General features: G+C 36.7%; 58 protein-coding genes and 1 riboswitch (2 of these 59 cut by a window edge). Of the genes, 31 read left to right on the top strand and 27 right to left on the bottom strand.

Features of this window, described 5'->3' with window-relative positions:
• The 5 genes from scpA to BM361_RS13895 form a co-directional block, all read left to right on the top strand.
• Positions 1-1,208 carry the 3' portion of a methylmalonyl-CoA mutase gene (gene scpA / locus BM361_RS13915; protein WP_074979608.1) on the top strand. It extends 913 nt beyond the left edge of the window, so 1,208 of the gene's 2,121 nt are visible here — the last part of the coding sequence; its start codon lies off the left edge, out of view; its stop codon occupies positions 1,206-1,208.
• Between the two features lie 232 nt (positions 1,209-1,440).
• Positions 1,441-3,684: a nitric-oxide reductase large subunit gene (locus BM361_RS13910; RefSeq protein WP_074979606.1), complete on the top strand. Its 2,244-nt coding sequence runs from the start codon at positions 1,441-1,443 to the stop codon at positions 3,682-3,684.
• On the top strand, positions 3,681-4,412 hold the full coding sequence (ric, locus tag BM361_RS13905; RefSeq protein ID WP_074979604.1) for an iron-sulfur cluster repair di-iron protein: 732 nt from the start codon (positions 3,681-3,683) through the stop codon (positions 4,410-4,412). The genes BM361_RS13910 and ric overlap by 4 nt, the downstream gene beginning before the upstream one ends.
• A 98-nt stretch (positions 4,413-4,510) precedes the next feature.
• On the top strand, positions 4,511-5,743 hold the full coding sequence (locus BM361_RS13900; RefSeq protein WP_074979602.1) for a hypothetical protein: 1,233 nt from the start codon (positions 4,511-4,513) through the stop codon (positions 5,741-5,743).
• Entirely contained in the window at positions 5,715-6,176 is a 462-nt protein-coding gene (locus BM361_RS13895; RefSeq protein ID WP_074979600.1) for a hemerythrin domain-containing protein, read from the top strand. Before BM361_RS13900 ends, BM361_RS13895 begins: the two co-directional genes overlap by 29 nt.
• Before the next feature lie 13 nt (positions 6,177-6,189).
• Here the strand turns inward: BM361_RS13895 and BM361_RS13890 are convergent, their stop codons facing one another.
• The 4 genes from BM361_RS13890 to nirK form a co-directional block, all read right to left on the bottom strand.
• The gene (locus BM361_RS13890) at positions 6,190-7,329 is read right to left on the bottom strand and encodes an alginate export family protein (RefSeq protein ID WP_083425958.1); all 1,140 of its coding nucleotides are present in this window, start codon (positions 7,327-7,329) and stop codon (positions 6,190-6,192) included.
• A 156-nt stretch (positions 7,330-7,485) separates the two neighbouring features.
• The gene (locus BM361_RS13885) at positions 7,486-8,214 is read right to left on the bottom strand and encodes an SCO family protein (protein ID WP_038261651.1); all 729 of its coding nucleotides are present in this window, start codon (positions 8,212-8,214) and stop codon (positions 7,486-7,488) included.
• Positions 8,215-8,225: 11 nt separating this feature from the next.
• Positions 8,226-9,002 carry a formylglycine-generating enzyme family protein gene (locus BM361_RS13880; protein ID WP_074979598.1) on the bottom strand — a complete coding sequence of 259 codons (777 nt, stop codon included), beginning with the start codon at positions 9,000-9,002 and terminating at the stop codon, positions 8,226-8,228.
• 11 nt (positions 9,003-9,013) lie between these two features.
• Entirely contained in the window at positions 9,014-10,495 is a 1,482-nt protein-coding gene (nirK, locus tag BM361_RS13875; RefSeq protein WP_074979596.1) for a copper-containing nitrite reductase, read from the bottom strand.
• Between the two features lie 238 nt (positions 10,496-10,733).
• On the opposite strand from nirK, the gene BM361_RS13870 reads away from it, so the two are divergent.
• The 8 genes from BM361_RS13870 to BM361_RS17165 all read left to right on the top strand — a co-directional run bounded on the left by BM361_RS13870 (position 10,734) and on the right by BM361_RS17165 (position 17,360).
• On the top strand, positions 10,734-11,615 hold the full coding sequence (locus BM361_RS13870; RefSeq protein ID WP_038261645.1) for an SDR family oxidoreductase: 882 nt from the start codon (positions 10,734-10,736) through the stop codon (positions 11,613-11,615).
• A 105-nt stretch (positions 11,616-11,720) separates the two neighbouring features.
• Positions 11,721-12,494: a ParA family protein gene (locus tag BM361_RS13865; protein ID WP_038261642.1), complete on the top strand. Its 774-nt coding sequence runs from the start codon at positions 11,721-11,723 to the stop codon at positions 12,492-12,494.
• Entirely contained in the window at positions 12,494-13,393 is a 900-nt protein-coding gene (locus tag BM361_RS13860) for a ParB/RepB/Spo0J family partition protein (RefSeq protein ID WP_038261638.1), read from the top strand. Before BM361_RS13865 ends, BM361_RS13860 begins: the two co-directional genes overlap by 1 nt.
• Positions 13,393-14,046: a DUF5683 domain-containing protein gene (locus BM361_RS13855; RefSeq protein WP_074979594.1), complete on the top strand. Its 654-nt coding sequence runs from the start codon at positions 13,393-13,395 to the stop codon at positions 14,044-14,046. The genes BM361_RS13860 and BM361_RS13855 overlap by 1 nt, the downstream gene beginning before the upstream one ends.
• Positions 14,047-14,050: 4 nt before the next feature.
• A complete protein-coding gene (gene dapB / locus BM361_RS13850; RefSeq protein WP_038261633.1) occupies positions 14,051-14,752 on the top strand; it encodes a 4-hydroxy-tetrahydrodipicolinate reductase in 702 nt (233 codons plus the stop codon).
• A 52-nt stretch (positions 14,753-14,804) separates the two neighbouring features.
• The gene (gene lepB, locus BM361_RS13845) at positions 14,805-16,397 is read left to right on the top strand and encodes a signal peptidase I (RefSeq protein ID WP_074979592.1); all 1,593 of its coding nucleotides are present in this window, start codon (positions 14,805-14,807) and stop codon (positions 16,395-16,397) included.
• A 15-nt stretch (positions 16,398-16,412) separates the two neighbouring features.
• Positions 16,413-17,033, top strand: a complete 621-nt coding sequence (locus BM361_RS13840) for a WbqC family protein (protein WP_074979590.1) — start codon at positions 16,413-16,415, stop codon at positions 17,031-17,033.
• Entirely contained in the window at positions 17,034-17,360 is a 327-nt protein-coding gene (locus tag BM361_RS17165) for a DUF6122 family protein (protein ID WP_317039402.1), read from the top strand.
• Here the strand turns inward: BM361_RS17165 and BM361_RS13830 are convergent.
• From BM361_RS13830 to BM361_RS13800, 7 genes are all read right to left on the bottom strand, one after another.
• Positions 17,350-18,372, bottom strand: coding sequence for an endonuclease/exonuclease/phosphatase family protein (locus BM361_RS13830; RefSeq protein WP_074979588.1), 1,023 nt, complete (start codon positions 18,370-18,372; stop codon positions 17,350-17,352). The genes BM361_RS17165 and BM361_RS13830 overlap by 11 nt on opposite strands.
• Before the next feature lie 3 nt (positions 18,373-18,375).
• Positions 18,376-19,242, bottom strand: coding sequence for a rhomboid family protein (locus BM361_RS13825; protein ID WP_038261620.1), 867 nt, complete (start codon positions 19,240-19,242; stop codon positions 18,376-18,378).
• Positions 19,243-20,046: a rhomboid family intramembrane serine protease gene (locus tag BM361_RS13820; protein ID WP_074979586.1), complete on the bottom strand. Its 804-nt coding sequence runs from the start codon at positions 20,044-20,046 to the stop codon at positions 19,243-19,245.
• Positions 20,047-20,049: 3 nt separating this feature from the next.
• Complete coding sequence (gene mutL, locus BM361_RS13815) at positions 20,050-21,900, bottom strand: DNA mismatch repair endonuclease MutL (RefSeq protein WP_074979584.1); 1,851 nt, start codon at positions 21,898-21,900, stop codon at positions 20,050-20,052.
• Entirely contained in the window at positions 21,900-22,193 is a 294-nt protein-coding gene (locus BM361_RS13810; RefSeq protein WP_038261614.1) for a hypothetical protein, read from the bottom strand. The genes mutL and BM361_RS13810 overlap by 1 nt, the downstream gene beginning before the upstream one ends.
• Before the next feature lie 120 nt (positions 22,194-22,313).
• Positions 22,314-22,796, bottom strand: a complete 483-nt coding sequence (gene ribH, locus BM361_RS13805) for a 6,7-dimethyl-8-ribityllumazine synthase (RefSeq protein WP_074979582.1) — start codon at positions 22,794-22,796, stop codon at positions 22,314-22,316.
• Positions 22,796-23,560 (bottom strand): tetratricopeptide repeat protein, encoded by a 765-nt coding sequence (locus tag BM361_RS13800; RefSeq protein ID WP_074979580.1) that lies wholly within the window; start codon positions 23,558-23,560, stop codon positions 22,796-22,798. The genes ribH and BM361_RS13800 overlap by 1 nt, the downstream gene beginning before the upstream one ends.
• Positions 23,561-23,761: 201 nt before the next feature.
• Between BM361_RS13800 and recF the strand changes: the two genes are divergently transcribed.
• From recF to BM361_RS13785, 3 genes are read left to right on the top strand one after another with little or no spacing between them, the layout of a single operon-like run.
• Positions 23,762-24,841 (top strand): DNA replication/repair protein RecF, encoded by a 1,080-nt coding sequence (gene recF, locus BM361_RS13795; RefSeq protein WP_074979578.1) that lies wholly within the window; start codon positions 23,762-23,764, stop codon positions 24,839-24,841.
• The gene (locus BM361_RS13790; RefSeq protein ID WP_074979576.1) at positions 24,838-25,257 is read left to right on the top strand and encodes a hypothetical protein; all 420 of its coding nucleotides are present in this window, start codon (positions 24,838-24,840) and stop codon (positions 25,255-25,257) included. The genes recF and BM361_RS13790 overlap by 4 nt, the downstream gene beginning before the upstream one ends.
• On the top strand, positions 25,257-25,550 hold the full coding sequence (locus tag BM361_RS13785; protein WP_074979574.1) for a DciA family protein: 294 nt from the start codon (positions 25,257-25,259) through the stop codon (positions 25,548-25,550). Before BM361_RS13790 ends, BM361_RS13785 begins: the two co-directional genes overlap by 1 nt.
• Here BM361_RS13785 and BM361_RS13780 read toward each other — a convergent pair.
• Positions 25,547-26,191, bottom strand: a complete 645-nt coding sequence (locus BM361_RS13780; protein ID WP_074979573.1) for an LON peptidase substrate-binding domain-containing protein — start codon at positions 26,189-26,191, stop codon at positions 25,547-25,549. The genes BM361_RS13785 and BM361_RS13780 overlap by 4 nt on opposite strands.
• A gap of 156 nt (positions 26,192-26,347) precedes the next feature.
• Between BM361_RS13780 and lysA the strand changes: the two genes are divergently transcribed.
• From lysA to BM361_RS13760, 4 genes are all read left to right on the top strand, one after another.
• A complete protein-coding gene (lysA, locus tag BM361_RS13775; protein ID WP_038261593.1) occupies positions 26,348-27,592 on the top strand; it encodes a diaminopimelate decarboxylase in 1,245 nt (414 codons plus the stop codon).
• A gap of 237 nt (positions 27,593-27,829) precedes the next feature.
• Entirely contained in the window at positions 27,830-28,357 is a 528-nt protein-coding gene (locus BM361_RS13770) for a thioredoxin family protein (protein ID WP_074979816.1), read from the top strand.
• A gap of 113 nt (positions 28,358-28,470) precedes the next feature.
• Complete coding sequence (locus BM361_RS13765; protein ID WP_175496587.1) at positions 28,471-28,983, top strand: SRPBCC family protein; 513 nt, start codon at positions 28,471-28,473, stop codon at positions 28,981-28,983.
• Positions 28,984-28,992: 9 nt separating this feature from the next.
• Positions 28,993-29,577 carry an NUDIX domain-containing protein gene (locus BM361_RS13760; protein ID WP_074979569.1) on the top strand — a complete coding sequence of 195 codons (585 nt, stop codon included), beginning with the start codon at positions 28,993-28,995 and terminating at the stop codon, positions 29,575-29,577.
• On the opposite strand, the gene BM361_RS13755 is transcribed toward BM361_RS13760, so the two are convergent.
• Positions 29,572-30,306 (bottom strand): class I SAM-dependent methyltransferase, encoded by a 735-nt coding sequence (locus BM361_RS13755; RefSeq protein ID WP_074979567.1) that lies wholly within the window; start codon positions 30,304-30,306, stop codon positions 29,572-29,574. The two genes, BM361_RS13760 and BM361_RS13755, sit on opposite strands and share 6 nt — an antisense overlap.
• Before the next feature lie 95 nt (positions 30,307-30,401).
• Here BM361_RS13755 and BM361_RS13750 point away from each other — a divergent pair, with 95 nt between their 5' ends.
• From BM361_RS13750 to BM361_RS13735, 4 genes are all read left to right on the top strand, one after another.
• The gene (locus BM361_RS13750) at positions 30,402-30,968 is read left to right on the top strand and encodes a 2'-5' RNA ligase family protein (protein WP_074979565.1); all 567 of its coding nucleotides are present in this window, start codon (positions 30,402-30,404) and stop codon (positions 30,966-30,968) included.
• Positions 30,961-31,139, top strand: a riboswitch (cobalamin riboswitch). Its footprint overlaps the gene before it by 8 nt.
• 107 nt (positions 31,140-31,246) lie before the next feature.
• Entirely contained in the window at positions 31,247-31,741 is a 495-nt protein-coding gene (locus tag BM361_RS13745; RefSeq protein ID WP_074979564.1) for a PAS domain-containing protein, read from the top strand.
• Positions 31,719-32,111 (top strand): acyl-CoA thioesterase, encoded by a 393-nt coding sequence (locus BM361_RS13740; protein WP_074979562.1) that lies wholly within the window; start codon positions 31,719-31,721, stop codon positions 32,109-32,111. Before BM361_RS13745 ends, BM361_RS13740 begins: the two co-directional genes overlap by 23 nt.
• 51 nt (positions 32,112-32,162) lie before the next feature.
• A complete protein-coding gene (locus BM361_RS13735) occupies positions 32,163-32,828 on the top strand; it encodes a DinB family protein (protein WP_074979560.1) in 666 nt (221 codons plus the stop codon).
• Positions 32,829-32,879: 51 nt separating this feature from the next.
• Here the strand turns inward: BM361_RS13735 and BM361_RS13730 are convergent, their stop codons facing one another.
• The gene (locus BM361_RS13730; RefSeq protein ID WP_074979559.1) at positions 32,880-34,580 is read right to left on the bottom strand and encodes a sodium:solute symporter family protein; all 1,701 of its coding nucleotides are present in this window, start codon (positions 34,578-34,580) and stop codon (positions 32,880-32,882) included.
• A gap of 5 nt (positions 34,581-34,585) precedes the next feature.
• The gene (locus tag BM361_RS13725; protein ID WP_074979557.1) at positions 34,586-34,849 is read right to left on the bottom strand and encodes a DUF4212 domain-containing protein; all 264 of its coding nucleotides are present in this window, start codon (positions 34,847-34,849) and stop codon (positions 34,586-34,588) included.
• 285 nt (positions 34,850-35,134) lie between these two features.
• On the opposite strand from BM361_RS13725, the gene BM361_RS13720 reads away from it, so the two are divergent.
• The 4 genes from BM361_RS13720 to BM361_RS13705 are packed head-to-tail and all read left to right on the top strand — an operon-like array spanning position 35,135 to position 37,509.
• The gene (locus tag BM361_RS13720) at positions 35,135-35,578 is read left to right on the top strand and encodes a nucleoside deaminase (protein ID WP_200909591.1); all 444 of its coding nucleotides are present in this window, start codon (positions 35,135-35,137) and stop codon (positions 35,576-35,578) included.
• Between the two features lie 49 nt (positions 35,579-35,627).
• Entirely contained in the window at positions 35,628-36,434 is an 807-nt protein-coding gene (locus BM361_RS13715) for a cyclase family protein (protein WP_139226722.1), read from the top strand.
• Positions 36,435-36,449: 15 nt separating this feature from the next.
• Entirely contained in the window at positions 36,450-36,866 is a 417-nt protein-coding gene (locus BM361_RS13710; RefSeq protein WP_074979554.1) for a hypothetical protein, read from the top strand.
• 25 nt (positions 36,867-36,891) lie between these two features.
• Complete coding sequence (locus BM361_RS13705) at positions 36,892-37,509, top strand: class I SAM-dependent methyltransferase (RefSeq protein ID WP_074979553.1); 618 nt, start codon at positions 36,892-36,894, stop codon at positions 37,507-37,509.
• 78 nt (positions 37,510-37,587) lie between these two features.
• Here the strand turns inward: BM361_RS13705 and BM361_RS13700 are convergent, their stop codons facing one another.
• The 4 genes from BM361_RS13700 to mnmA form a co-directional block, all read right to left on the bottom strand.
• Positions 37,588-38,505 carry an AraC family transcriptional regulator gene (locus tag BM361_RS13700; protein ID WP_074979551.1) on the bottom strand — a complete coding sequence of 306 codons (918 nt, stop codon included), beginning with the start codon at positions 38,503-38,505 and terminating at the stop codon, positions 37,588-37,590.
• A gap of 45 nt (positions 38,506-38,550) precedes the next feature.
• Entirely contained in the window at positions 38,551-39,492 is a 942-nt protein-coding gene (locus tag BM361_RS13695) for an NAD(P)H-dependent flavin oxidoreductase (protein ID WP_074979549.1), read from the bottom strand.
• The gene (locus tag BM361_RS13690) at positions 39,492-41,114 is read right to left on the bottom strand and encodes a S8 family serine peptidase (protein WP_074979547.1); all 1,623 of its coding nucleotides are present in this window, start codon (positions 41,112-41,114) and stop codon (positions 39,492-39,494) included. The genes BM361_RS13695 and BM361_RS13690 overlap by 1 nt, the downstream gene beginning before the upstream one ends.
• A 117-nt stretch (positions 41,115-41,231) precedes the next feature.
• Complete coding sequence (gene mnmA / locus BM361_RS13685) at positions 41,232-42,428, bottom strand: tRNA 2-thiouridine(34) synthase MnmA (RefSeq protein WP_074979545.1); 1,197 nt, start codon at positions 42,426-42,428, stop codon at positions 41,232-41,234.
• Positions 42,429-42,769: 341 nt separating this feature from the next.
• On the opposite strand from mnmA, the gene BM361_RS13680 reads away from it, so the two are divergent.
• Positions 42,770-44,614, top strand: coding sequence for a fasciclin domain-containing protein (locus tag BM361_RS13680; protein WP_074979543.1), 1,845 nt, complete (start codon positions 42,770-42,772; stop codon positions 44,612-44,614).
• Between the two features lie 70 nt (positions 44,615-44,684).
• Here BM361_RS13680 and yidC read toward each other — a convergent pair whose 3' ends face one another.
• From yidC to BM361_RS13645, 7 genes are all read right to left on the bottom strand, one after another.
• Positions 44,685-46,574: a membrane protein insertase YidC gene (gene yidC, locus BM361_RS13675; RefSeq protein ID WP_038261550.1), complete on the bottom strand. Its 1,890-nt coding sequence runs from the start codon at positions 46,572-46,574 to the stop codon at positions 44,685-44,687.
• 85 nt (positions 46,575-46,659) lie between these two features.
• Positions 46,660-48,294 (bottom strand): CTP synthase, encoded by a 1,635-nt coding sequence (locus tag BM361_RS13670; RefSeq protein ID WP_038261545.1) that lies wholly within the window; start codon positions 48,292-48,294, stop codon positions 46,660-46,662.
• 158 nt (positions 48,295-48,452) lie between these two features.
• On the bottom strand, positions 48,453-48,653 hold the full coding sequence (locus BM361_RS13665; protein ID WP_055725798.1) for a DUF3820 family protein: 201 nt from the start codon (positions 48,651-48,653) through the stop codon (positions 48,453-48,455).
• A gap of 41 nt (positions 48,654-48,694) precedes the next feature.
• Entirely contained in the window at positions 48,695-49,240 is a 546-nt protein-coding gene (locus BM361_RS13660) for a DUF922 domain-containing protein (RefSeq protein WP_074979539.1), read from the bottom strand.
• Between the two features lie 54 nt (positions 49,241-49,294).
• A complete protein-coding gene (locus tag BM361_RS13655) occupies positions 49,295-51,199 on the bottom strand; it encodes a LysM peptidoglycan-binding domain-containing protein (RefSeq protein WP_074979537.1) in 1,905 nt (634 codons plus the stop codon).
• A gap of 10 nt (positions 51,200-51,209) precedes the next feature.
• Positions 51,210-52,739, bottom strand: coding sequence for a glutamine-hydrolyzing GMP synthase (gene guaA, locus BM361_RS13650; protein ID WP_074979535.1), 1,530 nt, complete (start codon positions 52,737-52,739; stop codon positions 51,210-51,212).
• Between the two features lie 55 nt (positions 52,740-52,794).
• Entirely contained in the window at positions 52,795-54,162 is a 1,368-nt protein-coding gene (locus BM361_RS13645) for a pyridoxal phosphate-dependent decarboxylase family protein (RefSeq protein ID WP_074979814.1), read from the bottom strand.
• A 104-nt stretch (positions 54,163-54,266) separates the two neighbouring features.
• Here BM361_RS13645 and BM361_RS13640 point away from each other — a divergent pair, with 104 nt between their 5' ends.
• Positions 54,267-54,815 carry a pyridoxamine 5'-phosphate oxidase family protein gene (locus BM361_RS13640; protein WP_038261537.1) on the top strand — a complete coding sequence of 183 codons (549 nt, stop codon included), beginning with the start codon at positions 54,267-54,269 and terminating at the stop codon, positions 54,813-54,815.
• On the opposite strand, the gene bshC is transcribed toward BM361_RS13640, so the two are convergent.
• The gene (gene bshC, locus BM361_RS13635; RefSeq protein WP_074979533.1) at positions 54,812-56,407 is read right to left on the bottom strand and encodes a bacillithiol biosynthesis cysteine-adding enzyme BshC; all 1,596 of its coding nucleotides are present in this window, start codon (positions 56,405-56,407) and stop codon (positions 54,812-54,814) included. The genes BM361_RS13640 and bshC overlap by 4 nt on opposite strands.
• Positions 56,408-56,608: 201 nt before the next feature.
• Between bshC and BM361_RS13630 the strand changes: the two genes are divergently transcribed.
• Positions 56,609-57,671 carry the 5' end (the start) of a M14 metallopeptidase family protein gene (locus tag BM361_RS13630; RefSeq protein WP_074979531.1) on the top strand. Its footprint extends 1,424 nt past the window's final position, so 1,063 of the gene's 2,487 nt are visible here — the first part of the coding sequence; the start codon lies at positions 56,609-56,611; the stop codon falls past the right edge of the window.

Here is a 57,671-nt window from a genome sequence, read left to right as displayed (position 1 = left end):
AAAACCCTAAATCACTGGCTTTAAGAACTCATTGCCAAACAAGTGGCTGGAGCTTAACAGAGCAAGATCCTTTTAATAATGTGGCAAGAACATGTATCGAAGCAGCTGCCGCAGCATTCGGCGGAACACAAAGCCTACATACCAATGCCCTGGATGAAGCCATTGCGCTTCCAACCGATTTTTCTGCTCGTATTGCCAGAAATACTCAACTATTCCTCCAGGAAGAAACTAAAATTACTAAGACGGTAGATCCTTGGGCCGGAAGTTATTTTATAGAAAATCTAACAGACCAAATAGCACGTAAAGCCTGGAAGCTCATAGAAGAAGTTGAAGAATTAGGAGGTATGACCAAAGCTATAGAGGCAGGTATCCCTAAAATGAGAATTGAAGAGGCTGCCGCTCGGAAACAGGCACGTATTGATAGCGGTCAAGACATCATCGTTGGGGTTAATAAATTTAGGCTGGAACAAGAGGATCCGCTGCAAATTTTGGAGGTTGATAACCAAGAGGTAAGAAGACAGCAAATTGAACGTCTTAATCAGCTAAAACAACAGAGAGATAATGATGCTGTAATTGCTGCACTCGAAGAATTAACCGATTGCGCAGAAACAGGCAACGGAAATTTACTAGCTTTGGCAATAGATGCTGCAAGAAAAAGAGCTTCTTTAGGCGAGATCAGCGATGCGCTTGAAAAAGTATATGGAAGATATAAAGCTAAAATTCAATCTACTAGTGGAGTGTACAGTAAAGAAATAAAAAACGACGAAAGCTTCGAACGAGCTCGGCAATTAGCAGATAAATTTGCAGAAATAGAAGGCCGTAGACCACGTATTATGATAGCAAAGATGGGGCAAGACGGACACGATAGAGGCGCTAAAGTAGTAGCTACCGGTTATGCAGACCTTGGGTTCGACGTCGATATAGGCCCCTTATTTCAAACCCCTCAGGAAGCAGCAAAACAAGCCGTGGAAAATGATGTGCATGTGCTGGGAGTTTCATCCCTGGCAGCAGGTCATAAAACATTGGTCCCTCAGGTTATCAGCGAACTAAAAAAATACGGTCGTGATGATATCATGGTCATTGTTGGAGGTGTAATACCACAACAAGATTACCAGTTCCTCTTCGATGAGGGCGCAGTAGCCGTTTTTGGACCTGGTACTAAAATTAGTGATGCAGCCATAAAAATCCTTGAAATTCTCATAGACTAACCTCCTGTTTTTCAAAGGAGATTGAGTAAATAATTTTTTTTACAATAATAATTAAGACAATTTTGTCCTTTTAATGTTTTGTTTATACCTTTGTCCAGATCTTTTAATTGAATCTTTGGAAAAAATAGCCCCTTTAAACAGCTACCAAAGTAAACAACAATTAGATCGTTAAAGACCGTACAAATTTTTTTACCAATAAACAGGATAAATTTATCCTAAATAATGTATTACTATGAACAGAGAACGTAAACTATGGATTGGATTTGCATTGGTGATGCTAATTTCCTTTAGTGTACTTGGCTACTACGGCTATCAGATTTATCAGGAATCACCCCCTATTCCTAAACTAATTGTTTCAGAAAACAACGAGGTCATCTTTACTCAAGAAGACATTAAAGACGGTCAGAATATCTGGCAAAGCATTGGTGGGCAAGAAGTGGGTTCAATATGGGGTCATGGCGCATATGTCGCCCCAGACTGGACAGCCGATTGGTTACATCGCGAAGCACTATTTATTTTAAATAAATATGCTCAAAATGATTTTCAAACTAATTATGATGAGTTAAACCCTGAACAACAAGCTGCTTTAAAAATACGTTTACAAAACAACCTCCGACCAAACACTTACGATGAATCAACACAAACAATTACGGTCTCAGAAGAACGTGTAGAAGCAATAAAACATCTGAGTGATTACTACAAAGGACTATTTACAAACGACCCCAAGTTCAATCAACTAAGAAAAGACTATGCCATCCCAATAAACAGCATTTCAGATGAAACAAAAATGTCTAAAATGAATGCTTTTTTCTTTTGGGCCACCTGGGCTACAGTAACCGAACGTCCCGGCAGCAATATTTCCTATACCCACAATTGGCCCGCCGACGAACTCGTTGGTAACAAACCTACCCGAGACCTGCTGGCATGGTCCGGGGTTAGTATTATACTGTTAATACTATGCATAGGTATTATGGTATTCTACCATGTAAAATCAGGGGAAGATGAAAATATACCTGCTCCTGCTGAAGATCCATTACTAAAACAGGGAATTACGCCATCCATGAAATTGGTTAAAAAATATTTCTGGATTGTGAGTTTACTCATGGTACTACAAATGGTCTTTGGTATTGTAACTGCCCATTACGGCGTTGAAGGCGATGGATTTTATGGAATTCCATTAGACCAGATCCTACCGTACTCCGTCTCCAGAACATGGCATACACAATTAGCCATTTTCTGGATCGCCACGGCATGGTTAGCTACAGGACTTTATATAGCTCCCGCCGTTTCAGGTAAAGACCCTAAATTTCAAACATTCGGAATCAACTTTTTATTCATAGCGCTATTAGTTATAGTCTTAGGCTCTATGGCCGGACAATGGATGGGCGTCATGCAAAAGCTAAATCTGGTTGATAACTTTTGGTTTGGACATCAGGGATATGAATATGTCGACCTAGGCAGATTTTGGCAAATATTCCTTCTTATCGGTCTCTTCTTATGGCTAGCGCTAATGACCAGACCATTAATCCCTGTCTTGAAGAAAAAAACAAAAGAAAAGAACCTCATCATCATGTTCTTGATATCCTGTACAGCAATAGCTTCTTTCTACGCAGCCGGACTCATGTGGGGAAGACAAACAAACATAGCCATCGCCGAATACTGGAGATGGTGGGTGGTACACCTTTGGGTAGAAGGTTTCTTTGAAGTATTTGCAACCGTGGTTATTGCGTTCTTATTCGTTCGTCTGGGACTCCTTAAAACAAAAACGGCTACACTTAATGTGCTATTAGCGACCATTATATTCATGTCAGGAGGAATTTTAGGAACCTTTCATCACCTGTACTTTACCGGAACCCCTACTGCTGTTATGGCACTGGGAGCAACCTTTAGCGCCCTGGAAATCGTACCCTTAACACTTATTGGTTATGAGGCTTACCATAATTATAAACTATCCAAAGCCACAAAATGGCTGGAAGATTATAAATGGCCTATTTACTTTATGATTGCCGTAGCATTCTGGAACTTCCTTGGAGCAGGTATCTTTGGTTTTATTATTAATCCTCCTATAGCCCTATACTATGTCCAGGGACTAAACACAACACCACTGCATGGTCATACCGCATTATTTGGAGTCTATGGCATGCTAGGTATCGGATTAATGCTATTTGTTCTGAGAAGTTTATATCGAAACATTCAGTGGAATGATAAACTGCTAAAAATTAGCTTCTGGTCACTTAATATTGGGCTCTTAGCCATGGCTTTACTAAGCCTGCTCCCTATTGGAGTCTGGCAAGCCATAGAAAGTATAGAACACGGAATGTGGTATGCCCGATCTGCAGAACTTCTCCAACACCCGACAATGAACATTTTAAAATGGATGCGTTCTGTAGGAGATATCATTTTTGCAGTAGGGATGGTAGCCACATGTTGGTTTGTATTTCAATTAACATTAAAAAATAAAAAGATTAGATCATGAAAACATTAGTAAACAAACAAATCGGAGAATATGTCGCAGAAGATTACAGAACCGCCGCAGTATTCTCAAAATACGGAATTGATTTTTGTTGCAGAGGAAACAGAACAATTAACGAAGTATGCACAAAAAAAGGCATCGATCAGGATATACTCCTTCATAGCTTAAATGAAGTGCTTAAAAACAAATCTGGCGAATCAATTGATTATAGGTCATGGCCATTGGATTTGCTTATTGACTATATTGAAAAAAAGCATCACAGATATGTTGAGCAAACCATTCCGGTTCTTTTACAATATCTGGATAAATTAAGACGAGTTCATGGTGAACGTCATCCTGAATTATTTGATGTTTACGAACTCTTTTCAGGTTCAGCCGGAGATTTAGCCCAACACATGAAAAAAGAGGAATTAGTGTTATTTCCTTTTGTAAAAAAAATGGTCAAAGCTCAACTTACCGGCGAAGCTATCGAAGCTCCTCATTTTGGAACCGTAGGGAACCCGATTGAAATGATGAAGCATGAACACGATAATGAAGGAGTACGTTTTAGGGAAATTGCTAAAATAACAGATAATTACACACCGCCTGCAGATGCATGTAACACCTACAAGGTTGCTTTTAAAATGCTTGATGAATTTGAAAAAGATTTACATCTGCATATACATTTAGAAAATAATATTTTATTCCCAGCGGCTACAAAACTTGAAAAGCTGTTCGCAGCAGAGGCTTGAATTTGATTGGTTTTAACTAATCCGGAGGGAATATTAGTAGTTCCCTCCGGATTTTATATTTTGAATAAGTACCTTTATCTGTTAAACTGTTGTTTTCCATGTTAAAAAAACTGACTGTAGTTTGTCTAATTAATTTTTTAATCGCTGCCTTAATGGGACTAACAATGCGCTTGGCATTTATATCCCCTCTTAACATTAACTATCGATTTCTGACACATGGGCATTCTCATGTCGCCATGTTGGGATGGTTATACTTAATGCTGTTTACGCTTATTGTCCATTTCTATATTCCGAATCCTAAAAAAGTTTACGAAAGACTATTTTGGTTAACTGAGATATCAGTAATAGGAATGATGATTAGTTTCCCCTTACAAGGGTATGCGGCAGTTTCTATAAGTTTTTCGACCCTTCATATTTTTTGCAGTTACTTTTTTGTATATCGCATTTGGAAGGATCTGGGTGCAAAATCTTTTTTTAGTATTAAACTCTTAAAAACCGCTCTTATTTTTATGCTCATCTCAACCATTGGGGTTTGGTGCCTGGGTCCTGCAATGGTTATAGCTGGCCCTTCATCACCATGGTACCAGATAGCGATACAATTCTTTTTACATTTTCAGTTTAATGGCTGGTTTCTAATTGCCGTACTGGCACTTTTAATAAAACAGTTTGAAAAACTGGGGCTACTGATAGACAATCACAACTTCAAAAAATTTTATCAACTATTGATAATCGCTACAATTTGTACAATATCATTACCCGTAAGCTGGTACTTAAAACATGTAATATTTAGCTGGATAAATGGCTTGGGGGTAATCCTGCAACTTGGGGCATTAGGGTATTTCATCAAATTCATGAGACCGTTGTTAAAAGCCTTTTGGTTACGTACAAACTTAATAGCTAAGCATGGGTTGCGCTTTGCCTTAGCATGTTTTGTGCTTAAAATAATTATTCAATCCTTCTCTCTTATCCCCGAGATTGCCAGTATTTCTTTTCAGATTAAAAATTTTGTTATAGGGTTCATTCACCTAACCATGCTTGGAGTGATAACAGGTTTTTTATTCGCCTTTATGCCACAAACAAACCTTATTCGTAATACGCTGAAATGGTTCGGTTTTGGGTTTTATCTTTTTTTATATGGCTTTTTAGGTACCGAACTTATTTTATTTATCCAAGGGGTACTATTCTATCTTCAGATAGGTTTAATTGATTCATATTACCAAATTTTATTTGTCTTGAGTAGTTTCTTACCCGCCGGCATTTTTTGTATTCTTGTGGGAGTCTATAAAAATAAAATTAACAACAATGAAACGACAACCATTAAAACGACATAAGGCATTGCAACCACTTAGTCGGGAACATCATCAAGGATTACTGTTAGCATGGAAGATCAGAAATGGATTTCAAAAAGGAGTCTCACCGAAACGAATTAAAGTTTACGCAGACTGGTTTTATGAAAATCACTTGATTCCACATTTTAAAATAGAAGAAAATTATATCTTCCCTTTACTCGGATCTGAACATGAGTACATCGATAGAGCCATAGCAGATCATCAAGAATTACACCTGTTATTTGAACAAGAATACGATCTTGACAATGTACTTCATCGTATTGAACAAAAACTCGAGGAACACATTCGTTTTGAAGAACGTATCCTCTTCCCTGAAATTCAAAAAACCACCGATGAAGAAGAAATGAATAAAATTGAAAAAATTCATCATGAGATGCCCTTTCAAGACAATCCCGATGATGAATTTTGGAAATAATAGCTGCGTCTAATTAATTTTTGGCGGTATTAAATATAGTAGGGTTGAAATTAACACTTATCCACGCCCAATTTTGAGTGTTGCCAGAATCTCCGCCCTTTAAAAGCTCCATAGAATCACTTCCGAACATCTGTGAATATCCAAGTGCTAACCCAATATTTTTATGCACTTTGTAATTAGCCACCAGATCTACCTCTGTACCTAAATAATTATCGGCTTCCGAAACACCATCAAGAATAGTACCTGCCGACCAGAATAAATGTGGCTGAACCGAAATATCAAATCTATCTCTTTTATAGAAAATCTTAGCATACACATCAGTAAGCCCCACCGAATTAATATGATTTCCTACATAGAAATAATCCATAAATCCATTAAAAGCATGATTCGTCCCAAATAACGGGTTAAATGCATTATTATCACCTGAAGTATCATCCATGTCATTCCCTGAAAGATATTCACCTCCCAAACCTGCAATCCATGTATTTGTAATATTCCAATAGATATTGGCACAAAAGTTAAAAGCACTTACATCGGCATCATTGCGTTCTCCAAACTGACCATAAGCACCCAAATCACCATACCACAAGTCATATTTAAACTTATAAAATCCTCCCACTGTTTGCATATACTGTGTGGTTCGATCCCCGGAAGTGTTTTCTTCAAATTCAAATCCGGTATTTAAGGCAAGTAAACTTAATTGCGAAGAAGTAAAGTCTGTATGATACCATAACAATTGCATATTTTTAAAATTATTCAAGGTATAAGGAGTCTCCACTACAACCTCAGCTTCAGAACTTACGGAAAGAGCAAAATCTAACCTGCTTTTTTCGTTGGGTTTGAATGTAGTAAGAAAAGCATCATGTGAACGCCCTTGCTGCGCCCAGTCAACTGCCCCTAAAATCCTTTGGTTATCATATGACAATCGCTGACGCCCCAGTTTAAAACTCCATTTATCATTCATACGATAAATACCATAAGCCTCATAAACCATTACATTGTTTTGATCAGTAGAAGTCAAAGTAGGTACATCTCCCCAAACCCTTATATTTTGTAAGGATAATTTTAATTCGATTTGTTCTTGCTTGAAACCAAAATTTATTCTTGATCGTTGAGAAACAAGAGAAGTAGAATTTTGATCATCAGAAAGCAATGTTTTAAAACCATTTCTATATTCAAAACGAGGTCTTAATTATATATCAGTCTTAAATTCTTGGGCAAAAAGCATGTGAGAGAACACACAAAAAACAAGAAGGGTAGCTATTTTTTTCATATATATCAATTTTACAATCAATGATTTACACTAAAGTTATAATTCTTTTTTTAATTTCAACACAGCATCGTTTATATGTTTCACAGTTTGATCCGAATTCACTCCAAGTCCCTCTTGCTGGAAAACCATTTCTCCATGCTGATCAAAAACAGTAATAATATTAGAATGCGAAAAATCTATAGGCGAAATTTCTTTATAGCTAACAGCCACAACAGCAGCAAATTCCCTGGTATTTTCTTCAGTTGATCGTAAAAACATCCAGGGATCGGCATCCATGTAGTTCTCTTTAGCAAAAACCTTTAAGCGCTCCGGAGTATCTATTTCAGGGTCAATACTCACAAAGATCATTTTAACCCTTTCCTTTGCTTCAGCGGTAAGACGCTTCTCAATATTCCGCATGTCAGCGACCAAACGAGGGCAGGCAGCCTTACACGACGTATAAATCATCACCATTACAAGAACTTCACCCTGTAAATCCTTTAAATGAAGATCTTGCCCATTTTGATTCGTCCATCTTGAATTTAAATTAAAAATAGACATCTCAGAAATTTTAACCGAAGCTGTTTCCTTAACAGAGTCTCCCTGAACCAACTTTAAGTCCATTTCACAAACCGGACAAACCCCTGCCTCCTCATACATCTTATTTCCTTCGCAATGCATAGGGCACTCATATACATTTACAACACCCTCTTGGACCTTTACATTATTTTCCTTGCAAGACACAAGAAGTAGTAAAATAATTGAAACTATATATCTTATTCTCATATGTGTTTAATTTAATTCACATCTTTTACGCATCTAAAACCCAGATTCTTAATCGCATATCGCGCCTTTATACTTCCTCTGAATGCGTAACGCATAAAGGCCGCATAATTCATAAGATCTGTGGCACCGATAGCTGCACTACCACAAAATAAATTACTGTCTTTATCTACATCTTTTCTTGATTCACCGGATATCAACACCGAATTAAAATCAAGGGTCCACTCCCACACCAATCCGTGCAAATCATAAACTCCCCAAACATTTTTAGAGTTCTCACCTATAAGATTGTTATATGTTTTCGGAGTTTCATACCACGCTAAAATTTGCTGATTGTAAGATTTCTTCACCCTGGCATCTCGCAGTTCTTTATCGGCCATAGCTACATATTCCCATTCGTCAATGGTCGGCAATCGTTTGCCCATACATTCACAATAAGCCTTCGCCGCAAACCAGGACACATAAGTTACCGGGCTTTTTAGATTTACTCCACTTTTAAGATCATGGTCATTTAACCAGTTGTTAAGGTAATTTTCCTCTGCAAATAGCTTTTTCACCTTAGATTTTTGCCATTGCGGGTTCAACGCTATAAACTTGAGAAACTCAGCATTGGTAACCGGAAAAATATCCATTTCAAAATCTTTAACTTCAACTACGGTTGAATCACGCCCGTATAATGGAATATACCTGCTGCCCTCTATAAAAACCATACCCTTAGATTGACAACACACAATGCCATAATAAAACAAACAACCTATAAAAAATAGCCTTCTAAGGGTATTGATTTTCATATCCAAAACATTTATAAATTCGAATTACTTCTTACTTTATTCACCATTTCTGGGGTGACTACCTGCTCTGAATTATCCCAACTATTATATACATAAGTCAAAACATTGGCGATTTCCTCATCAGTTAAATTTTGACGGGTCATAACACTGTTATACTTTTCACCATTAACCGTAATCTCCCCTGTTAATCCATTTAATACTACACCTATGGCTCTATCCACATCAGCATTTAAATAATCTGACTTTGACAATGGAGGAAAAGCACCTGCCACTCCTTGTCCCTCACCCTGATGACAAGCAAAACATGTTTGCATATAGGTTTGTTTACCAAATTTCAATTGCTCCGCTAAGGTCTTAGCTGTTACCTCAGCTTCAACAAATTCCTCCGTAGTTGGCATAGATTGAATACCTCCGCCTTCCGGCAAATAAATATCATCTCTCAATTCACCGGAATAAATAGTTTTATCCTTCTCTCCCTGTACCTTTAGCATCCCTAATGCTCCCTTATTGAAAGCTCTGAATATCGAATGATCTACCAGAATAAATGTTCCAGGCACATCAACCTTAAACTCAACAATAGCAGCTCCTCCAGCCGGAATCAGAGTGGTCTGAACATTTTCATTGATTCGGTTCCCTCCTTCAATATGAACTTTATCAAATATTTCACCGATTACATGAAAGGAAGAGACCAGGTTTGGACCACCGTTCCCGACAAACAACCTAACCGTTTCCCCTACATTAGCAGTTATAGCATTATCTCCCGTTAGAGCTCCAACCTTTCCATTAAACACTACATAGTCAGCATTCTCATTAACCGCCTTTTGCATATCAAAAGGCTGTAACCCCCTTTCACCATTCTTTCCTTCTGTATAAAAATCACCCTGCATGATGTAATACTCTTTATCCACCAAGGGTAGTCCCCCCTCAGGTTCCACCAAAATCAAACCATACATGCCATTAGCAATATGCATCCCCACAGGAGCAGTTGCACAGTGATAAACATATAGACCTGGATTTAAAACCTTAAATGAAAATACCTTTTCATGGCCCGGTGCAACAAATGATGATTCCGCACCACCCCCCGGACCAGTAACAGCATGCAGATCAATATTATGTGGTAATTTATTGTCCGGATGATTTTTTAAATGAAACTCAACTTCATCACCAACTCTGGTTCGGATAAAACTTCCAGGAACTGTTCCCCCAAAAGTCCAGTATACATAACGCACACCATTGGTCATTTCCCCTTCTTTTTCAAGAATTTCCATATCGACAATAAGCTTCTTTGCCTTCCGCTCTCCAACAGGTCTGGGAACTTTAGGAGGCGAGGTCAGCTCCGCTTGCATTTCCTGAAAAACAGGAATATCAATAGCACTGGCTAGTTCTTTTTTTTCATCATTAGCGCATGAAAATAAAAGAACACCAATAAACAACAGGACTCCAGGCCTTTTCAAAAAAGACACTGTAATAAATGATGTAATGAGATGATTCATAGATAAAATATTAGATTACTTAATTAAAACAAGATTAAAAGACCTTTATGTCTTATTATTGAATTTGTTTTATTCACATTTACTCGGTAAAGATATTTGGTTTAAACAGACCTAAAGATGACATTTATCATTTATCACAAAAACAACAACAATATTTTTTCAGACGGCATATAGCAGTTACCCCACCCCAACAAACGGAAATAATTTCATACATTTAACTCTATAAAAACTATCAAAAATGAATTTTAAAAATAAAATGCTTCGCGATGGAGCACTCAAAGATAAAAGTATTGTGGTAACCGGTGGCGGAAGCGGATTGGGTAAAGCCATGTCTAAATATTTCTTAGAACTTGGAGCTCATGTCGCCATTACTTCAAGAAATATTGAAAAACTTAGAGATACTGCAAAAGAACTTGAAGCAGAAACAGGAGGAACGTGCCTCCCTCTGCAATGTGATGTAAGACATTACGATCAGGTGGAAGCCATGCGGAAAAAAGCCGTAGAAGAATTTGGTAAAATAGACGTTCTTCTAAACAATGCTGCCGGAAACTTTATTTCGCCTACCGAAAGATTGTCGGCAAATGCATTCGACACCATTATAGATATTGTTCTTAAAGGATCTAAAAACTGCACCTTGGCCTTTGGTAAACACTGGATTGACACTAAACAAGAAAACACCAACATCCTGAATATTGTAACCACCTACGCTTGGACCGGTTCTGCATATGTAGTTCCATCAGCTACTGCCAAAGCCGGTGTTTTAGCCATGACAAGAAGCTTAGCTGTAGAATGGGCTAAGTACGGAATTCGATCCAATGCTATAGCTCCGGGTCCATTCCCAACAAAAGGAGCTTGGGACAGACTGCTTCCCGGTGATCTAAAAGAAAAATTTGATCTCGCCAAAAAAGTACCCCTAAAACGAGTAGGTGATCATCAGGAATTAGCCAATCTGGCAGCCTATCTGGTTTCAGATTTTTCAGCATATATTAATGGAGAAGTGATTACAATAGATGGAGGCGAATGGTTAAAAGGAGCTGGTCAGTTCAACCTGCTTGAAGCAGTCCCTGATCAGATGTGGGATATGCTGGAGGCAATGATTAAAGCTAAAAAGAATAAATAATATAGTTTTTCTGTAAATTAACGTATCCGAAATTGAAGTGTTAATAAAATACATTTTCAAAACCCACAAATAGTTGTATTTTTACTGCTATAAATGAAGATATCCATGGGCAAAATTATTGCTATAGCAAATCAAAAAGGAGGAGTAGGTAAAACCACAACCTCCGTTAATCTAGCCGCTGCATTGGGCGTTCTTGAAAAGAAAGTTCTTTTAATTGACGCCGATCCCCAAGCCAATGCTACTTCAGGATTAGGTCTTGATGTGGAAACTATTGAAAAAGGTTCTTATCAACTTTTGGAACATACGCATTCTGCAGAAGAGACTATTGTTAAAACAAATTCTCCGAATGTAGATCTTATTCCGGCACATATAGACTTGGTGGCCATAGAAATTGAGTTAGTCGATAAAGACAAACGTGAGTACATGCTCAAAAATGCTATCGAAAGCGTTAAAGACAATTACGATTATATTCTTATTGACTGTGCCCCTTCTTTAGGCCTCTTAACCTTAAATGCACTTACCTGTGCTGATTCTGTAATTATCCCTATACAATGTGAGTATTTCGCTTTGGAAGGACTTGGTAAACTTTTAAACACTATTAAGAGTGTCCAAAAACTTCACAATCAAAATCTTGATATTGAAGGCTTACTCCTTACCATGTATGATTCCAGATTACGTCTGTCAAATCAGGTGGTGGAAGAGGTGCAAAAACATTTTAGCGATATGGTTTTCGATACCATTATTCAAAGAAATGTGCGCCTGAGTGAAGCTCCAAGTTTTGGAGAAACCATTATTAATTACGATGCAACAAGTAAAGGTGCTTCAAATTACCTAAATTTGGCGCATGAAATTATAAAAAAGAATAAGGAGACTGTTTAATGGCAAAAGCAACGAAAAAACAAGCATTAGGAAGAGGATTGTCAGCATTATTAAAAGATCCTGAAAATGATATTCAATCAGCTGAGGATAAAAATGCGGACAAAGTAGTTGGTAATATTGTTGAATTGGACGTTGAAAGTATTGAGCTTAACCCGTTTCAGCCAAGAACAAATTTTAACGAAGAAACCTTAACAGAACTTTCAACCTCAATAAGAGAATTAGGAGTTATCCAACCTATCACGGTTCGAAAAATAGACTTCAACAAGTATCAATTGGTCTCAGGTGAACGTCGTTTAAGAGCTTCTAAATTAGCCGGGCTGAAAACAGTACCTGCTTATATTAGAATAGCAAACGATCAGGAATCTTTAGAAATGGCATTGGTAGAAAATATCCAACGCCAGGATTTAGATGCTATTGAAATTGCTTTATCTTATCAGCGATTGATCGATGAGATTAACCTTACTCAGGAACAAATGAGTGAAAGAGTTGGTAAAAAACGTTCTACCATCACCAATTACTTACGCTTGTTAAAGCTTGATCCTATCATCCAAACCGGTATTCGGGATGGTTTCCTGTCCATGGGACATGGTAGGGCTATAATTAATATCGAAAATAAATCACTTCAGCTAGAAATTTACGAGCGAATACTTGGCGACTCCTTGTCCGTAAGACAAACTGAAGAACTGGTTCGTGCATACCAAAATAAAGACACATCAAAAAAGAGTAAATCATCAGAGTCCGAAAAGGTTCCAGAATATATTTCAGATAGCCTTGAAGATCTAACAGAATACTTTTCTACCAAAATAGACGTTAAAGTAGCAAAGAGTGGTAAAGGAAAATTAATCATTCCATTCCACTCTAAAGAAGATTTTTTACGCCTTAAAAAATTATTTGAGTAGTGCTAAAGCAGCTATTTTTTTTAACATTTCTCTTGTGCCTCTTTAACACGATCTCAGCACAAGAGAAAAAAACGGATACACTTCGTGTTTCTATAGATTCTGTACAAAAAACATTCAGTAAACGAGAACTTCGAAGGCAACGTCGGGATAGCATTAAAGATGCTAATTACAAACTTGATCCTTTATCTCCGAGTAGAGCTGCATTTTACTCCGCTGTACTTCCAGGATTAGGTCAGGCATATAATAAACGTTACTGGAAGATTCCTATTGTATATGGAGCCATAGGAACAGGCGTCTATTTTTATCTTGAAAACACCAAACAGTATGACCGTTACCGAGATGCATATAAAAGTAGACTTGCCGGCTTTAATACCGATGAATTCTGGGGAACAGATGCCGACGGCAACCCAAAAAACACCCCAGACCTTAGTGAAGATGCACTAAGAGATGCTCAGGAATTTTATCAAAAAAACAAAGACCTTTCCCTTTTAATAACAATAGGTCTTTATGCCCTGAATATTATCGATGCTAATGTCGACGCCCATCTAAAACAATACAACATGAGCGACGACCTTACCTTAAAGCCATACATGGAGATTAACGAAATCAATTTTAACAAAAATTACGGTTTAACCCTCACATTCAAATTTTAAACAAATGAAAATTGCATTACTAGGATACGGAAAAATGGGAAAAATGATAGAGCAAATTGCACTATCGCGAGGACATGAAATTGTCCTGAAAGTAGATGCAAATGACAAAGAATACGATATCGCTCTTGCTGATGTGGCTATAGACTTTAGCATTCCTACCTCAGCTTTCAATAATATTACGAATTGCTTTAAAAATAACGTACCAGTCATTTCTGGAACAACAGGCTGGTTAGATCAGTATAAAGAAGCTGTCGATATATGCTCCGCAAACAATGGAGCTTTTATTTACGCTTCTAACTTTAGTCTGGGTGTCAATGTATTCTTTCAACTTAATGAATATTTGGCCAAACTAATGAAAAACCTTTCTCAGTATAATGTGAGTATGGAAGAAATTCACCATACACAGAAACTAGATGCCCCAAGTGGTACTGCGATCACCCTAGCGGAAGGCATTATCAACAATACTTCGCTTTCAGGATGGAAGCTGGACAAAGCTGATGCAAACGAAGTACCTATAGTCGCTAAAAGAATAGTGAATGTACCTGGCACTCATACAGTATCATATCAAAGTGAAGTTGATTCCATCGACATTACTCATACAGCTCATAACAGAGAAGGATTTGCCCTTGGTGCCGTAATTGCCGCTGAATGGATTATCGGAAAACATGGGGTATTCAGTATGAAAGACGTGTTAAATATTGGTTAACTCCGTAACAAAACACCTTTAAAGTACACTAAGAACAATAAACACCTATATCATGACAATGACACAATGGTTTATATTTTTTCTGATTTTACAAGTAATTCACTTTGCGGGTACCTGGAAATTATATGTTAAAGCGGGAAGACAAGCCTGGGAAGCTATTATCCCAATATATAATGCGGTAATCTTAATGAAAATAATCAACAGGCCTAAATGGTGGGTTATTTTATTATTCATCCCCATTATTAACTTAATAATGTTTCCAGTGGTATGGGTAGAAACAATTCGAAGTTTCGGCAGACACAACAAAGCTGATACTTGGCTTGTAGTATTGACTTTAGGACTTTACATTTTTTATATAAATTATGCCACAGATGTAAATTACATTGAAGATAGAAGTTTAAAACCAAGAACAGCAACTGGAGAATGGGTAAGTTCGATTTTATTCGCAGTGGTCGCTGCAACACTGGTACATACCTATTTCATTCAGCCTTATGTTATCCCTACGTCTTCTCTCGAAAAAACACTATTGGTAGGTGACTTTCTTTTTGTAAGCAAATTTCACTATGGTGCCAGAACACCAATGACTACGGTTTCATTACCTATGGTGCACGATACCATACCAAAACTTGGTATTAAATCTTATGTTCATGAAAATGATGCTAACAAAGCAAAAAACTCTTTACTTAATAAATTACAATTACCGTATTTCAGACTTCCGGGATTTCAGGATGTAAAGCGAAACGAAATTGTCGTTTTCAATTGGCCGGCAGATACAGTTGAACAATTTTTCAAACACACCAACAAAAAAATACGTAAACCAATTGATAAAAAATCAAATTACGTAAAAAGGTGTGTTGGTATTCCAGGTGATTCCTTGGAAATCAAAGACGGATACATATACATAAATGGAGAGAGAACAGTTCTTCCGGAAAGAGCAAAACCTCAATTCACATATTTTGCTAAGGTAAAGCAAGGAAGTAACATCAACCCGCAATACATGTACGAACGCTACGGTGTTACCGACCCTATCTTTCCCCAACAAAATGGCATTTATGCTTTTACAGCCTTAACAGAAGATGCAGCCGAACAATTAAAAAACAATCCCAATATAGAGAGTATTCAACGGTATGTAGAACCAAAACCAGAAACGAATCAAGGTGTCTTTCCAGGCGCTCCACAGTTCGCTTGGAATCAAGACCAATTCGGCCCAATCTATATCCCTAAAAAAGGACAAACCATTGATATTTCTCTGGAGACCTTACCACTCTATAATAAAATCATTGAAGAATATGAGGGGAACGAATTAAAAGTCTCTGGAAATCAAATCCTCATAAATGGTAAGACAACCACTCAATACACATTTAATCAAGACTATTACTGGATGATGGGAGACAACCGTCATCGTTCGGAAGATAGCCGCTTTTGGGGATACGTACCCGAAGACCATATAGTAGGAAAACCTGTTTTTGTATGGATGAGCTGGGACAGCAATGCTTCAGGTCTTGATAAAATTCGATGGGAACGTCTCTTTACTACCGTTAATGGTGATGGCAAGCCGGTTTCTTATTTTAAATATTTCGTAATACTGCTCGTAGGTTATTTAATCTTTGCTGAGATCAGAAAAAGAAAAAAGAAAAAAGCATAACACTATAAAATAGTCGTGAAAGCATTATTGCACCCAACATACTTCCCGTCAATTTCCCATTTTGTAACCATTGCAAATAAGGAAATTATATTTGAGGTTGAAGACAATTACCAAAAGCAAACCTATAGGAATCGAACCTTCATATACAGCCCAAACGGAAAGCAGCTATTAAGCATACCTATAAAACATGCTAAAGGTACGGGAAGACGAAAATATAAAGATGTTCAGATAGATAATGGTTTCAGTTGGAAGAAGCAACACTGGAAGTCGATAGAAACAGCCTATCGCACCTCACCATACTTTGAATTTTATGAAGACGAGATTGCTCCGATCTTTCAAAAAAAGCATCGGTTCTTAATGGATTTAAATTTCGAGACTATTGAACTGATATCCGAATGCCTTCAATTTGAAATAGAAATTCAGAAAACTGATACCTTTCAAATTAACCCTGAAAACAATATTATAGATTTAAGGTCCCTGGTTGAATCGAAAAAGGAACCTATTTTTAATTTCGACAATTACATTCAAGTATTCGGCGATAAACATGGCTTCATAGAAAACCTTAGCATTATTGATTTACTGTTCAATGAAGGTCCTAATGCCATAAGTTATTTAGAATCACAACCTTCTCTTTAATTGGAAGCTATTCGTTTTATTATTCATTATGGAATTCACTTTTTAGTACCGATTCTGATTGCATTTATTTTTTATAGATCAAATTGGAAAAAGAGTTTAGTAATCCTAATAAGTGCAATTATTATAGATATTGATCACGTATGGGCAAATCCTATATTTGACCCCAACCGCTGCAGCATAAATTTTCACCTGTTACACTCCTATCCATTTATATTCATCTATACCCTGCTCCTTTTTAACAATAAATCAAGGATTTATGGAATTGCATTACTTTTACACATCCTGGCAGATACTACAGATTGCATACTTTCAAAAACTATAATCTAATTGTGCTTTTTATAGGATAGTGATCAGAAAGCTTCTGATCATAATTTTTATGCGATAAAACCTCAATCGTATCATCTACCAAAATAAAATCTATTCGAAGTGGAAAAAACTTAAATACAAAGGTCCTTCCTAAACCTTTACCCTGCTCTTCAAAAGTATCTTTCATGTCTCCTCGAATAAGTTTAAAAATATTTGAAGAAGAAGTATTATTAAAATCGCCACAAATTATTTTCTTATAATGACAGAGTTTTTTATGCTCCGCCACCATTTCGGCCTGTGTTTGTTGCATGGCAAATGTATTACCAATACGTTTGAATAAGCGTTCTGAATTTTTTTTTGTAAGTGCTTCCTCATCAGGATTGATTCGATGCGATTCCAAATGAAGATTGTAAACACGAATGGTATCATTACCTTTCCTCAAATCAACATACATACCGTTATTCCCATTCCCCGGAAAATCGAGCACACCCTTGTTTATTATTGGATATTTGGAAAAGACAGCATTTCCATTTTTGTTTTTTCGGTGTTTATAAACTGTATACTTGTATGGGTAATTCACAAAAACCTCTTCTTTATCCTTGTGAAAATCCTGAAAGCAAATCACATCCGGAGCCTCACTATTTACAAAGTTGATAATATCCTGATCCACATCATCACCAGGAATCCACTCATACAAATTAAACAACCTTACATTAAAACTCATTACTTTGAGTACCCCCTCACTAACAGAACTTTCTTCATTTCCTGAAAATCTGTAAAATGCCTTGAGATGTCCATACCCCATTAACAGAATTATTAAAGACAGTAAGAATTGCCTTTTAAACTGTAAAACCCAATAGCAAACAAAAACAATATTTACTGTAATGAAAATTGGAACAGACAAACTAAAGACAGATAGTGTAGGAAAGCTTTTTGGAAACACATAAGGCAAGGCATATGAAAGCAACAACAATGCCGCAAAAAGAGAATTTATAAGGAAAATAAACCTATTAATCCAGTTCAGCTTTTTCATACACTACTCTTTTCCCGCACGGAACAGAAAGTCTTTTTCTTCCTTGGTTAAACTATCATAGCCACTCTTGCTAATCTTATCTAGAATTTCATCTATCTTTCGTTGATACTCATTCTTACTTATAGTTGATTTATTTTGGGCAGCTGATTTATTCTTATGAACCGTTTTTAAAGGAGACTTTTTAGATCTTTTGAAGAAATTTACCATCGAATCCACTCCTTTTTCAAATCCACTACCTATATCCTTACCCTCGCCCAACTTTTTAGCATACACAAATCCTAATAAGGCCCCACCCAGATGAGCTATATGACCTCCGGCATTACCCATCGGAATTTGTATCAAATCCAGTAAAACGAAAAAAGCACCTAAATGCCATAGTTTAATATTGAAAAAAATCACTCTTACCTCTTGATAAGGCATATAGGTACAAATAAATATCAATACTGCCATCACTGCAGCAGAAGCGCCTATTAGAGCAGTATTAATGCCCGAAAAAGCAGGAAACAAATTATAACTCAATAAAAACAATAAACCTCCTGTAATAGCCCCTAGGAAATATACATTTAAAAACATTCGAGGTTTAAACAAATTGAGAAAAATTCTACCGGTAAAATACAACAGAATCATATTCCAAAAAATATGCATAAAACCAGCATGAAAGAAGGCATACGAAACAATAGACCAAGGCTGAAGAATAAAGTCAGAAAAACTTTTTGGCAACTGAAACCACTGAACAATTACATCCTGTCGTTGCTGCATTAAAAAAACAAACAAAGCATTAAGTATAAAAATAGCAACATTGATGGCTATCAACTTCTCAGCAATCGATAAGGTCTTAAACTTGTACTGTATGTCTTTTGTTATACTCATCTATTTATCCCATCTGTTTTTATTAAACTGATTTCGCTTCCAGTACCACATCATTATAAAGCCAAACAAAGCACCCCCAACATGCGCAAAATGAGCAATTGGACCTATGGAATACTGTGTGAAACCAAAGAATAAATCTCCTAGTATTAAGATAGGAACAAAATATTTAGCTTTAATAGGAATTGGGAGGAAAATTAACATTAATTCGGCGTTTGGAAACATCATTGCGAATGCTACAAGAATCCCATAAAGGGCCCCTGACGCACCAACAGCCACAGAATTAAAGGCAAAATATCCTTCATCGTAAATTTCTTGTATACGATCCAGCCTCAACCCGTCATATACTCCCGAATTCAAAGTAGATACCACTTGGTCGTGAGGCAAACTTAGTAAAGCCTTTATCTGATCGTTGCTAAATCCAAGTCCGTGCATAATCTCCGAAGCTTGAAAAAATTGATAAAAATTAAAGGCCGTATACACGATTGCAGAACCTACACCCGCAAAAATGTAAAAAAAGAGAAATTTATTCCTACCCCACATTTGCTCCAGCGGGGTACCAAACATCCATAAACCAAACATATTGAACAAAATATGCGCAAAAATAATACCTCCATTAGCGGTAAAGGTTGCATGCATAAACATATGCGTTATAACTTGCCAGGGTTTAAACGTATCATTTAATGGAAAATGTAACGCTAATATTGCATCGAGATCTATTCCAGATTTTCTGAGTACTATGGTAGCCACCCAGAAAAGGGCATTAATAATTATTAGATGTTTTACAGTTTCTGAAATTCTTCCCATGTATTACATAAATTTTTTATCGAGATCGTTTGCTGTCATTGTTACAAAGGTCGGCCTGTTAAAAGGAGATAAGTTAGGCTCCTTACAGGCAAATAAATTATGAACTAATGCTTCTTGAGAAGCCTTATTTAAAACATCTCCTGTTCGTACAGCCAAAGTCTTACTCAAGGTTTTAGCCAATAAGTCTGTTTGAGAAAACCCATTTTCTGGCACCTCTTCTTTGAAATCAGCCAATAATTGATCCAAAACACCTCCAACTTCGCTCTCTGAAACATTCATAGGAATTCCCCCTACTTCTACTGAATCCTCTTCAAAGTTAGAAAACATAAAACCAGTATTCTCCAGACTTTCTTTTAACTCCTTCAACAATCCAATTTCCGACTTAGAAAACTTTAGATTCAACGGAAATAACAATTGCTGACTAACAGCTTCTTTAACGGTTATATCTTTCAAAAATTGTTCGTATAAAACCCGCTGGTGCGCCTTCGATTGATCTATAACAACCATTCCTGATTTTATAGAAGTAACAATATATTTCCGCTGTAATTGAAATGTAACCGCCGAACTTTCCTCTTCATTGGTTTCATCAAAAAGTGATCCGGTTACTACCTCTGACTCCAATTCAATAGAAGAAAAATCATCTTGACCAGAACCCTCGTCAAGTCCTACATATAAACTTTCCCAATCACTACTTTTCTCTTTTTTAAATGATGAAGGTTTATGGTTTGAACCTCCATTAAATTCCTCCTCAAACGGATTAAAGTTAGCATCCACCTCAATAGTCGGCATATCTGCTTTCTTACCCTCAAAATCATACGGAGTGTCAAGATTAGGATCTCTTTCGAAATCCAGGATCGGCGCAACGTTAAATTGTCCTAAACTATGCTTCACCGCCGATCGCATGATAGCGTATATAGCATGCTCATCATCAAATTTTATTTCTGTTTTGGTCGGATGAATATTAATATCGATAGATGAAGGATCAATAACTAGATATAAAAAATAACTTGGATGAACCTGATCTTTAACTAACCCCTCGAAGGCTGAAGAAATAGCATGATTTAAATATGAGCTCTTAATAAAACGATTATTCACAAAGAAAAATTGCTCTCCTCTTGTTTTCTTGGCAAACTCGGGTTTGAAAACAAATCCTGAAAGTTTAACAACTTCCGTATCCTCTTCAACCGGAACGAGTTTTTCATTAGTCTTATTACCAAAAATATGTACGATTCGTTGTCTGATATTCGTACCTGGCAAATTAAATATTTCACCTCCGTTATTATACAATTCGAAATGTATATCCGGGTGGGTCAAAGCAACACGATGAAACTCATCTATAATATGCCTTAACTCAACATTATTCGATTTAAGAAAGTTCCGTCTTGCAGGAATATTAAAAAATAAATTTTTAACGGCTATAGAAGTGCCTTTTGGCATTACATTAACCTCTTGAGAAACAACTTTACCACCCTCAATATGAATACAAGTTCCTACCTCTTCATCCAAACGTTTCGTATTCATATCCACATGAGCTATGGCAGCAATGGAGGCTAAAGCCTCACCCCTAAAGCCCTTGGTTTGTAATTGAAATAAATCTTCTGCAGAAGCAATTTTAGAAGTAGCATGTCGCTCAAATGAAAGCCGTGCATCCGTTGCACTCATTCCAACACCATTATCAATAACTTGAATAAGCGTTTTTCCGGCATCCTTAACGATTAATTTAATTTCAGTAGCTGAAGCATCTATGGCATTTTCCAGCAACTCCTTTACAACCGAAGCTGGTCGCTGAACCACCTCACCTGCAGCAATTTGATTAGCAACATGATCAGGTAAAAGTTTAATAACATCTGCCATTAAAACAAGGTATCGAGGTTAATATTCTTTAAGGCCACATAGGCGAACATCAGTAACAATATAAGAATTACTACAAATCGAACTCTTGAATTGTTATTTGATTTCACTCTTCGGTTTGCTTTCCAGTCTTCACGAAAGCTTTTCCTTCTGTAACCCTCAAAATATTCTCTATCCGATTTTTTTGAATGTTTCTCCTTTAATTTTTCCAAACGCTCTTTGCGCTCATCGTAATATCGAGGAGTGTAAGAATATGATTTATTACCTTGTTGTTTAAAAAGAGTTGGAAGCCTCATCGTCTATCTACTTATACTATTCTCAAAAATACTTAAAATGAAATAGAATACCCCGTTATATCTGCTAAAAATTGTTAACAAATAAAAGCGATGCTGACTATGAGAAGTTTAATCAGGTAATTAATTTCCTAAAGCAGCCATTTTAACAGCTGCTATAGCTGCTTCCGTTCCTTTATTCCCATGTTTACCCCCACTTCTGTCTATTGCCTGCTGAAGGGTGTTATCTGTTAAAACACAGAAAATAACGGGAACATCATAACGAACATTTAAATCCTTGATACCATTGGCAGTAGCACTACAAACAAAATCAAAATGTTTCGTCTCTCCTTGTATAACACTCCCAATAGCAATTACAGCATCTAAGGCCTGGGTTTCTATCATTTTTTTTGCTCCGAAGGTAAGCTCAAAACTACCAGGAACATCCCACTTCATAATATTAGACTCCAATGCTCCACAATCAATCAACGCCTCTTTCGCCCCTTGATACAAAGCATCTGTAATTTGTTCGTTCCATTCAGAAACAACAATCCCAAACCGAAATTCCTTCGCGCTTGGGATTGTTGCTTTATCGTAATGTGATAAATTTTTATTTTCAGTAGCCATTATTTTACACTTTCTACCTTACCTATGAAAATATCTATAGTCCTACCTTCTTCAGAATTAGGATATTCCTCCTTGATTCTTTTGAAGTATTTTAAAGCAGTCTTATGGTCTCCGCTACTCAAGGCTAAAGTTCCGGCCTTGAATAAAAAACGCGGAGTGGTAAAATCATTAGCATTATGTGCAATTGCTTTTTCATAATATCCCAAGGCATCCTCTGTTTGATTCAATTGAACAAAAGCATCACCAATTCCTCCTTTTGCTAATGCACCCAAAATAGGATCGTCAGATTTAAAGTTCTGTAAATGAGCTATAGCTTCCTCATATTTATTCATGTTCAGATAAGCCATTCCCGAACTGTATTCTGCCAAGTTAGCTGCCTTTGTACCCTTATATTTATCTATAATATCCAAAAGCCCGTACTTACCATTTGCTCCATTCAATGCAATATTAAACAAAGAATCCTTGTCTATAGCATTTACGGCCTCATCAAAATATTGTTGTGCAAAAAACATCTCATTTGAAGCTTCCGTTTCTTTCGGAGCATGTATAAATTGCTGATAACCTAAAACTCCTAAAGCTATAATAACTAGCCCAACGATACTTCCAAAAATATACTTCTGGTTTCTCGCAACCCATTCTTCAGTTTTAGAAGCTCCCTCATCTAACGTATTAAAAACTTCCGCAGTTGTGCTTTCCATTTCTTCTAGTTGAGCTTCTTCCTCTTTGTTTTTAGGCTTGTATCCTCTTCTTTTATAAGTTGCCATAATTATTATTTTTCTTCTAAATAACACAGCTGAATTTAATCAACCTGCATTTATGATCTTTATTATAACTTTACGCATTAAGCGATGTGCGGCAAAAATATAATATTTATTGAAATGTAAAAGCGATTTTATTTGATATTTTTCGAATAATTTATAGCATATTTGCAAGTTCTGATCCGACAAACAAGTGAATCTTTATAAATGCATTTAAGAAAACTTTCTCTCATTAACTACAAAAACTTCGCGAGTCAGTCTTTTGAATTTGACAGAAAGATCAATTGTTTTGTTGGTAATAACGGTATCGGGAAAACAAATGTTTTAGACGCTATATACCACCTCTCTTTTGGCAAAAGTTACTTTAACCCTATTGCTACCCAAAACATTAAACACGGTGAGGATTTTCTTGTTATAGACGGTGACTTCGAAAAAGATGATCGAGCAGAAAAAGTTATTTGTAGCTACAAAAAAGGGCAAAAAAAAGTTATCAAAAGAAACAGTAAAATTTACGATAAAATTTCCGATCACATAGGCTTTTTACCATTAGTTATAATATCTCCTGCTGATCGCGATCTTATTATCGAAGGTAGTGAAACACGAAGAAAGTTTATCGACAGCGTGATTTCTCAAAGCAACAAAACCTACCTCACCAACCTCATCAACTATAATAAGGTTTTAGCACAACGAAATTCCTTACTGAAATATTTCGCAGCAAACAACACATTTGACAACGAAACCTTAAGCATTTATAACGAACAACTTCACACTTTAGGAACCGAAATTTTCAATACCAGGAAAGAATTTCTTAAGAGTTTTATTCCGATTTTTAAAGCCCGTCATGCTGCCATATCAGGAAGATCCGAGGCTGTTAACCTTAATTACCAAAGCCAACTTTACGATAAACCACTGAAAGAGCTTTTTGAATCAAACCTTCAAAAAGATCGTGCACTGCAATATACAACTGTTGGCACACACAAAGATGATTTAAACTTTGAAATAGAAGGATTCCCCATCAAAAAGTTCGGAAGCCAAGGCCAACAGAAATCATTTCTTGTAGCACTCAAACTTGCACAATTCGATTTTCTAAAAGAACAAGCTAAAGTAACCCCTATCCTACTACTTGATGACATATTCGATAAGTTGGATGAAGAACGAGTTGGTCAGATAATAAAACTTGTGGATAACGATGATTTCGGTCAGATATTTATAAGTGATACCCATGCAGACCGAACAGAGGCTGTAGTTAAAGAAACCCATCAAACCTATAAAATTTTTAAACTATGAGATCATTTCTGTATCTAATAGCTTTCATTTTTCTTTTTACTAATTGTACCACTCCGGTTAAAGAACAAATAAATAGCCTAAACGGCTATTGGGAAATCCACAAAGTTGAATTCCCGTCTGGAGAAACTAAGACCTACGATATTAACAAATTTGTCGATTTTATAGAGTTAAAAACTGACACCTCCGGGATTCGTAAAAAACTAGCACCCAAAATTGACGGTTCTTTCTCATCGAATAATGATCATGAAGATTTTCGCGTATCAATCCAAAATAAACACCTTTATCTAATATACAATACTCCTTTTGCTGAATGGAAAGAAGAAGTATTGAAAGTAAATAAAGATCAACTGATAGTGATTAACAAAGAAAAATTAAAGTACTTTTATAAAAGATACAAAAAACTTACCCTGAATTAATGGCCCGACGTAACGAACATATTTCATTAGCTGACGCACTTAAAAGCTTTGTTGAAAACAGCAAACTTGAAAAAGGACTCGACAAACATAATGTAGAAGACGCCTGGGTAAACCTAATGGGACCGGGAGTAAATAACTACACATCCAACGTCCAACTAAAAGGTTCCGTTCTATACGTAACCCTATCATCTTCGGTTCTACGAGAGGAATTAAGCTATGGGAAAGAAAAAATAATCAATATGATTAATGAAGAATTAGGCAAAGATATTGTAGACAAAATTGTTTTGCGCTAAAGCTTAAAATCCTTAAAGTCCAATTCGTTAAAATTCTTAAAATGCCCATTCATCTGAATACGCTCTTTTGTAAGATTCAACTGGGTCACCACCGGTATAACCATCTTTAAGTGCGAACGCAAAAAGTGCAAACGTTGTCGTTCGGTTTTAATTTGAAGTAATTGATATTCCTGGGCAAGACTCAACCCTATTTTATGAGCATATAAAAAGCTATTAAAACTATCTGTATCTATAGGATCCATTAAAACACCTAAATTCTTGTATAGCTCATTAATCAATACTACAACATTTTCCTTCTCCTCGCGTTTAGCTTCCCTGTCTATCTCCCGAAACTCCACAAGCCCACCAGAATACATTTTTCCGGGTAATGGATTTTCAAAACTTTTTAATTCAAAAATTCGATGTGCATTACATATAATATCCATCTCACCATTATCGTATTCCTTTACGACCTCCTCTAAAGTAACCTCCGTACCAAGTTTCAAATTCTTTTTATAGAAAATAGGTATCCCAAATGCCTTCCCTGTAACCTTACAATCATCAATGAGCTGCTTGTAACGATCTTCAAAAACATGAAGTAACAATCGTTCCCCGGGAAAAACAACAACTTCTAAAGGAAAAAATGGAATGGTAGTTTGCATGATGCTTTTTCTTAAATTTACAAAAAAAATAAAAGCTACAATTGATCGATGTTTGTTTTATAACAACTTGTTGTATTTTTATATTTTTTTTCAGTTTTATTTGTAATAACTCAATCTGTAAATACTTTTGTACTTTGAATAAAACTAATCAGAAGTATGAGATCGCAGGATTTATTAAACATTGCAAAAGAATATGGGAGTCCGGTGTATGTCTATGACGCCGAAAAAATCGCTTCTCAATATGAGAGGCTTACTTCTGCTTTTAAAAAAGTAAAACATCTCAAATTAAACTATGCTGCGAAGGCATTAAATAATATATCAATCCTTAAGTTTATGAACAGCCTGGGAAGCGGTTTAGATACCGTTTCTATTCAAGAAGTTCGCTTAGGGCTACTCGCAGGATTTAAACCGGAGGATATCATTTACACTCCAAACGGGGTTTCTCTGGAAGAAATTGAACAAGTCGCTGCATTAGGAGCACAAATAAACATCGATAACCTATCCATATTGGAGCAATTTGGCACCAAACATCCAAATGTCCCTGTATGTATCCGTATTAACCCGCATGTAATGGCTGGGGGAAATAGTAATATATCTGTAGGTCATATCGATTCAAAATTCGGCATAAGCATCCATCAAATACCGCACCTCTTGAGGATTGTAGAAAACACCAACATGAAGGTTAATGGTATTCACATGCATACTGGTAGCGATATTCTTGATATCGAAGTATTTTTATATGCCTCTGAAATACTGTTTGAAACTGCAAGAAATTTTAAAGATTTAGAATTTATAGATTTTGGTAGCGGATTTAAAGTGCCTTATAAAGAAGGTGATATTGAAACCAACGTTGAAGAGCTCGGTAAGAAACTTAGCAAAAGATTCAACGACTTTTGTAAAGAATATGGTAAAGACCTGACACTCGCTTTTGAACCAGGTAAATTTCTGGTAAGTGAGGCAGGACATTTTTTAGCATCAGTAAATGTTGTGAAGCAAACTACCTCTACCGTCTTTGCTGGTATTGACACCGGATTTAATCATTTAATTCGTCCAATGCTATACAACGCCCAGCACGACATTCAGAACATCTCAAACCCGGATGGTAAAGCGCGATTCTATTCTGTTGTGGGATACATTTGTGAAACAGATACCTTTGCCAATAACAGAAGGATTAATGAAATATCTGAAGGGGATATACTATGTTTTAAAAATGCCGGAGCTTATTGTTTTACAATGTCTAGTAATTACAATTCCAGATTCAGGCCAGCCGAAGTACTTTGGTATAAGAATGAAGCACATTTGATAAGAAAACGTGAAACTTTTGATGATTTAATTCGCAATCAGGTAGAGGTTAATTTTAACACACCTTCAGAAACCGATAAAGAATTGATTAAACCTTAATTTTAATTAGTTTCCAAATAAACCCAAAGCGCCAAATGTAAGTTTGGCGCTTTTTTTATGACTGAAACTCCTAAAGGTTTTTATTATCTTTGAAAAAATACAGCTTATCATTGCTTTTGAAAAACTATCATCTGCTGTGATTAAAATCTGTATTCTTTTTATAAATCTAAAAATCACTCAAATGTGAAGAAACAATTAATCTCTTCACCCCATATTGAAAAAACTATATAAATGAAAATGAAATTTATACTTACAGCTTTTCTAACCTGCTTCATTGCACTCTCAACTTCTTCATTTAAAAACAATGCTACTGAGATTGAATGGATGAGCTGGGAAGAAGCTATCAAAAAATCTGAGACCGATAAAAATCCTAAAAAAATATTTATTGATGTTTACACCGATTGGTGTGGATGGTGTAAAAAAATGGATAAAGACACCTTTAATCATTCCGAAGTAGCCAGTTATATGAATGATAATTTCTATATGGTTAAATTAGATGGTGAAGGAAAAGAGGATATTGAATATAAAGGCAACACTTTTAAATATGTTTCTTCAGGAAAAAGAGGCTATCATGAATTAGCCGCTTCCCTGCTACAAGGAAGACTAAGCTATCCCACAGTGGTCTTTCTGGATGAAAATCAGAAAATGCTATCACCGGTACCGGGCTATAAAAAACCAAAAGAGTTTTTAATGATTGCTAAATTCTTTGGCGATAATATCTATTTGGATAAAACATGGGACGAATATCAGAAGGAATTTAAATAATGCGCTAACGAACTTAATGTAACTTTTTTAAACAGGTCCCTTTGTTTTTCCTGCATAAAAATCCGTATCTTTAAGTTCTTCCCCAATTGATAGAAGAACATAAAAAAATGATCATGAAAAAACTTTCTTTCGATCAATTCACAAAACGGATTTACATAAAAGCAAACCTCAAAAAGCTTTACTGGTGCTGGGCCACAGAAGAAGGCATTACAGCATGGTTTCTGCACACTGCTATTTACTCCAGAAATGGAAACAAACTAAAACCATATGAGTTTGTGGAGGCAGGCGATAATTACACTTGGAAATGGCATAATTGGGATGGAGAAGAGAATGGCCATATCATAGAAGCGAATGGAATTGACAAAATTGTTTTTTCCTTTGCTGGTGAATGCGAAGTAGAGGTAACGCTTAAAAAGATTGATGGTGCCACTTTACTCTCCCTCACCAAATCTAAGATCCCTTTAGATGAGGATAATAAACTTAAAATTCATTACGGATGCAGTAATGGATGGACATTTTGGTTGGCAAATCTAAAAGCCTTTCTTGAATATGGAATTCATTTAAATGAAACCGAAATTGATCTCCGCAATAAAGATTTAGCAGGTTATGAATTTGTTAATATGTAAGTAATCGCTATGAGCAATCCCAATGTTAAGATCAGTAGTGTACAAATTCTTTCTAACGATTGGTATACCCTAAAAAAAGTACATTTTCAATATAAAACAAAAGACGGCATAACTCAATCCCAAAGCCGAGAGGTTTATGACCGTGGTAATGGAGCGGTAGTTCTTCTTTACAACAAAGGAACAAAAAACATCATACTTACTAAACAATTTAGAATGCCAACCTACCTCAATGAAAATTCCGATGGCATGATGATCGAAGCTCCGGCAGGCGTGTTGGATGAAGACGATCCTTCAGATTGTATAAAAAGAGAAATTGAAGAAGAAACAGGATTTCGTGTCAAAAAAGTAAAAAAACTTTTCGAATCTTACACCTCTCCCGGAGCGGTAACTGAGATACTTCATTTTTTCATAGCATATTACACATCCGACATGAAGGTTAATGAAGGAGGTGGAAAACAAGATGAGCACGAAGACATCGAAGTACTTGAAATCTCTTTTCAAAAAGCACTGGATATGCTACACTCCGGAGAAATTAAAGATGCCAAAACTATGATGCTATTGCTTTATGCGAAAGCCTACAACAACCTCTTATAACCTCCCTAAACGCATATACATCGGAAAAGAAACCTTTTCCTTTTTCTGCCAAAAAGAAGCTAAAGAAGCTATAATCTCCTCAGTCGGATCCTTATGGCAATTATCAATATAACGCTGCACAGCCGACCAAGAATAAAAATACCCCCTTAAATCATCCAAACTCCAGGTGTAAACCGATTTAAACTCCGGGCATACAATTTCGTTAAAAGGAAAATCAATATCCCTGTAGCCATGATCTAAAAGCTTTCTGTTTGAGGAAAAGAAGTTCGAAAACATTAATTCATAAAATCGATCTATCTGCTTTCTTGCCTCATTGTCTTCAACTTTCACCCTACCATACCATATCACCGCGATCAACCCATTAGGCCTTAACACCCTTTTAACCTCTTTAAAAAATAACTCCGTGTCAAACCAATGTAAAGCCTGTGCCACAGTAACCAAATCAAAAAAGGCATCATTGAAAGGAATTGTTTCTGCCGGAGATAGACTGTAGCAAAGATTATCTCTCTGAACAGCATTACTCAATTGTTTAACACTTACATCAATGGCATAAACCCTTTGGAAATATTCTGTAAGTTTTTCGGCAAAAATTCCAGTTCCGGTACCACAATCACAAGCACGCATATTGTCCGAAACATAACGCATTAGAAATTCGTATAAGGTATCCGGATACCTGGGTCTGTATTTAGCATATAAATCACTTTGTTTCGAAAAAATCTGAGAATTCATCTCATAAAGATACATGCTCTTTAATAGAATTTATATCTTAATGTCAGAAATAAACGTATGTAGTATTACAAAATAACTTCCTAAGCAACAGAAGCATGCAAGAACAGTCCCTCTATTATATAGCTGTTGTCCCCCCTGAGAATGAAGCAAATCAGGTAAAATCAATCAAAGAAGAATTGAAGTGTCGATATGGAATTCAACATGCACTGAAATCACCGGCGCATATCACACTTCAGATGCCCTTTCGAAGAAGCAGCACTGATGAAAATTTAATGATAAATACCCTTAAGGCATTTGCTGCAAAGAGACTTAGCTTTAATGTGAGCCTTAACGGCTTTAATCACTTTTCCAATCGGGTAATCTTCATTAGCGTTGAAGATCACCAACCGCTTATTACCCTGCACAATGTTTTAAAAAATACGCTAATTGCTTCTTTAAGCTTTACTGAAAAAGAAACCTCCGGCCCATTTCATCCCCATGTTACCATTGCCCACAGAGACCTTACACCTGAAGTTTTTAATGCGATTTGGACCACCTATAAAGCAAAAGATTTTGCTATCACATTTAGAATAGATTCGCTTTGCCTGCTCAAACACAATGGAAAGAACTGGGATATATTCAAATCATTCCCTTTTAAATCAGATATAAAATCTTATTTTTGATTTAAATTAAGGTTTAGCTTGAAGCTAATTAAAAAGGAATTGTGTGAAAATCACAAGCTGACGCGCAACTGTAAATAACCATTTTTTATGAAGATGTCACTGTTATTTTAATAATGGGAAGACCTTAAAAAAGTTATAAGCCAGGAGACTTGCCTTTACAAATAAAAACCTAAGTGCTTTCGCGTTTTAAAGCCAGGTCTGTGTTTTAAACCTTCCTGTACACTATAATTTAGTGTTATTGCTTTGATTCCTGCTGCACATAAAAAACATTAAAGGTGATGAAAACTTTAAAGTCATCAGGAGCTCCCTTGGTATGTTGGGATATTTATGGATCATTTATGAAAGACCAAACAAACCTGATCAATAAACAAAACGATCTCGAAGTACTTTCCTGTTTGAAGAAATTAAACCGTTGGAAAACCGATGTCCATTCAATAGTAGATCAAGTCCATTACGATGCATTAGTACTCACTGACACAAAGCAGGATATAAAATGGATAAGTAAAGGCTTTAAACAGATGACCGGGTATTCTATAAAAAACACCATAGGAAGAAAACCTAAATTCCTTCAAGGTAAAGACACCTGCCCTACCACTCTAAACTTTATTAGAAGAATGTTAAGAGAACAAGTTCCGTTTTCTGCAAAACTTACTAACTACAGAAAAAATGGAGAAGCATACCATTGCCAAATTAATGTTATTCCACTAAAAAACAACCAAAACAGAACCACACATTTTATAGCGCTAGAAAATGAAACCCAATATAATAGATAATAGAAAAGTCACATCTGAAACAAGAATTTTCAAAGCTGTTTTCCCCAATACAACCAACCATTACGATACTCTTTTTGGTGGCACAGCTATGCAGCTTATGGACGAAACAGCATTTATTACTGCTACTCGATTTAGCAGACAACGCATGGTTACTGTAAGTAGCGACCGAATTGATTTTAAAAAACCTATACCAGCCGGAACGATTGTAGAACTTATCGGAAAAGTAAGCTCAGTTGGTAATACTAGTCTAAAAGTAAGAGTTGATATTTTCACGGAAGAAATGTATTCAGAGAAAAGAGAAAAATCTGTTTCTGGTGAATTTACCTTTGTAGCTATTGATGAAAATAAAAAACCAACCAATATTCTATAACAACCATACATTTCCGTATCTTGAATTCAAATCACACTAAATTTAACAGATATGAATCAAGACAAAAATTTCCTGAACAGAAGGCGGTTCATCAAACAATCTTCAATATTTGCAATAACCGCAGGGTCGGCAATAACCTTCCCGGTAAACAGCTTTGCCAACTCGAGCATTAACACCTTCAATAATGATCTTAACATCATAGGTCCGAAAACAGGCTTCTCACCTCAAGTCGGAACCCTCGATTCCATGCTCAACTGGATGCGTCATGTAATTTTGATGCCGGTACAAGGGATGAGCATAGAAGATCTTGATTATATCTATGATGAAAATTCAAATAGTATCGGAGCTATGTTACTCCATTTAGCAGCTACCGAACGATTTTATCAGATACACACATTTGAAGGGAAGAAATGGGGAAACTGGTCAAAAGAAGATATTAAAGAATGGTCCGTTGCTTCGGGGTTGGGAGAAGAAGCAAGAAAAACTATAAAAGGCCATGAACTTGGTTACTATTTAGACAAATTAAACAAGGTTAGAGAAAACTCACTTTTAGAACTGGCAAAAAAAGATGATGATTGGCTATTAACCGTCGATGATGATTGGCCATGGGGTCCTACCAATAATTACTGCAAATGGTTTCACGTATGCGAACATGAATCTAACCACAACGGACAGATAAAATGGGTAAAAAGCCGACTTCCATCGCAATCCAAATAGTATCGACACCTAACCAAAAGATCAGGACTTATACATCTTAAACCTGTAAATTTAATGATTCGAAATCGATTTAGAGGCCCCTTTTGGATATCTGATGCTTTCAACTATCTCTCCGATTTCATCTGGTGGCCTTTTGGTCACTCTGGAAACAATGATGGCAACAATAAAATTGAGTAACATACCCACAGTACCAAATCCCTCTGGTGAAATCCCAAACCACCAGTAATCCGCTCCCGAAGTCGCCGGATCACCGATCCATTTTAACCTGAATTTGGCTATATAAAAACAAGTCACAAGGAGCCCCAAAACCATTCCTGCAATGGCTCCCTCTTTATTCATTCGTTTTGAAAATATACCGAGCACAATGGCCGGAAAGAAGGAAGCTGCTGCTAGGCCAAAAGCTAAAGCCACAACAGAGGCTACAAATCCAGGAGGATGAATTCCAAAATACCCGGCAACACAAACCGCCACCAACGCTGATCCCCGCGCTGCCCACAGTTCTGTTTTCTCAGAAATATCAGGCATAACCATCTTCTTTAATAAATCGTGAGAAACAGAAGATGAAATAACCAGTAATAAACCCGCAGCAGTAGATAGCGCTGCAGCCAATCCCCCGGCAGCCACCAGAGCTATTACCCAATTTGGTAACTTCGATATTTCAGGGTTTGCTAAAACAATAATATCCCTGTCAATATACAATTCATTAGCCTCCGGATCTGCCAAATATTGAATTTTACCATCATTATTTTTATCACTAAACTCCAACAAACCCGTTAACTCCCACTTTTTAAACCACCCGGGCATTCCCTCATAAGGTTGCTCACTCACCGTTTCTATCAAATTAGTCCTTGCAAATACCGCTATCGCAGGAGCTGTAGTATAAAGAATCCCTATAAATATCAAGGCATAAAGTGCAGACTTACGAGCATCCCTTACTCTTGGAACAGTAAAAAACCGGACAATAACATGAGGAAGGCCCGCCGTACCAAGCATTAACGCCGCTGTTATAAAAAACACATCCGTAGTAGACTTACTGCCACTTGTATATTCATGAAACCCCAACTCCCGATGCAAACCATCCAACTTATCCAATAAAAAAGATCCGTCAGCTCCAACGTCACCGAAACCAAACTGAGGTATTGGATTACCGGTCATCTGAATAGACAGAAAAAATGCAGGAACCATGAAAGCAAATATCAAAACGCAATATTGAGCAACCTGGGTATAGGTTATTCCTTTCATTCCTCCCAATACTGCGTAGAAAAGGACAATAGCCATCCCAATAAACACTCCCGTATTTACATCAACCTCTAAAAACCTTGAAAATACAACCCCAACACCTCGCATTTGCCCGGCCACATAAGTGAAGGACACAAACAAAGCAGATATAACAGCTACCAGTCGTGCAATATTCGAGTAGTAGCGATCACCAATAAAATCAGGCACCGTAAACTTCCCGAATTTTCTTAAATAAGGAGCCAATAACAAGGCCAGTAAAACATAACCTCCGGTCCACCCCATCAAATATACAGAACCGTCATATCCAGCAAAAGAAATCAAGCCGGCCATCGAAATAAAGGAAGCTGCAGACATCCAGTCAGCTGCTGTGGCCATTCCATTTGCTAACGGTGATACGCCACCTCCGGCAACATAAAATTCCTTAGTAGATCCAGCTCTACTCCATATAGCAATACCAATATAGATCGCAAATGTAATAGCAACTAATAAGTAGGTCCAGGTTTGAACATTCATAAAAATCAGTCTTCGTTAAGTTCGTATTTTTTGTCAAGCTTATTCATTAGATAGACATATACAGCTATCAATATCACAAATACATAAATTGAGCCTTGTTGGGCAAACCAAAAACCTAACTTAAACCCCCAAAGACGGAGGCTATTAAGTTCATCAACTAATAAAATACCAAACCCATAAGAGACCATAAACCATAGTGTCAAAAGAATAAATAGGTACTTTAAATTATGCCTCCAATATTTTTTTAAAAGTTCATTATCCCTAACCATCTTTAATTTAATTTTTGATTAACCATTTAACAATAATAAAAAACAATATTCAAAAAATATGGTTGATCCTTGTGTTTTTATCAAATTACACCAAAAAAACCACAAGATGCAATAGCACATAAAAATCAACAACTACAGCAATTGACAAAATTAAGCGCCCCCTTTTTTGAAACACAATCATTCCCCCCTCAAATCATGAAAAATTTATTGACGAAGCACCTAAAACCGATTGGTTAATTCACTAATATCATGTATCTTATAGTCACTTTCTAAAAGATCTCCATCATGATTGATAAATTTATGGAAGAAGCTATTAAACAGGCTCAAAAAAGTGCTCAGGAAGGAGGAATCCCTATAGGAGCTGTACTAGTATTAGATGAACAAATAATAGGTCGAGGTCACAATCAACGTATCCAAAAAGGAAGCCCGACTTTACACGCGGAAATAGACTGTTTGGAAAATGCTGGCAGATTATCTCCTGAGGAGTACAAAAGATCTAAACTATATACCACGCTTTCCCCATGTCACATGTGCAGTGGGGCAGTTTTATTGTATAAAATTCCCGAAGTAATTATTGGTGAAAATATTTCATTTTTGGGTGCCGAAGAACTGCTAAAAAAAAACGGTGTGAAACTTTATGTCTTTAACGATGAGCGTTGTGTAAAAATAATGAAAGATTATATCGAAGATAACCCGAAACTCTGGAAAGAAGATATCGGAGAAAAATAATTCAATTATGAAATACTTCAGCATCATAATTTTATTAATCTCAGCCAGCATGACCTGCTGTAAAAGCGAGACAACTCAAAAAAACAACTCCGAAGGCACAGTGTTTTTGAATGAACTTCAAAATCAAAAAATCATTGACCTCACTTATTCATTTTCTAACAAATCAATATACTGGGTTACCGCAAAAGAGTTTGAACTACAAGTGGTTGCACAAGGACAAACTGACAAAGGGTTTTATTATGCTGCTAATAATTTCTCTACTGCAGAACATGGCGGAACCCATATCGATGCTCCAAGACATTTTTATGAAACCGGACAAACTGTAGACCAAATCCCCTTGTTCAATCTAATCGGCAATGCCATTAAAGTTAATGTCGTTCACAACACAAAGAACAACCCAGATTATCAGGTAAGTATTGATGACTTTAAAAATTGGGAACAACAGCATAATCAACCAATTCCGAATGGATCTATAGTAATTATTGAAACGGGTTTTGGAGCCTTTTATCCCGATAAACAAAAATATTTAGGAACCGTAAACAGAGGGCCAGAGGCAGTTAAAGAGCTACATTTCCCTGGCTTATCACCAGAAGCTGCCTCCTGGCTTATTACAGAACGTAATATAAAAGCCGTTGGCTTAGATACACCAAGTATTGATTATGGACAATCACAAGATTTTAAAAGCCATGTTATTCTGATGAGTAAAAATATTCCGGTTTTTGAAAATGTCGCTAATGTTGAACAACTACCGGATAGGGGATTTCAAATTATAGCACTACCCATTAAAATTGAAGGCGGTAGCGGTGGACCGTTGAGAATTATTGCCATTTTGGATGAACAAGCACCATATTACTAGTGGTAAAAGAATAAAATGAATGATTCAGGTAAAAAATCGATAGTTTATAAAAGCCCGGCATGGATAATAGCTGTAATTACAGCCTTAGTTTCTTTTATTCTCCCATTCATCTTTGCTGGAATGCTATTCCTGCTTGGAAAACTCATCGGAATTTCAAATGAAGAAACAGGAAACCTTTTAGCCTACCTTTTAACTGGTATGGTAATAGCCCTAATGTGTTTCTTAATATGTAAGGCCCATCCAAAAGCTATTTGGTATGCACCAGTTATTTGTAACGCCATAACACTTTGGATTGGTATTGGTCACCTTCTTAAAGGCAACTCCGCTATTACCATTCCGTTTGCAATTGGATGGTTCATTTCTATTTTGGCCGGAATCGCAGGCAAAAATGAAGGTATTACGAGCATCCCTGAACAACTAAATAAACCATGACATCAATCATTAAAACAATTTAAACATGAACCTATACAATAAATATCTACTGCCAAAATTAATCGATTGGACTTGCAAGCAAAAGCCAAATCGATTACAGCGACAGAAGATTGTTCCTTTAGCACACGGTAATGTATTGGAAATAGGTGTCGGCTCTGGATTAAACCTCCCTTTCTATGACAATGAAAAAGTAAAACATCTTATCGCCATCGATCCCTCATTAGAAGTTTGGAAACAAAACAATAATGACCCTAAAATACTTGGACTTCAATTTGAATTTTTAAGAGCATATGCAGATAACCTGCCCATAGAAAACAATGCCATAGACACAGTTGTCACCACATACACCATGTGCTCTATTAAAAATCTCGAACAAACTTTCATAGAATTACGAAGAGTCTTAAAACCTTCGGGTAAACTACTATTTTGTGAACACGGGAAAGCACCTGATAAGAATATTCAAAAATGGCAAAACCGAATCAATCCATTATGGAGGCGATTAGGAGGAGGATGCAATTTAAATCGTGACATTCCCGATATCATTAATAAAAATGGTTTTATCATTCCCGACCTCCATACCATGTATATCCCGGGATGGAAACCCGCCAGTTTTAACTTTTGGGGAACCGCCTACCCAAAATGATAATATATAAATATCTTTTAAATCAAAAACACCGCTTTCGAAGTAACTCAGGTTTTCTCCAAACCAAATAAATCATTATTATTCAATCGGTATATAAAAATCAACTATGGCCTTTTTTTCAGGATGCTCATTGAAGTTGTTATGATAAACTTCAAAAGGATTTGCAGCTGTTTTCTTATATCCATTTTCATTCATCCATAAAAAAAGACCCGTCCACGATTTTTCAAATTCATCCAATCCAATCTCAAAACAACCAACGATAAAAGTCCCTTTAGTTATTGAAGTCAACCCAACCTCTCCATAGAGCTTAACTGGTTTTCGCAGCAAAATAGCCGCACTCATCCTTACTTTTCTGGCCTCTGTCACCTTAAAACTATCATGATATATAGTCACCATTTTGGTATGCTCATTCATTAACCCTTGAGGCGTGGCCCAGCGAATCAATTTATCATACGCATTTTCTAATCCCGCAGGACCATTACATGACACATATGCTAAATCCATATTAGGTACATCCTGAATTTGAATTTTTGCGTTCATCTTTATCCATTTTTTAAGATTATTAATAACGCAAATGTATTTAGCACGATCAGGATAAACTTGTCCATTCTTGCTTTCAAGTTGACGAATCTTGCTCAACCTGTTGGGATTTTGCTTTTTAAATAAAATCGGACTTACCCCATAATATTTTTTAAAAGCTCTGGAATAGGAAGAGTTGTCACTAAATCCATAAGTATGAGCTATCTCAGTGGTAGACACATTTTTATGCAATAAATCTAAAACCGACTTTTCAATGCGACGTCTGGCTACATAAACATTCAGTGTCTCACCCAACATAAGTTTAAATATGCGATGAAAATGAAATGGAGAAAAACAGGCAACCTCAGAAACCACCCCTAAAGACAAATCTGATCCCAGGTTATTATCGATAAAGTCAAAAACGCGGTTAAGTCGTCTTATATATTCGGTATGTATTGCTTCATCCCTAACCTCCATATGCACTATACCCTTCCTAAATTAATCTTTAAGATCTTGAAGTCATTAAAATTCAGCTATCCGTTCCTTGGCAGCAAAAAATTCAATCATCATATCTTCAATAATTTGAGCTGCCGGCTTAATATCATGGATAAGCCCAGAAATTTGTCCTATTTCTAATTCGCCTTCATCCAAATCTCCTTCAAACATTCCTCGCTTTGCCCTTGCTCTTCCTAAAAGCGCTTTAAGCTCATTTACCGATGGACCCTTTTGATATAAAGACTCCACATCCTGAAAGAATTTATTTTTAAGCATTCTAACAGGAGCCAATTCTTTCAAAGTCAATTTGGTATCACCTTCCTTGGCAGCTACAACCAGCTCCTTGAATTTAATATGAGAAGAAGCCTCCTCACTGGCAACGAACCTGCTTCCCACTTGTACAGCATCAGCCCCTAAAACCATAGCAGCTAACATTCCACTACCAGTGGCTATACCCCCGGCAGCAATTAAAGGAATTTTAATCTGTTCCTTAACCATAGGAATTAAAGTAAAAGTTGTGGTTTCTTCTCTTCCATTATGTCCCCCCGCTTCAAAACCTTCAGCAACAACTGCATCAACGCCCGCTTCCTGCGCCTTTAATGCAAACTTAACACTACTGACAACATGCACTACAGTAATCCCATTCTCTTTTAAAAAAGCTGTATATGTTTTTGGGTTCCCTGCAGAAGTAAAAACAATACGAACTCCCTCATCAACTATAATCTTCATGAGCTTATCGATATCCGGATATAGCATGGGTATATTTACTCCAAAAGGCTTGTCGGTTGCATGTTTACATTTTTGAATATGTTCACGCAATACTTCAGGATACATCGATCCGGCTCCAATAATGCCTAAACCTCCTGCATTTGCAACGGCGGAAGCTAACCGCCAACCACTGGCCCAAATCATTCCCGCTTGAATAATAGGGTAATTAATTTGAAATAAATTGGTAATTCTATTTTGCATTACTGCTTGATAATTTTTAGTGTTTTTTCTGCGTTTTTTGAAGTTATTTTAGCAATATAAACACCACTATTCAAATGGGCAATGTTTATCTCATTATTTCTTGATGAAATATCCTTATTAAAAACCCATTTACCGAGTATATCGTACAGGTTAATTTCTGCATATTTGATTTGCTCAGGAAAAACAACCTCAAATTTACCCGAAGTTGGATTTGGAAAAACACTGAACTCTACGGAGGCAATTTCCTGTGAAAAATTAGCACCAGCAACCCAAAAACCTAAATTTGGAATTCCAAAACCATAAAAATTATTAGGATGATCATAAAGATGCCCGCTTTTTCTAACCAATTGAATTATCGCCTCATTGGAAAGTGATGGATTAGCTTGCCACAAACATGCCACAGCCCCAGCCACAACAGGTGATGAAAAAGAGGTTCCATTTGCATAACGCATGGAATCATCCGGTAATATTACTGCAGTGGCAACACCTTGAGCCATAACATCTGGCTTAACCCTTAGGTCAGCCGTTGGCCCTCTGGAACTAAAAGAGGCATAATTCCCCTCCGCATCTACCGCACCTACCGTGAGTACATCTGCGTCAGCCGGCGCCGTAACAATCTCCCAGGCTAAATTATTTCCTTCGTTTCCTGCAGAGGTCACCAAAAGCATCCCTTTGTCTAAAGCAATCCCGGCACCTTTTGATATAAATGTGGTCTGACCGTCCATCTCTTCTGGAAAATAACTATAATCAGGGTTATCAAAAGTACTATACCCAAGAGATGTATTGATTATATCCACACCTAAACTATCTGCACGCTCTGCAGCTTCTACCCAATAACTCTCCTCCACCGGTGTTTCCTGTTCTGCCTCCTCTGTCCTGAATAATACATACGAAGCATCAGGGGCCGAACCCATATAAATATCCTTAAGGTAGGCTGCCATAGTAGATAAGACCAAAGTTCCATGCTGGTTACCCTTATAAGAAGAAATATCAGAAGTACGATCAACAAAATCATAACTATTCAAAAACCCGTTCCCCATTCTTAATTTCCGAAACGCTTCCATGAAATCAACCCCGGGAAATCCCGCATCTAAAACAGCTATCAATATCCCCTCACCTCTAAAACCAGCATTATGAAGTTCAGGCACCCCAATTTGAGTCAATTGAGCACTTGTGTAGCCAGAATTGATTATAGTTTCTTTATCAAACTTATTTTTATATATCCTCTGAGATTCACTCCGGCTTTTAAGAACTTCTCCATCATTTAACCTCTTATTGACAAAAACGATCTGACCTACAAAAGACATTCCATTTAAATTCTTAATAGCAGTAACCGAACCTGTAACATGTATACAATTAAACCATTTTGACTTAGCAAGTACAGTAATTCCCTCTCGATTTGCAACCGCTGCTATATAATCGTCATGGACAGGAACATCTTTATGGTCTATAAGAACATTATGGGCCTTTTTCCTTTCAATACTACGCGCTGATAAAATGGTCGATGGATTTTCTAACAAAGCAGACGCGTTAGGTTTATCTTTAAAGTATACCCGGGCATGTTCCTGAAAAGAGTATGCCTTAGAAACGATAATCAAAAAAAAGAGTAGTATCCATTTCATAGGTACCTATGCATTACATTAACAAATCCAGGATATGCTTAAAACGCTTTATCCAAAAAACCAACATAACATTTCAACCTAAGCCGATTATCACTCAACCCTAGTGCTCAGGTAAAATTACGAAATTACACCCGAACCTATCAATTCATCACCAATATAAAATGCCGCAAATTGACCCTCTGTAATAGCACTTTGAGGTAATTCAAAGTCTACATACAATCCACCATCAACCATATGTAAGGTAGCACTTTGTAAAGGTTGCCTGTAACGAATACGAGCCTGAACCTCTAAAGATTCATTAATTTGAAGAGCTAAATCTTCACGAACCCAATGCAGTTCATCAAGATTTACAAACAAAGTCCTCCTGAATAAACCTGGATGAGCCTTGCCCTGACCAGTATAAATTATATTCTCCGAAACATCCGTTTCAATCACAAACAAAGGCTCAGTGGTTCCTCCTACTGCCAATCCCTTGCGTTGTCCTTTGGTGAAATAATGAGCACCCTGATGTTTCCCCACAATTTTACCATCCGATAATTGATATTGAGGCTTTTGTGAATAAAAAGATAATTCTTCCTCTATATTTTTAAATTTAGGCAACTCCTTATTATACTTACTGCTTTCAAGAGGCACCTCTACAATAACACCTTCTTTAGGCTTGAGCTTTTGTTGAAGGAAATCCGGTAATCGTACCTTTCCTATAAAGCAAAGCCCTTGTGAATCTTTTTTTCCTGCAGTTATTAAATCATTCTCAGCTGCTATTTGCCGAACCTCTGGTTTTAATAAATCCCCAATAGGAAATAAAGCCTTTCCTAATTGTTCTTGTGATAATTGACATAAAAAATACGATTGATCTTTATTACTATCTTTTCCTGCCAACAATCGATAAACTTCCTTTCCGTTCTCTATAATAGTATCCTTCCTGCAATAATGACCGGTGGCAACATAATCAGCGCCCAAATCCAAAGCAATCTTCATGAATACATCAAACTTGATCTCCCGATTACAAAGAACATCAGGGTTTGGTGTACGCCCCCGTTCATATTCATTAAACATATAATCTACAATACGCTCCTTGTATTGTTCACTCAAATCAACGGTTTGAAATGGAATCCCCAACCTTTCTGCCACAATCATGGCATCATTGCTGTCTTCTAACCATGGGCACTCATTAGATATGGTAACCGAATCATCGTGCCAGTTCTTCATGAACAAACCAATCACATTATATCCTTGTTCCTTTAAAAGGTATGCAGTAACACTAGAATCTACTCCTCCCGACAAACCTACTACAACTGTTTTATCTCTATTCATCTCATTATTACACTTAAAGAATCATGAGTCGTAAAGACCCATCGATACTTTCATAGATACTCCTAAAATATTCAGATTACAAAATTAAGAAATTTAAATTCTAAGCCTCTAAATATTTAATCGCTTACAATCCAATCTCCTAAAATTAAATCAATTTAAAAACGTTTAATTTTTTATAAAAAATATTAAACATTAGTAATCACGTACTCAATGGTTCATTATCAATATTTTACGATATTAAAATCATGTTAAAAGAACACTAAATTTTTAACATAACTTTGAAATTTCATTTTTGTTTAATAATTTTATAAATAAGTTAAACATAAATAAATTATAGCGTGATGAAACATTTATCAAAAATTATTCAAATTAGTATGTTAGCTTTCTTGCTGATGTTAACGTCGTGTAATGACGATGATGACGGAGGTGGAGAAATGATGACCGATCCTACAATTGCAGAGATTGCTGCAACAACACCTGAGTTCAGTTCCTTGTATGCCGCCTTATTAAAAGCAGGACTAGCTGCTACCCTCGACAGTCCGGGAACGTACACAGTTTTTGCACCTACTAATACAGCATTCGATAATTTCCTGGATGCCAATGGGATTGCTACCATTGATGATGTACCAACAGATGTACTAACCAATTTATTATTGAATCACGTATTAAGTAGCGAAGTAACTTCTTCACAGATTACCACTGGCTACACTAATTCCTTGGCCACTGGACCAGACGATAACAATTTAAGCCTGTTTTTAGACACGACATCAGGCGTTGAAATTAATGGAGTAGCTTCAGTAGCAAATGGCGGAGCAGACGTAATGGCCTCAAACGGGGTGGTACATGTAGTGGACGCAGTTATCCCTACTCCTTCAGTTGTTGATCATGCCTTGGCCAACGACAACTTTTCAACCTTGGTAAGCGCGTTGACAAGACCTTCTTTTGGTTCAACTTACACAGATTTACTTTCTGGAACAGATGCGAGTCCATTTACAGTATTCGCACCAACCAATGAAGCCTTTGACAACCTTTTAATGGCACTGGGAGCAAACTCTTTAGATGATATCGATGATGAAACACTTCAAGAGGTTCTTAACTATCATGTAATCGCAGGGTCTAATGTTACTGCAGGATCCTTAACAGACGGACAAATGGCTACTACCTTTCAGGGTGAAGACCTGACTTTTGACCTTTCAGATGGAGCAAAAATTACCGACGCATCCGATGCTCAAGCCAACATCATTGCTACTGATGTACAGTGTAACAACGGTATTATTCATGCCGTAGACAAAGTATTGATACCTCAAACTGTTTGGGATGCTATAAATCCAACCATAGCAGGATTTGTTGCTATGAATGAGGATTATTCCTCCTTACTGGCAGCAGTCCAAAAGGCAGGACTTGTAGATGCTTTAAATGCAGATGATGCTGATTTAACCGTTTTCGCACCTAATAATGCCGCTTTTGAAGCTTTCTTGAGCGCTAATGGCTTTGCTTCATTAGATGATGTCCCTGTAGATGTGGTTACTCAGATTTTACTAAATCATGTAATTAGTGGAGTGGCTCTTTCAGGAGACCTTTCTACAATGTATGCAAACACTTTGGCAACAAACGAAGACGGAGATAACCTTAGCATATATATAAACACAGATAGTGGTGTTAGTTTAAATGGTGTATCAGAAGTTACCGCAGCAGATATTGAGGTGCGTAATGGGGTGATACATGCCGTTGATGCAGTTATTGGGTTACCAACTATTGTAACCTTCGCTACAGCTGATCCAAACTTCACTTCCTTAGTTGGAGCCCTTACTGCTGACGGTCAACCTGATTTTGTAGGAATACTTTCCGGAACAACCAATGCTCCATTTACAGTATTCGCTCCTGTTAATTCTGCTTTTGAAGCTTTAGCTTCTGTACCAAGTGGAGATGATTTAACAGCGGTACTACAACATCATGTCATTATCGAAAATAACATTCGTTCAGAAGACTTATCAGATGGAGCATCTGTCGCTACACTAGAAGGTGACAGCATTACAGTAACGCTTCCTGGCACAGGTGATAATATAGCCGATCTAACCGATGGTAGCGGTAATTCCGGAATAGGAGTAATTGCCGTAGATGTTCAAGCTACAAATGGTGTCATTCACGCTATAAATGCAGTACTTCTTCCGGATACTACGAATTAATTAATAACTAGTAATTTAATTCATTCGTAAAAAAAAGCTCCGTGTTTTCACGGAGCTTTTAAATTTATTATTACTTCTTAGCATTCTTTTGCGCTTCTGCCTGTTCCATCATTTCACGCATCTTTCGCTGAAATTTACTTTCCTTCTTAGGCTTTTTCTTGTTCTCTTGAATTTTCGCATGAATTTTATCCTCATCGATCACATATTTCTTTATAAATAACATGATAAAGATGGTAATCAGGTTAGATATAAAATAATACAAACTTAATCCACTTGCATAATTGTTAAAGAAAAACAACATCAGCAATGGAGAGATATAAATCATTACTTTCATCATCTTACCCATATCCGGCATCCCCTCTTGGGTTGGTTGTTGCATCATTTGCTGTTGACCCGTAGTCATTCTCATGTAGAAAAATATAGCCACGGAAGCCAGAATAGGAAATAAACTAACATGATCTCCATAAAAAGGAATTTTAAATGGAAGTTTCGCAATGGTGTCATAAGATGATAAATCTTCTGCCCATAAAAAGCTCTTTTGCCTTAGCATGAATGCAGTAGGGAAAAACATAAACAACGCATAGAAAATCGGCAATTGCATTAAAGCAGGAATACAACCACTCATAGGATTCACACCCGCCTTTCCATACAACTTCATGGTCTCTTGCTGCTTCTTCATTGGCTGATCCTTATACTTCTCATTAATCTCATTCATTTCAGGACGAATCACTTTCATTTTTGCTTGAGATAAATAAGATTTATAAGTGATTGGTGACATCAAAAGACGAACTAAAATAGTCATCACTATAATGGCAACACCATATGGTAAAAATGAACTTAAAACATCATAGAGCGGTGTAAATACGTACTTATTAATAACTCCAAATATCCCCCATCCAAACGGAACAGCATCCGCTAATTCCACATCTTTATACTCCTTTAAAATTTTAAAATCTGTTGGTCCATAATACCAGTTAAGGTTCTGATTAATCTCTCCACCTTGCCATTCCAACGGAATTGAAGTTGTATAAGCCTTGGTAAATTTAGCCTCGGCACTTTCCTCCTCAACAAGATCTTCAGAGGTTATATGAGCAGTTTTGAAAGGAACACTAGAAACCAAAGTAGCCATAAAAAAGTGATGTCGATAAGCCAACCATTTAGCATCCTCTATAGTTTCATCATCATTACCAGTCGGACTCAACTTACTCGTCTTGTCATCCTCGTGCTTGTAAGTCAAACGCGTGTACCTGTTTTCATAGGTAATACTCTTTGAATGTCGAATAGTTTTAAGATTCCAATCCAAAGTAACCGGCTGACTGGTATTAACCACACCACTTAAACCTTGTGATCTAATAGTGAAATCAACCATATAATCATCCGGCTTTAATTCATAGCGATACTCAAGGTACTTATCATTAGAAACCTTAAGCTTCATTGACAGAACCTGATTTTCTCCATTTTTGGTTAGCCGAGGCTCAAAAAATAAATCTTGAGTGTTTAAGTTTCTGTTGTCTGTAGTAGAAAAACTTAAATTGAAGGCAGCATTTCCATCTTTCACCAAATAAACGGGAATTGAATCATAAGTGGTGAAATTCTTCATTTTCGCCTCAACAATCTGCCCACCTTTATTGTTAATCTTAAGTTCGATGAGCTCATTAGCAAGGGTCGTAATATCATCTTTTGCTGAAGGCAATGCAGCAGAATAACCAAAAGCCCCTAAGGCATCCTTGTAATTCGCCAAAGCGGCAGAATCCTGAGGTATTGTAGTTTCCGCAACACTCGAATCAACAGCATTATCCTCTAGTACTTTCGCCTTTTCTTTTTCTACTTGTTCTTGTTTAGCCTTTTCGGCCTGCAATTCTTCTTCAGTAGGTTTGTTAGTGTATAACACCCACATTAAAATGGCCCCAATAAGGACAAAGCCAACAATAGAATTGATATCAAACTTTTTTTCTTCCATCTAAATGAACTTAATTTTTTACACAACGAACGCCGAACAAAGTTCAGCGTCAACGAATACACAAAGATATATCCAAAACTCCGAATTATGCCATAGTGGCATGAGCTTTATCTTTCTTGTACTTTAATGCTGCCTTAACAAATGCCACAAACAAAGGATGTGGATTAGCTACAGTACTTTTATATTCAGGATGATATTGAACACCTACAAACCATGGATGCGATTCTAATTCAACTATTTCAACCAAGCCAGTTTTTGGATTAAACCCGGTAGCCTTAAGTCCTGCCGCTTCAATTTGTTGCTTGTATTTGTTATTAAACTCATACCTATGACGATGTCTTTCAGAAATTATCGTTTCCTTATAAACATCCTTAACTATACTTCCATCCTTTAATTCACAATCCCAGGCCCCTAATCGCATGGTCCCACCTTTGTACTCTACTCCTTGCTGATCTTCCATAAGGTCGATAACAGGATGCGTAGTTTTGGAATCCATCTCAGTTGAGTTGGCATCTTCAAAACCTAGAACATTTCTTGAAAATTCAATAACAGACATTTGCATTCCAAGACAAATACCAAAGAAAGGAATGTTATGTTCTCGCGCATATTTAACAGCGTCTATTTTCCCTTCAATACCACGCTCTCCAAAACCTGGTGCAACCAAGATACCATCCAATCCAGTAATTTTTTCCGAAATGACCTTATCATCAATAAATTCAGAATGAATAGGCTCTACGTGAACTTTTACCTCGTTCTCCGCTCCAGCGTGAATAAATGCCTCTAAAATTGACTTATATGAATCTTGTAATTCAACATATTTACCAATTAAACCAATTTTAACCTCATGCTGAGGATTCTTATGACGTTGTAAAAATTGATTCCATTGAGTTAAATCTGGTTGAGCTTCCGCTGGTAAAGCTAATTTTTGAAGAGCAACCGTATCCAAACCTTCTTCGAGCATTAAATTAGGTACATCATAAATAGTTGATGCATCTATAGACTGAATAACAGCCTCACGCTTCACATTACAAAAAAGAGCTAACTTCTGTCTGAGTTCATCCGATAACTCATGCTCAGTTCGACATACTAAAACATCCGCCTTAATACCACTTTCCATTAAAGTTTTAACAGAATGTTGAGTAGGCTTTGTTTTTAATTCACCGGCAGCAGCCAAATAAGGAACTAAAGTAAGATGTATCACAATAGCATTATTATCACCAAGCTCCCATAATAATTGTCGTACCGCCTCTATATATGGTAAAGACTCAATATCACCTACGGTTCCTCCTATTTCAGTAATAACAATATCATACTCACCGGTATTTCCCAAAATCTGAATTCGATCCTTGATCTCATTCGTAATATGTGGAACTACCTGTACAGTCTTCCCTAAAAACTCACCTCTCCTTTCCTTCTCAATAACACTTTGGTAGATGCGTCCGGTTGTTACATTATTGGCTTGTGAAGTTCTTACATTAAGAAAACGTTCATAATGTCCTAGATCAAGATCCGTTTCAGCCCCATCATCGGTAACGTAACATTCTCCATGTTCATAGGGATTTAATGTTCCTGGATCGACATTAATATAAGGGTCTAATTTTTGTATGGTAGTCTTATAACCACGTGCTTGTAGCAATTTGGCCAATGAAGCCGCAATAATCCCTTTACCTAACGAAGAAGTTACACCACCCGTAACAAAAATGTATTTGGTATCTGCCATTATGAATTAAATGTTGTGTTGTTGTATTACGGCGGCAAAAGTACAAATTGCTAGCGGAATTTAACTAAAGATTTCCTTAAAAAATACAATCCAACAAAAAGAAAAACAGAATCACATAAAACCCTATGTTTCAAATAATTCCAAAAAAACAAAGGAAATTAATAACGCTTTTGAATCTCCTTAATCAGCCCCTCCAAACCGTTAATCTTAATTTCGTGCATAGCCTTCATCTGCTCACCAAGTTTTCCTGCAGGGAACCCCTTCTGACTATACCAGGTGTAATATGGCTCAGGCAAATCCACAAGAAACCAATCCTTATACTTGCCAAAGGGCATTTTAGCCTTAGCAAGTTTAATCAAAAATTCATTATTTGGTAAAATCTCCAATTGATATTTATGATTTATTTACGTACTTCATTTAACTTTAAATAGGCGGTAAGCTGATCATTTATTTTTTGCCGCCAAATTACTTGTGCAGATTCATTAACAGAAGCCTCAGTTTGTTTATCATAAATCTTTTGCACAGAGTCCATTTCCTTGGTAACATGATGGTACAACGTTTCTAACCCTTCCCCCACGTCACCTTCAAAATTTAATTCACTAATCTCATGGATTAATTTCTGAGCGTATAAGGCGGTAATATCAAAATGAAGTTGCTCATGAGCCAAAATAGCATTATTAACATAACGAGATTTATACCAACTGTCTCTGGTTGAAAAATAAGCAAATACCACTACGTCGTATTTACGATCATCACTTTCCTTTCTGGTAATAAGCTTATAGCCAATTCCACTGGAAGTTACGGCAACCGCTCTACTATCAACCACAGGCCTGCCTTTAAAATCAGCCCATGAAAGCTTTTGTCCGGCCTCCCATAGTATAATCTCCTTGGGGACATCCTGAACAGACGCATACAGTAAACATAATATGAAAAATAAAAGCTTCATTAATCTTCAATACCAATTGCCATGAAATTAATCAAAAGAAGCTTTAGTTGATAATTATTTCACCTCCTTTATCTCTAAATCATCATATTTAACGATATAAGCTCCAGTATTTAAATACCCCCCTACATACTGTTTCTTATAATCAAACTTGTTTTCGAGATATTCAGTTTCTCCTACTTCAGAAGCAACCTGATAAAGATCTTTTTTATAAGCCAATCGCAATAAAACATCCATCATCAGATCAAAACCGCGAATAGCATATCTATTAGGATAGGTCCCAAAACGATCTTCATAGACTTTATGAAAATTATTATCTAACGAAGAAGGCTTATCTACAGTAGGATAGTGAAACTTTAATGCCGATAAATATGAATTCTTAATATCGTCACTAATCTCATAAGCATCACCCTTATGAGTCGTAAACATCACTATGGTACGCTCTTCATTTCGAAGTGAATTTAAAACATTGGTAATATTGGTTAACAAAGGAATACGATTAGACTCAACAATTACCCAATTCTCTTTCTCCATGGAAAGACTTTCTTCAAGAGCCTCCATTTGAACATAATTATCAGATTCTGTAGCAATTATCTGTGCTGAAGGTATCTTAGATTTTAATTGATTTCTAACGGCAGTATTTTTACTATCTGCAATAACAATTATATGTTTATCCTGACCTCTTTCAGCTATAAAATTAATCATTTGATCTCTTAGCACCTCATCTGAAGGTAAAGTCTGAAATACATTTTGATACAACTCAACCTTCTTACTTGTAAAGGGAGCAAATACAGGTAAATTTTCACTCCTCAATCCATAGGATAATTTATTAAAAGATCGATAGGTAAAGGGCCCAATCACCGCATCATAATTTTTAAAAGAAGCACTATTAAGCAATCTGGAAATTCCAACCTCTGTACCCTCAGTATCTAACAAAGTAATTTCGGAGTTAACCCCTAATTTCTTAACAGAATCAATAGCGACTAACATTCCAGAATAAAAGTCAAGCGAAACATTTAGCAGACGATCCCGTTTTAATTTATCCTCCGCACCAGCTTCAGAATTAAAGTCAACTTCATTCAGCTTTAAAGGAATAGCTACTACAACTTTAGAAGTAAGCTGCTTGTTAACACTGTCAATCAAGGTAAATCTAGGCATTAGTTTCCCATCTGCCTGAATGTTGTAGTCCCCATAAGTTTCCTTTGGTAGTTTAAGTATCATTCCGGCTTTCAAACCTGCCTTGGCTTCTGGATTCAAGGCTACAATAGAATCCCGCTCCATACCAAATTTCACTTTTAGCCTGTAGAAACCCTCTTTTGGCTGGACGGAATAGTAATTATATTTTATATCATCAACCGTCTTTACACTATCCTGATGAACATCCGGTACAATAATCTCTTCGCCATCTTGTAAGACTGTACCCATTTCCGGGTTCAATTTTTCCAATTCAGGTACCGAAATCCCATGCTCATAAGCTATACGCCACTTACCTTCTTTAGGCTTTACGATATACCTTACAAGACCATCTGGCAAAGAATCTGTTTCCTTTACAGGCACATAAGTGACTTGGGGAATTCGAATTTTTTCACCCTTGTCTAGCTGACGACTATACAGTTCTTTATTATACCGTTTAATATCATCAACCTTTACGTTGTAACGTTTTGCTATACTAAAAAGAGTCTCTTTTTTTCTTACCTTATGGGTAACGAAAGTTACCTTCTCTTGAAAACGTTCATCATTTTCTACAGTGGAAGAACTAGGTATGATTAAGATTGTATTTTTTTCAACTCCCTTTTTAGCTTCCGGATTTAACTTTAAAATTGCATAAGGAGTGACCTTGTAATACTTCGCTATGCTCTCTATAGTTTCCCCTTCTTTTACTTGATGTGTTTTAAACTTATCTTGAGCAAATATCGAAACACTTAAAATAAAAGCTAAAAAAAATACAATCTGTTTATTCATACTTATATATTTATTCCCATTCTATGGTTGCTGGCGGTTTAGAACTAATATCATATACTACTCTATTAACGCCTTTTACCTTATTTATTATCTCATTAGACATTTTTTGTAAAAAATCGTACGGCAAATGTACCCAGTCTGCAGTCATTCCGTCAGTACTTTCCACTGCACGCAAAGCTACACATTTTTCATAAGTACGCTCATCTCCCATTACTCCAACCGAATTCACAGGAAGCAAAATTGCACCAGCCTGCCAAACCGAATCATATAAGCCCCAGCTCTTTAGACCATTAATAAATACAGAATCAACCTCCTGTAAAATACTCACCTTTTCTGGAGTAATATCTCCCAAAATTCTAATTGCCAATCCTGGTCCTGGAAATGGATGCCTGCCTAACAATTCAGGATCTATTCCCATAGAAGCACCAACTCGCCTTACCTCATCTTTAAACAACATTCTCAATGGCTCAACAACTTTCAACTTCATAAAATCTGGCAAGCCCCCTACGTTGTGGTGACTTTTGATTGTTGCTGAAGGTCCATTCACAGAAATTGACTCAATTACATCCGGGTAAATTGTTCCCTGTCCCAACCATTTGGCATCTTCAATTTTATGCGATTCGTCATCAAAAACTTCAATAAATACACGTCCTATGGTTTTTCTCTTTTCCTCAGGATCAGATATTCCTGCTAATGCATCCAAAAAGCGTGCCGAAGCATCAACGCCTTTTACATTAAGCCCCATACCCTCGTATTGATCCAATACACTTTGAAATTCGTTCTTACGAAGCAAGCCATTATTCACAAAAATACAATAAAGCTGATTTCCAATCGCCTTATTTAACAGCACAGCTGCTACAGTTGAGTCTACCCCTCCGGAAAGACCTAGAACTACCTTTTCCTTTCCTACCTTTTCCTTCAGCTCAGCAACCGTCATGTCAACAAAGTTATCTGGAGTCCATGACTGCTCTACTCCCGCTATTTTCACAAGGAAGTTCTCAAGTAATTGCTTACCATCCGTTGAATGATATACCTCCGGATGAAATTGAATCGCATACGTTTCCTCTCCTTCAATTCTATAAGCCGCATTCGCCACGTCATGAGTACTGGCAATACGAACCCCTCCGGTTGGAAGTTCTTTAATCGTATCACTATGACTCATCCAAACCTGGCTTCCTTCATGAATAGACTCAAAGAAAACTTCCCCGTCTTTCACATAAGAAAGATTAGCTCTACCATATTCTCGGGTATTCGATGGAGCTACATTTCCGCCACCAAAATGCGCGAGATACTGAGCACCATAGCATACCGCCAAAGTAGGAATCTTTCCTTTAATCTCAGAGAGATCAGGATGCGGAGCCTCTTCACTTCGAACCGAAAATGGACTTCCCGATAAAATGACAGCTCTGAAGTTGGAAATGTCTTCTGGTAAATTGTTGTAAGGATAAATCTCGCAGTAGATATTAAGCTCTCTTACACGTCGAGCTATTAATTGTGTGTACTGCGAACCGAAATCTAAAATTAGTACGTTGTGTTGCATGCGCAAAAATACTACTTAATGCTAAAAGCAAAAGGGTTTATTAAACTTTTTTATTCTACATTGAATCCAAAATGGCTTTGATATCATCCTCAGTGGTATCCGGATTGATAAAGCAGAACCTCGAAACAGTTTCATAAGTATCGCCATTCTTCCATTTGGTCGGAGTTACTAACGCAAATCCATCTTTATGATTTTTAAAAGTCCATTCTTTATAATCATCTGGAGTCCACCCCTTCCTTCTGTATAAAACACATGATAAGCCGGGTTCTCTGACCAGCTCCAAATTAGGATCTTCTTCGATCATACGAGCTGCAGATTTAGCCAATGCTATTCCACACTCTACTGCCCATTTATATTTAGCAGTTCCATGCATAGCCAATGAAAACCACAACGGCAATCCACGAACCCTCCTGGTTAACTGAATTTGATAATCTGCAGGATTAAATCCACGGGCACCTTCATCTTTAAAAATATCCAAATATGAACCTTCCTGCGAGTGTGCCTTTTTAGCCAATTCAGGCTCTTTATATATAACAGCTCCACAATCATATGGAGAAAATAACCATTTATGAGGATCAATAGTAATACTGTCAGCCTCTTCAATACCATTAAACAAATGTCTTACCGAATCTGCCGCTAATGCACCGCCCCCATAGGCAGCATCCACATGAAACCATAGGTTTTCCTTTTTACACACCTTAGCTACACCATCCAGTTCATCAACGATACCAGCATTCGTTGTACCCCCTGTAGCCACAACCGCAAATAAACGTTGACGCTGCTCAGGTGATAAATCGTTAATAGCGTTAGACAAATCTCCCCCTAATAAACGATCCTCAGAATCTACCAAATGTACATCCACATCAATAACCTGCGCCATAGCTTTAATTGAAGAATGAGCCCCAATGGAAGTAATAATAAGTCCTTTTTTTCCCTGGTTTGTAGCTTGTCTTCTCCAATGCTCCCTTGCAGTAACCATTGCAGATAAATTAGCAGCTGTACCACCGCTGGTAAAAACGCCAAACGAACCTTCAGGTAAACCAGTTAATGACACCAACCATTTCATCGCTTCATTTTCACAAAAGATCCCCCCGGCTCCTTCCATCCAATAGGCTCCATGAATACTTGATGCAGAGGTTACCAAATCAAACATCACAGCTGCTCTGGAGGGCGAGGCGGGCACAAAAGCCAAATGTCTCGGATGATCTATAGGTACGGTGGCCTTTACTAAAACATCTTTAAAAAGTTGTAATGCCTTTTCGCCTCCTATCCCCTCTTCCGTTACCGTTTCGCCAACAAGAGCCTTTAAATCTTCTTCCCGCATTGGCTTACCCAACTCAGGTGAGGTGTTCGTAATTCTATTAATGACATATTTTGCAATATCCAATGTCATTTCAACTACATCAATATCTATATTATGCATACTTCTATTTTTAGGACCACAAAGGTACGGTTTTGCAAAACTTTCAAAACCCATTTATACAAACTCATCTTAAAATTTAGTAACTTTATAGTAATATCCTTATTATGATTCCTGATATTTTAGAAATAATAAAAACCGAATTAACCAAGGGCACAACAGTTGAAGGTCATCCATTTCGACTTTGCGCCATGGCAACTGTAGGTATCAATCATACAGCCAGAATCAGAACCGTTGTACTTAGAGACGTAGATGAAAATCTTAATCTTACTTTTTACACCGACAAACGCACAAAAAAAATCACGCATATAAGAGAAAACAAAAACGTCAGCTTATTGTTTTATCATCCTGGAATCAGAACTCAACTAAGAATTGAAGGGTTTGCTATGATAGAAGAAAATGAATCTGTCATTCAGGACTTATGGAGCAAGATACACAAGGATGCACAAAAAGACTACACCTCTGCAGAAGCTCCGGGTACAAAAATCGGAGACCCTGATTTTATAACCCACCTCGAAGACGAACATTATTTTACGGTAATCAGAGTGCTCTCTCAAAAAATAGATTATTTTGAACTAAAACCTAAAAAGCACGTACGTGCAGCATTCTCTTTTGAAGACGGTTATAAATGGAACGGAACCTTCCTGGTGCCTTAAAGCTTCACGATTAAAAACGCCTCTTTCAATGGGTCGAGATCTTCAAACAATTCCCTAATTAAAGCCTTGCCATTTTCTGCATAAAACTCTGAAAAATTCTTAGTCCGTTCTTGTAAATTTCCATTTGGAAATAAAGTTTCTTGAATGGCTGTCATTCGACTTACCTCGTCCGACAATTTTCTTTTTTGAGCTTTAAGCAATCTTTTCTCAAGTTTATCAAGGCCTTTGAGTTGCTTAACCTCTTGAGCTTTTACAGCATTCAAAAAAGTTTCATCTGTCTTCTCAGCCAAAGCATACATCCCCTCGAACTGATTTTTGAGATGTGCGCGTTGAGGATCAAAATTAATATCAATATCGCTGATCTCCCTTACCCTTCTGTTAATAAAACTATGACGTTTTAAAAATAATAATGGATATGAAATTTCTAATCGCTTTAATTTATCATCCTCCTTTCCAGATACTAATAATGCCGAATTCCTCAATAATAAGGTCGGAAATACTACACCAACTTTATTAAAAAAAGATTTCAATTGCAGCCAATAAGCCAACTCTCCTCCCCCTCCGATATAACAAAGGTTAGGCAGTATTACTTCCTGGTATAAAGGTCGCAACAAAACATTCGGTGAAAAACGTTCAGGATAATCATGAAGTTCTTTAAGAATTTCAGTTTTTGAGAATTTCAGTTCAGTATCGTTAACAACAAAACCATCATCCGTTTTTACAATTCGTTCTCTTAAACCTTCTTTTAAATAAAAAAGATTTATTTCCCTAGGATTCACCTGAACACCATACCCCCTGGAAGATAAATCTTCAACAACATCAACAACCGCATTATAAGAATGTTGATGCAATAGTTCATCAGCAACATATGGAGAAAAAAGCCTTTTAAGACCTCTATCATTTCCGTCAACAATCACCAATCCATAGGCTCCAAATATTTCATTGGCCAAAAATCGAGTGGCAGCATCAAGGGTATCATGTTTCAAATAGGCCTCCTGAAACAATCTCCTCAACTCATCTGCATCTGAGCCTACGCCTAACTCGAGATTTAATAAATCAAAAACTTCCTGCAACCCCTCAGTTGACAAGGCTCCAACTGCTCCGGAAACCTCTTTATTCCATTGAAATTTCTTCCCCTTAAAATTGAAAAAATTAATTTCTTCAAAATCATGATCCTCAGTAGCCATCCAATAAACAGGAACAAAATTACAATCAGGATATGAAGCTTTTAATTTTTTAGTAAGGTTTACAGTAGAAATAATTTTATACAAAAAATATAATGGACCGGTAAACAAGTTCAGCTGGTGACCTGTGGTAATGGTAAACGTCTTGGTCTGCGCTAAGGAATTCAAATTCGCATCTGTAGCTTCTGATACCTCAATCCCATGATACTGCGCTCTCAGGGAATCAACCAAAATCTTACGATGCTCTTCATTATATTCAGATTGCTTTTCTTCTATTTGCTTCTTAAAATTCTCTAATTCAGGATACCTGTTATATAAATGTTTAACCTCCTGTTTTTGCTCTAAATAATCTAAAATTAGATTGGAAAAATACCCGGTATCCTTAAAAGATATACAGTCTGCTAGCATAGAAATATAGTTCTTTTGATATTTTTAAGATTATTCCAGATCGTCATTCACATATCAAAACGTCACCTTGAAGAATAAACCTGCTTAAAAAAAGTAAAGATAAAACTCTTTAACATTCTAAAAACTAAAAATTCGTTAAGATTATAAAGAGTGTTTTTTATTATTTATTAGTAGCTTTGAAAGTATTAATCATCTACCTGAATGAAATCAACACTTCTAATAACACTAACTTTTCTGAGTTCTCTATTAACCTTTTCTCAGAACATTAAATCTCCTTCAGAATTCCTGGAGTATGATTTAGGAAATCGATTTTCAAGACATCATCAGGTTGTTGAATATTACGAATATTTAGCAGAGGCTACCCCGGAACAAGTCAAAATGATCGAATATGGTCAAACCTATGAAGGGAGAAGTTTAATATTGGTATATATTTCTTCTGAAGATAATATGATTAATTTAGAAACCATCAGAAACGCACATTTGAACTCTAACAAAAAAGATAATTCGAACGATAAAGCTATCGTTTGGCTAAGCTATAATGTGCATGGAAATGAAGCTGTGAGTTCAGAAGCATCAATGCTTACCGCATACGAATTGATTACAAAAAAGAAGGAATGGCTTGAAAATACTATTGTCATAATAGACCCCTGTATAAATCCTGATGGGAGAGATCGTTATGTTAACTGGTATAATCAATTTAAAAATACCCCATTCAATATAGACCCAAATAGCAAAGAACACCATGAGCCATGGCTCTCTGGCAGGCCGAACCATTATATGTTTGACTTAAACAGAGACTGGGCCTGGATTACACAAAAAGAAAGCCAACAACGATTGAAAATCTTTAACAAATGGCTGCCACACATTCACGTCGATTTTCACGAACAGGGAGTAGATGCCCCGTATTATTTTGCTCCTGCAGCTGAACCACTCCATGAAGCCATAACAGACTGGCAGATTGAATTTCAGACAACAATTGGTGAAAATCATGCGAAATATTTTGATGCCAATGGATGGTTTTATTTCACCAAGGAAATTTTTGATTTATTATACCCAAGTTACGGAGATACCTACCCCACATACAATGGAGCTATAGGAATGACCTACGAACAAGGCGGAAGCGGTAGAGCAGGTCTGGGCGTTATTAATCGAAATGGAGACACGCTTACCCTTAAAGACCGTATTGCACATCATCATACTACAGGGCTCTCTACCATTGAAGTATCATCATTAAATGCAGACAAATTAAACAATGAGTTCAAAA

This window comes from Zhouia amylolytica (assembly GCF_900116365.1).
GTDB lineage: Bacteria > Bacteroidota > Bacteroidia > Flavobacteriales > Flavobacteriaceae > Zhouia > Zhouia amylolytica.
This window is presented reverse-complemented; position numbering and strand designations above follow the sequence as displayed.

Bases quoted from the DNA above. Each gene is read 5' to 3' on its own strand.
- BM361_RS13910 (WP_074979606.1), top strand. From the start codon at position 1,441: ATGAACAGAGAACGTAAACTATGGATTGGATTTGCATTGGTGATGCTA.
- ric (WP_074979604.1), top strand. From the start codon at position 3,681: ATGAAAACATTAGTAAACAAACAAATCGGAGAATATGTCGCAGAAGAT.
- BM361_RS13900 (WP_074979602.1), top strand. From the start codon at position 4,511: ATGTTAAAAAAACTGACTGTAGTTTGTCTAATTAATTTTTTAATCGCT.
- BM361_RS13895 (WP_074979600.1), top strand. From the start codon at position 5,715: ATGAAACGACAACCATTAAAACGACATAAGGCATTGCAACCACTTAGT.
- BM361_RS13885 (WP_038261651.1), bottom strand. From the start codon at position 8,214: ATGAGAATAAGATATATAGTTTCAATTATTTTACTACTTCTTGTGTCT.
- BM361_RS13880 (WP_074979598.1), bottom strand. From the start codon at position 9,002: ATGAAAATCAATACCCTTAGAAGGCTATTTTTTATAGGTTGTTTGTTT.
- nirK (WP_074979596.1), bottom strand. From the start codon at position 10,495: ATGAATCATCTCATTACATCATTTATTACAGTGTCTTTTTTGAAAAGG.
- BM361_RS13870 (WP_038261645.1), top strand. From the start codon at position 10,734: ATGAATTTTAAAAATAAAATGCTTCGCGATGGAGCACTCAAAGATAAA.
- BM361_RS13865 (WP_038261642.1), top strand. From the start codon at position 11,721: ATGGGCAAAATTATTGCTATAGCAAATCAAAAAGGAGGAGTAGGTAAA.
- BM361_RS13860 (WP_038261638.1), top strand. From the start codon at position 12,494: ATGGCAAAAGCAACGAAAAAACAAGCATTAGGAAGAGGATTGTCAGCA.
- dapB (WP_038261633.1), top strand. From the start codon at position 14,051: ATGAAAATTGCATTACTAGGATACGGAAAAATGGGAAAAATGATAGAG.
- lepB (WP_074979592.1), top strand. From the start codon at position 14,805: ATGACAATGACACAATGGTTTATATTTTTTCTGATTTTACAAGTAATT.
- BM361_RS13830 (WP_074979588.1), bottom strand. From the start codon at position 18,372: ATGAAAAAGCTGAACTGGATTAATAGGTTTATTTTCCTTATAAATTCT.
- BM361_RS13825 (WP_038261620.1), bottom strand. From the start codon at position 19,242: ATGAGTATAACAAAAGACATACAGTACAAGTTTAAGACCTTATCGATT.
- BM361_RS13820 (WP_074979586.1), bottom strand. From the start codon at position 20,046: ATGGGAAGAATTTCAGAAACTGTAAAACATCTAATAATTATTAATGCC.
- mutL (WP_074979584.1), bottom strand. From the start codon at position 21,900: ATGGCAGATGTTATTAAACTTTTACCTGATCATGTTGCTAATCAAATT.
- BM361_RS13810 (WP_038261614.1), bottom strand. From the start codon at position 22,193: ATGAGGCTTCCAACTCTTTTTAAACAACAAGGTAATAAATCATATTCT.
- ribH (WP_074979582.1), bottom strand. From the start codon at position 22,796: ATGGCTACTGAAAATAAAAATTTATCACATTACGATAAAGCAACAATC.
- BM361_RS13800 (WP_074979580.1), bottom strand. From the start codon at position 23,560: ATGGCAACTTATAAAAGAAGAGGATACAAGCCTAAAAACAAAGAGGAA.
- recF (WP_074979578.1), top strand. From the start codon at position 23,762: ATGCATTTAAGAAAACTTTCTCTCATTAACTACAAAAACTTCGCGAGT.
- BM361_RS13790 (WP_074979576.1), top strand. From the start codon at position 24,838: ATGAGATCATTTCTGTATCTAATAGCTTTCATTTTTCTTTTTACTAAT.
- BM361_RS13785 (WP_074979574.1), top strand. From the start codon at position 25,257: ATGGCCCGACGTAACGAACATATTTCATTAGCTGACGCACTTAAAAGC.
- BM361_RS13780 (WP_074979573.1), bottom strand. From the start codon at position 26,191: ATGCAAACTACCATTCCATTTTTTCCTTTAGAAGTTGTTGTTTTTCCC.
- lysA (WP_038261593.1), top strand. From the start codon at position 26,348: ATGAGATCGCAGGATTTATTAAACATTGCAAAAGAATATGGGAGTCCG.
- BM361_RS13770 (WP_074979816.1), top strand. From the start codon at position 27,830: ATGAAATTTATACTTACAGCTTTTCTAACCTGCTTCATTGCACTCTCA.
- BM361_RS13765 (WP_175496587.1), top strand. From the start codon at position 28,471: ATGAAAAAACTTTCTTTCGATCAATTCACAAAACGGATTTACATAAAA.
- BM361_RS13760 (WP_074979569.1), top strand. From the start codon at position 28,993: ATGAGCAATCCCAATGTTAAGATCAGTAGTGTACAAATTCTTTCTAAC.
- BM361_RS13755 (WP_074979567.1), bottom strand. From the start codon at position 30,306: ATGAATTCTCAGATTTTTTCGAAACAAAGTGATTTATATGCTAAATAC.
- BM361_RS13750 (WP_074979565.1), top strand. From the start codon at position 30,402: ATGCAAGAACAGTCCCTCTATTATATAGCTGTTGTCCCCCCTGAGAAT.
- BM361_RS13745 (WP_074979564.1), top strand. From the start codon at position 31,247: ATGAAAACTTTAAAGTCATCAGGAGCTCCCTTGGTATGTTGGGATATT.
- BM361_RS13740 (WP_074979562.1), top strand. From the start codon at position 31,719: ATGAAACCCAATATAATAGATAATAGAAAAGTCACATCTGAAACAAGA.
- BM361_RS13735 (WP_074979560.1), top strand. From the start codon at position 32,163: ATGAATCAAGACAAAAATTTCCTGAACAGAAGGCGGTTCATCAAACAA.
- BM361_RS13730 (WP_074979559.1), bottom strand. From the start codon at position 34,580: ATGAATGTTCAAACCTGGACCTACTTATTAGTTGCTATTACATTTGCG.
- BM361_RS13725 (WP_074979557.1), bottom strand. From the start codon at position 34,849: ATGGTTAGGGATAATGAACTTTTAAAAAAATATTGGAGGCATAATTTA.
- BM361_RS13720 (WP_200909591.1), top strand. From the start codon at position 35,135: ATGATTGATAAATTTATGGAAGAAGCTATTAAACAGGCTCAAAAAAGT.
- BM361_RS13715 (WP_139226722.1), top strand. From the start codon at position 35,628: ATGACCTGCTGTAAAAGCGAGACAACTCAAAAAAACAACTCCGAAGGC.
- BM361_RS13710 (WP_074979554.1), top strand. From the start codon at position 36,450: ATGAATGATTCAGGTAAAAAATCGATAGTTTATAAAAGCCCGGCATGG.
- BM361_RS13705 (WP_074979553.1), top strand. From the start codon at position 36,892: ATGAACCTATACAATAAATATCTACTGCCAAAATTAATCGATTGGACT.
- BM361_RS13700 (WP_074979551.1), bottom strand. From the start codon at position 38,505: ATGGAGGTTAGGGATGAAGCAATACATACCGAATATATAAGACGACTT.
- BM361_RS13695 (WP_074979549.1), bottom strand. From the start codon at position 39,492: ATGCAAAATAGAATTACCAATTTATTTCAAATTAATTACCCTATTATT.
- BM361_RS13690 (WP_074979547.1), bottom strand. From the start codon at position 41,114: ATGAAATGGATACTACTCTTTTTTTTGATTATCGTTTCTAAGGCATAC.
- mnmA (WP_074979545.1), bottom strand. From the start codon at position 42,428: ATGAATAGAGATAAAACAGTTGTAGTAGGTTTGTCGGGAGGAGTAGAT.
- BM361_RS13680 (WP_074979543.1), top strand. From the start codon at position 42,770: ATGAAACATTTATCAAAAATTATTCAAATTAGTATGTTAGCTTTCTTG.
- yidC (WP_038261550.1), bottom strand. From the start codon at position 46,574: ATGGAAGAAAAAAAGTTTGATATCAATTCTATTGTTGGCTTTGTCCTT.
- BM361_RS13670 (WP_038261545.1), bottom strand. From the start codon at position 48,294: ATGGCAGATACCAAATACATTTTTGTTACGGGTGGTGTAACTTCTTCG.
- BM361_RS13660 (WP_074979539.1), bottom strand. From the start codon at position 49,240: ATGAAGCTTTTATTTTTCATATTATGTTTACTGTATGCGTCTGTTCAG.
- BM361_RS13655 (WP_074979537.1), bottom strand. From the start codon at position 51,199: ATGAATAAACAGATTGTATTTTTTTTAGCTTTTATTTTAAGTGTTTCG.
- guaA (WP_074979535.1), bottom strand. From the start codon at position 52,739: ATGCAACACAACGTACTAATTTTAGATTTCGGTTCGCAGTACACACAA.
- BM361_RS13645 (WP_074979814.1), bottom strand. From the start codon at position 54,162: ATGCATAATATAGATATTGATGTAGTTGAAATGACATTGGATATTGCA.
- BM361_RS13640 (WP_038261537.1), top strand. From the start codon at position 54,267: ATGATTCCTGATATTTTAGAAATAATAAAAACCGAATTAACCAAGGGC.
- bshC (WP_074979533.1), bottom strand. From the start codon at position 56,407: ATGCTAGCAGACTGTATATCTTTTAAGGATACCGGGTATTTTTCCAAT.